This is a genomic window from Micromonospora sp. NPDC049107 (assembly GCF_040648595.1).
In the GTDB taxonomy this organism is placed as follows: domain Bacteria; phylum Actinomycetota; class Actinomycetes; order Mycobacteriales; family Micromonosporaceae; genus Micromonospora.
In genome coordinates, this window is record NZ_JBEZEC010000008.1 from 225844 (window position 1) to 282287 (window position 56444).

Genomic DNA, 56444 nt, shown 5'->3' on the forward strand with positions numbered 1-56444 from the left:
GGCTCGACGACGCCCGGTTGACGTTCGAGAAGATGCTGACCTACAGCACGCCGTTGGGGCTCTACTCGGAGGAGATCGCCCCCACCGGCGAGCAGATCGGCAACTTCCCGCAGGCGTTCAGTCACCTCTCGCTGATCAGCACCGCCCATCACCTCGACGCGCTGCTCGACCGACAGCCGTGACGTGGGTGCTCAGAAGAGGGTCAGCGGCTCGACGGAGATCGGGTCGGGCAGCGGGTCGAGACCCGGCACGTGGGCGCGTACCTCGTCGTGGAACCGCCGGGCGAGCCGCGGCGCGTCGGCGTTGTCCGGCGTGTGGACGAACATGGTGGGGGAGCGCCCCTCGCGCAGCCAGCCGGCGGTGACCTCGACCCAACGCCGCCACCCCTGCACGGTCCGGGTGTCGTCGTCGCGGCCCAGGTAGCGCACGATCGGGCGGTCGGTCAGCGCGACGGACCGCAGCGGCACCCGGGGTTTCTTCATCCAGGCGTCGCGTTCGGCGTCACTCGTCGGCGGGCGGCTGAAGAACGCGGTGGTGTCGAAGGGGATCCATTCGGCCGACGCCCCGGTCAGGGTCTCCTCGAGCAGCCGGGTCGCGCCGGGCTCGGTGAAGAACGCGGGATGGCGGACCTCCACGGCGTAGCGGTGGGAAGCCGGGAGCTGCGCGAGGAACCGGCCGAGCGTGGGTACGTCGGCCGGCGCGAACGACCCCGGTAGTTGAATCCAGAGGGCGTGGACGCGTGGGCCGAGGGGCTCGATCGCGTCCAGGAAGGCGTGCAGCGGTTCGTCGGCGTTGGTGAGCCGACGTTCGTGCGTGACGACCTTGGGCAGCTTGAGGACGAATCGGAAGCCGGCGTCGGTCTGCGCCGCCCAGGATGCCACGGTGTCCTGGGTCGGGGTCGCGTAGAAGGTGGTGTTGCCCTCCACGGCGTCGCACCAACTGGCGTAGTGCCGGAGGCGTTCTCCGGACGGCAGCGAGTGCCCCGGCCACGACCGGTGACTCCACATGGCGCACCCCACGTGCAGACGCATGCCGGCCCCTCCTCCGCTGTGCGGCCGCGCCCACCCTAGCGGGCGTCTCGCGACTGATGTCGTCAACCAGTGGTTGACGGAATGCGGGCGTCAACCTATGGTTGACGCATGACCGAACCTTTCCAGATGAGCAACCCCGTCAAGCTCGACGACCTCATCCAGGCGATCAAGAAGGCGCACACCGACGCGCTCGACCAGCTCACCGACGCGGTGATCGCCGCCGACCATCTCGGTGAGGTCGCCGACCACCTGATCGGGCACTTCGTCGACCAGGCCCGGCGCTCGGGAGCGTCGTGGACCGACATCGGCCGCAGCATGGGGGTCAGCAAGCAGGCCGCCCAGAAGCGCTTCGTGGCCAAGGGCTCCACCGAGGCCGCGGCGCTCGATCCGAACGCCGGCTTCGGCCGGTTCACCCCGCGAGCCCGCAACGTGGTGATGGCCTCGCAGGAAGAGGCCCGCGCCGCCGGGAACCCCGAGATCGGCCCCGCGCACCTGGTGCTCGGGCTGCTGGCCGAGCCGGAGGGGTTGGCCGCCCGGGTGCTGGTCGGTCGGGGTGCCACCCCCGAGGCAGTGCGGGAGGCCGTCGGCGCCGTCCTACCGCCGTCGGTCGACCAGGTTCCGGACCTCATCCCGTACGACGCGCGCGGCAAGAAGGCGTTGGAGCTGACCTTCCGGGAGGCGCTGCGCCTCGGGCACAACTACATCGGCACCGAGCACATCCTGCTCGCCCTGCTGGAGCAGGAGGACGGTGCCGGCGTGCTCACCGACCTAGGCCTCGACAAGGCGGCGGTCGAAGCCGACCTGTCCGCCGCCCTCGCCGCCGCCGTCGCGCAACAGTAGGAACCGGGGTCAGGACGCCTCGGGGAAGCCGTAGCGCAGGGCGTGCTCCGGATCGGCCGGGTCGATCTGGCGTACGCCCGCGTCCGCGAGCCGCTTGTTGACCTCGTCGAGCTGCTCGCGGACCAGCCGGGCCTCCTCCTCGGTGACGCGGCCCCGGTGCGGCTTGCCGGCGTGCTCCAACGTGCCGTAGTCGATCTTTTCGGCGCTCTTGCGGGCCTTGGGCGGGCGGACCCGTTCGGCCGTCTTCAACAACTGCGCCATCGGGACGTCGGTGGCCATCGCGTCGAACTCGCTCGCGGTGAGGACGACCCGTCGGGGCTCGCCCCCGCCGTGCCGGTCGTGGATCTCGACCACCGCCACGTCCAGCGCGGCGTCGTCGATGTTCTCCACCTCGCCCGGGGTGGCGTCGAGCTGCACGGGCCCGGCGACCAGGTCCGGGTGCTCCAGGACGACGACACGAACCACCTCGTCGTCCTGCTGCAGAACGGTTCCGGTGAAGTCGGAGACGTGGATCGTCTTCTTGCCCATGCGCGGAGCTTCTCCTGTCGTAGGCCGGGTGCCGGACCTGGAAGAAATTACCCGACAGGTGTGCGAATGCCGTCGCTGGTCCTCCTGCGGTGTGTCGTCCCCGACGCTGTCCGTCGTAGCTGACGCGTCGGTGTGTTCAGCGCCGGTTGAGGCCGTGCCGGCTGGAGCTGGCCGGCAGCTCGTTCAGCGCCGCCCAGGGCAGCCCGCCCGTCGCACGGACCACCCGGTACCCCGCCTGGGTGGGGGTGCCCTCGGCGGTGCCCGCCGCTCGCCAGAGTCGCGCGGGGTGCTGGTGGAAACGGTCGTTCGGCTGAATCGGCATGCCCATACCGTGGCAGAGAAAGGTGTCCAGATAGGGAAATGCCTATGACGGTCGATGTCGCGAGCTGATTCCCGGATCTCGGGCAGCGTCCCACCCTGGCGCGATGGTCCGCCCGGTCGAGCCGCCCGGGCGTACGGTGATCACGACGTGTGGGGCGACGGGAGGTACGCATGCTGGACCGGCGGTTGCAGCTGCACCTCGCCTCCTGGCTCGGCCAGTGGCCGGCCGGACCCGGGCTGCACGTGGTCGCCTCGCGCCGGCGGGCACTGCCGGCCTGGGACGGCCGGCTGCGTCCGGCCCTCGCCGTGGACACCGGTCGGAGCGCGGTGCTCTCCGTCGCGCCGGACCGGGCCGCCGCTATCCGGGCGTTGGTCGAGCGCACGCCGGAACGGCTGCTCGCCGCGCTGCCGGAGGCTGTCGGGCACCCCGCCTTCTGCGTGCACGACGGCCCCTTCCGCTGGACTCTCTCGCCCGCGCCCCTGCCCGACGCGGGCGAGTGGGTCGCCTCGACGACCCCTGGGCTGCCGCCCTGGCTGCGGCTGTTCGACCGGCCGGTGCTCGTGGTGCGCGATGCCGACGGCGGCTACCTGGCGGGCGCCGCCATCAAGCGCCACGACGCGTACGGGCACGAGCTTGCCGTCGGCACCGCGCCGGCGGCCCGCGGCCGTGGCCTCGCACGTCGGCTGGTGGCGCAGGCGGCGCGGCGGGTCCTGGACGAGGGCGCGGTGCCGACCTACCTGCACGAGCGGGACAACCAGGCCTCGGCCCGGGTCGCGGAGGCGGCGGGTTTCCCGGACCGGGGTTGGCGGGCGTACGGGGTGTATCCGCGCTGAGGTGGGCTCAGTGCGCGGACCGTGGATCCCGGGCCGGATCCACGGTCCGCAACCTGCCCCCAGGCCCCGGTTCGCTCCGATCGGCCGTGCCACTGACACGCCGATCCGATATCGATCACGCTACGTATCGAAACTGCAAGCTGCAAGATGCGAGCAGTCGGGTCGGAGTGTCGAATTGTGGACTTGACCTGCGACGAAGCGCGGTGACGTTGGCGAGCCGATCAGTAACGCAGGGTCAACCCGCGAGGCCGAGCGCCTCCGCCGCCGCCCGTCCGTTGGCGTGGCTCGCGCCGTACGTGGTGACGAACGCCCGTGCGCCGGACGGTCGCCACGCCCCCGGCCAGCCCATCTCCACGACGGTCACCGGATGCGCGGCGGCCAGCGCGTCGACCAGTTCCGGGCCGCCGGGCAGCCGATGCAGGTGCCGCCCGACCAGCACGATCGGCCGGTCCCCGGCCAGCTCGCGGACGGCCGCCTGATCGGTCTCGCTGGCCACGACGCGGATCTCGCGTCCACCGTCGAGGTGTGGGCCGAGGCCCCACGGCACCCGGCCCTCGGCCATCGTGGACTCGGTGTGCAACTGGACCACCAGCGGCTGGTCCAGGTCGGTGAGCAGTCCCTCCACCCGCACCGCCCGGCGTGCCACCGCGTACCCCAGGTCGGGGTCGGGGGTGGCCGACGACCGGCCGGCGGCCCGGGTCCAGGCGGCGAGCGCGGCGGCGCGGCCGGCCGCCTCCTCGACCCGGGCGACCGGCAGCCGGCCGTCGGTGGTCGCCGCGGCGATCTCGGCGGCCACGCGCTCGACCAGCGCGGCGTCGACCTGCGCGCCGATGCAGAGCAGGTCGGCGCCGGCCGACAGCGCCCGTACGGCGGCCGGCCCGACGCCCCCGGCGGCCACCGCCGCGCCCTTCATCTCCAGGGCGTCGGTGATCACCGTGCCGGTGAAGCCGTACTCGGCGCGCAGCAGGTCGACCAGGACGGCCCGGCTGAAGGTCGCCGGACCGTCGCCGGTCAGCGCCGGCACCCGGATGTGCGCGGTCATCACGGCCTGCGTGCCGGCCGCGACGACCGCGGCGAACGGCGGCAGGTCGCGCTGGCGGAGCAGTTCCAGCGGTACGTCCACCGTGGGCAGCTCGTGGTGGGAGTCGGTGACCGTCGCGCCGTGGCCGGGGAAGTGCTTGGCGCAGGCGGCCACACCGGCGGCCTGGAGGCCACTGACGGCCGCGGCCGAGTGTGCGGCCACCCGCAGCGGGTCGGCGCCGAACGAGCGGGTGCCGATCACCGGGTTGTCGTCGGCGGTGTTCACGTCGACGGTGGGGGCCAGGTTGACGGTGACGCCCAGCGCGGCCAGCTCTGCGCCGATCGACTGGTAGACCCGGCGGGTGAGCGCCACGTCGCCGACCGCGCCGAGGGCGGCGTTACCGGGGTACGGGCTGCCGGTGGCGTGGGCCAGCCGGGTCACGTCGCCACCTTCCTCGTCGATGGCGATCAGCACGTCCGGCCGGCCGGCGCGCAGCGCCGCCGTGCTCGCCGCCACCTGCGCTGGGTCGTGCACGTTCGTGCCGAACAGGGTGTGCCCGGCCAGGCCGTCGGCCACCAGGTCGACCGCCCAGCGCGGCGGGACCGCTCCCGGGTACGCGGCGAGCAACGTGCCCAGCGCGAGCCGGCGCAGTCCTGGATCGAGCCCCACGAGATTTCCCCCTTCGCTTCCCGTGGATACGAACGTGTACCCGCGGTGGTCGTCGCCCTGCCGGGTTGGCCGAGCACTCTGCCTCGGGGTGACCGTTACGCTACGGCTACCCGTTCGCAGGTCGGTTTACAGTTAGCAAAGTTTACTAAAACTAGAGGACGTGGCATGAGTGCGACCCGGCTGCCCGGCACCCCCCGCCTGTTGCGGGCGCTCAACGACCGTGCGGCGCTGGAACTGCTCCTCGAGCGGGGACCGCTCACCCGGGCCCGGCTCGGCGAGCTGACCGGCCTGTCCAAGGTCACCGCCTCGCAGCTCGTCGAGCGCCTGGAGGAGCGTGGCCTGGTCAGCCGGGTCGGCGAGCAGGCCGGCGGGCGGGGGCCGAACGCCCAGCTCTACGCCGTACGCGCGAGCAGCGCGCACGTCGTCGGGGTGGACGTCGGGCCGGACCGGGTGGTGGCCGCCTGCGCCGACATCACCGGCGCCGTCATCGGCCGGGTGGAGCAGTCGACGCGGGACACCGACGATCCGGTGGGCGTGGTGCACAACGCCGTGGTGCAGGCCGCCAGCAGCGCCCAGGCGCAGCTCAGCAGCGTCCGACGGATCGTGCTCGGCACGCCGGGCCTGGTCGATCCGCAGACCGGCGACATCACCTTCGCCTTCAACCTGCCGCGCTGGCACAGCGGTCTGCTGGCCGCGCTGCGGGACGACCTGCACACCCCGGTGGTCTTCGAGAACGACGTCAACCTGGCCGCGGTGGCCGAGGCGCAGTCCGGCGCCGCGCAGGGCGTGGCGGACTTCGTCCTGGTCTGGGTGGGTGCCGGTGTCGGCCTGGCGATCATGTTGGGTGGGCGGCTGCACCACGGCAGCAGCGGAGCGGCGGGCGAGATCGGCTACCTGCCGGTGCCCGGCGCGCCCATCCCACGCGATGTCTCGCGGCGCGCGAAGCCCGCCTTCCAGCAGGTGATCGGCGGTGACTCGGTGCGCTCGGTGGCCCGTGAGCACGGCTTCTCCGCGTCGGACGCCGCCGGCGCGGTGCGTGCGGCGGTCGAGGCCGGCGCCGCCGGTGGCCCGATGCTCGACGAGTTGGCCCGCCGGCTCGCGCTCGGCGTGGCCAGCACCTGCGTGGTGCTCGACCCACCGTTGGTCGTGCTGGCCGGCGAGGTCGGCCAGGCCGGCGGCACGGCGCTCGCCGACCGGGTGCAGCGGGAGGTCGCCGCGATCACCCTGGTCCGGCCGCGGGTGGTGCCCACCGGCCTCACCGAGGAGCCGATCCTGCGGGGTGCCCTGCGTACCGCGTTGAACGCCGTCCGTGACGAGGTGTTCGGCTCCACCGTCGGCTGAGCCCGCTGCGGCGGTCATGTGAAGGAATATTTCACCGCTGGCCGCCCGGCTGCAAGCTCTTGCCACCGGGCGGCCATTGCCACCTCAGTTCAGATCACGGCGGCGGAAGGCGGCGAAGGCCAACACGGTCAACCCGCCGGCGACCGCGAGCAGCACCGCCAGCGACGGTCTCCAGGTGAGGGTGTAGAAGCCCTCGCAGGACGTGCCGCTGAAGTTTCGCCGACAGAGCTGGGAATCCCAGATCCGTACCTCACCGCTGAGCCACGCCCCGACGTACGTGGAGAGCATCATCTGTTCCGGCCGCCGGGCGTCGACGATCGCCAGCACCAGCCGGGCGCCCAGCTCCCACACCACCGCGTACGCGGCGACCACTCCGAGCGCCGCCGACGTGTGCCGACCCAGCGTCGCGATGGCGAAACCCGACGCGGTGGCCAGCAGCACCAGCACCAGGCCACGGCCGTGGATGGCGCCCAGCGAGCTCCAGAAGTCACCGTCGAGCCGACCGGCAAGCCCGGCGGTCTGCCCGATCACCCAGAAGGTGGCCAGGTAGGCCACCGAGGCCACCACCGCCAGCGCCAACATGGCAGCCAGCAGGGTGCCCAGCTTCGTGCCCAGCACCGTCAGCCGGCGTGGCCGCCACAGCAGCAGGTTCACCACCCCACCGGAGTTCAGGTCCGCCCCGATGTACGAGGCGCCGACCAGGAAACCGAACAGCACCAGGAACGCGATGAGGAAGAACAGCAGCGGTTTGGCCTGCTCGGCGAAGTTGAACACCCCCGACAGGTAGTCGGACGCGATCGGCAACCGGTCCTGCTGGGCCGGGTCCATGTCGGAACAGTCGGCGGGCAGGTAGTCCTGGGTGTCGGGGGTCGAGATCCCGTCCCGCCGGGCCAGGCACTGCTGGTAGCTGACCTCCATGCTCCGCCGCGCCTCGATGGCCTGCTGCCGCGCCGAGGAGAGTTCCTGGGCGCTCGGCTGATGCGACCCGGCCAGCGTGGTCGCGGCCGTGATGCCGAACGCCAGCACCAGCAGGACGATCATGAGCTGCACGAAGCGGCGTGCGGAGAGGCGCTCCAACTCGGCCCGGACCAGGTTCACGCGTCCACTCCCCGTACGTCGAGATCGATCACCGGCGCGCCGTCGGCGTCGATTGGTCGTGCCGCCTCGTCGACCTGGCGGGGCACCGAGGGGTGCTTCCCGGCCCCGGTCAGCTCCAGGAAGACGCTCTCCAGGTCGGGTCGCAGCGGCGTCAGCTCGGCGACCCACAGATCCTGTTCACCGAGGACGCGGCTGATGATCGTCGGGTCGGTCGCTCCGCTCACCACCAGCGTCTCGCCCTCGACGGCAGCCGTCAGCTCCGCCGCACGCAGCACGTCGGCGGCGCGCTCGGGCTCGGCCACCCGGACCAGGAACTCGTGCCGGTCGTGACCCGCCAGCACCTCGTCCACCCGGCCGGCCGCCACCCGCCGCCCCTGCGAGATGATCGTGACGTGGTCGCAGATCAGTTGGATCTCGCCCAGGATGTGGCTCGACACCAGCACGGTCACCCCCGCCGCGGCGAGTGACCGCATCAGGTCGCGCATCTCGCGGATGCCCGCCGGATCGAGGCCGTTCGCCGGCTCGTCGAGGATGAGCAGACGCGGATCCTTCAGCAGCGCGGACGCCACCGCGAGCCGCTGCTTCATGCCCAGCGAGTAGCCCTTTACCCGCTCGTCGCCCCGGTCGCGCAGGCCCACCAGCTCCAGCGTCTCGTCCACCCGCGAGATCGGCACCCCGCCGGCGCGGGCCAGCAGCCGCAGCGTACGACGACCCGTGAAGTTGCCGAAGAACTGCGGACTCTCCACGATGGCGCCGACCTGCCCCGCCACCCGGGGCAGCAGCTCCGGCGACGGCTGGCCGAACACCGTCATCCGGCCGCTGTCGGCGCGGACCAGCCCGAGCAGGGCGCGCAACGTGGTGGTCTTACCCGAGCCGTTGGGCCCCAGGAAACCGTGGATCTGGCCGGCCTCGACCAGCAGGTCGAACCCGTCGACCGCCACCCTCCTGCCGTTGCGCAGACTGCGGAAGGTCTTGCGCAGACCCTCGATCTCGATGACCGCGCTCATCCGCGCGGCGCCAAACCTCGACCGGGCATGGGCCGTCCCTGGGGTGTGGTGATCAACGACACGGTGCCTCACCCTATGGCCAGAGCGCCGCCCGTGGGGGGCACGCCACTCCTGCGTGGTTGGATGGTCGGGTGACTGGTGACCTGATCCCCGGCGCTGCCGGCGCCGCGCCTGCCGCCGCACCCGTGGACCCGGATCTGGTGGTCAGCCTCGACAGCGTGGGCGTACGCCGCTCCGACAACGCCCTGTTGCAGGACCTGACCTGGCGCGTCGAGCTGGACGAGCGCTGGGTGGTGCTCGGCCCCAACGGCGCGGGCAAGACCACCCTGCTCAACCTGGCCGCCGGCCGGCTGCACCCCACCACCGGCGTCGCGTACGTCCTCGGTGAGCGGATCGGCCGCACCGACATCAACGAGCTGCAGACCCGCATCGGGCTCACCACGGCCGCGCTCGCCGCGCGGGTGCCCGCCGACGAGCAGGTCAGCGACGTGGTGGTCACCGCAGCCTGGTCGGTGGTCGGACGCTGGCGGGAGAGCTACGAGCACGGCGATGTGGCGCGGGCCAGGGCGCTGCTCAGCCAGCTCGGCGTCGGCAACCTCGCCGAGCGCCGCTACGGCACCCTCTCCGACGGCGAACGCAAGCGCGTCCAGATCGCCCGGGCGCTGATGACCGACCCGGAGCTGCTGCTGCTCGACGAGCCCACCGCCGGGCTCGACCTCGGTGGCCGCGAGGACCTGGTCGGCCGGCTGGCCGAGCTGGCGTACGACCCGGACGCCCCCGCCATGGTGCTCGTCACCCACCACGTGGAGGAGATCCCGCCCGGGTTCACCCACGCGCTGCTGCTGCGCGAGGGCGCGGTCGTCGCCCAGGGCCTCCTGGCCGAGACGTTGACCGGCGACAACCTCTCCAAGACCTTCGGTCTGCCGTTGGTGGTCGAGCGCTCCGGCGACCGCTACACCGCGCGCGCCGCCTGAGCGGGTGACCATGTCGCCGACGCGGGTGGTGGTGGTGGGCAGCGCCAACATGGACCTGGTCGCGATGGCCCCCGCGCTGCCCCGGCCGGGCCAGACCATGCTCGGCACCGACTTCGTGATGGTGCCCGGCGGCAAGGGCGCCAACCAGGCCATCGCCGCCGTCCGGGCCGGCGCCTCCTGCACCTTCCTGGGCGCGATCGGCTCCGACGCGTTCGGCGTGACGCTCCGCGCCCGCATCACGGCGGCCGGCGTGGACACCGGTCACCTGCGGGTGGCGTACGGCACGTCCGGCGTGGCGCTCGTGATGGTGAACGGCCAGGGGGAGAACGCCATCGTCGTCACCCCCGGCGCGAACGACGCGCTGGTCGGCCTCACCGAGGAGGAGTTGGTCGCGGTACGCGAGGCGGACGTCCTGGTCGCCCAGTTGGAGATCCCGGTGCGCACGGTGACCGCCGCGGCGCTGGCCGCCCGCGCCGCCGGCACCCGGGTCGTCCTCAACGCCGCACCGGCCCGGGACCTTCCTCCGGAACTGTTCGAAGCCGTGGATTTGCTCGTCGTCAACGAGGGTGAGGCGCAGGCGTTCACCGGCCGGGGCCGGGACTACCCGAGGGCGCTGCTCGACCTGGTGCCCCGCGCGGTACTCACCCTCGGTGACGCGGGGGCCTGGTACGTCGACCGGGAGGGCGTCGAGGTGCACGTGCCCGCCGTCAGAGTTGACGTGGTCGACTCCACGGCGGCCGGCGACGCGTTCACCGCCGCGCTGGCGGTCGGCTGGGGCGAGGGACGGGACGTCGTCGACGCCGTACGCTGGGCGGCGGCGGCCGGCGCGGCCTGCGTACGCAAGCTCGGCGCCTCGGTGGCACTGCCGCAGCGGGCCGAGATCGACGCGCTGTACGAGCCGGGCTGACCGCCCGTCCCGCGCGGTCAGTCGACCGGTTCGTCGCTCAGTTTCTCGCCCCGTCGGCGCAGCATGCCGAGGCCGGGGATGCCGGCCACGGCGAGCTTGAGGTCACGGGTGACATCGAGCAGGTCGTGCAGGTCGGGCCCGACCCGGTCCAGGGTCGCGAGGATCGGCAGGATGTCGGCGGTCAGGTGCTCCTTGAGCTTGGGCAACTCGTCGATCAGGTGGATCGCCGCCGTGATCTCCTCGTGGCTCAACTCCGCCACGAACCTGTCGGCCATCGGCGCGGCCCGGCGCAGCGCCGGCTCGTACGCCGCCAGCAGTTCGGCCGCCGTGGCCGCGGCCCGCGCGGCCGTGTCCACGGTGACCGCGGCGTTGCCGGCCACCGCGTCGGCCCCGGTGACCACCGTGCCCGCGAGGCGTGCGACCTTGTCGGCCTCGTTCACCACCACGGCGGCTGCGGCGGCCACCTCGGTGGCCGTGTCGACGGCGGTGGTCGCGGCGGCGCTGATCACCGCCACCTCACGGACCGCCGTCTCGGCGTCGGTGAGCACCCCATCGGTCCGGTCCAGGGTCGTCTCGATCCGATCGACCACGCCGTTGATCCTGGCCAGCAGCGCTTCCACCCCGTCCAGCACCGCGAACGCGCGGGCGGGCACGGCGGCGAACGAGGCAGCCGAGCCGAGCGCCTGGTCGAGGGCGGAGCGGGTCAGGCCGACCACCGCGGTTGGTGTGGGGAGGGGGAGCGCCATGGGGTCAAGTGTGCGTCGGTCCTGCCACAACCGCTCGTTCGCGGCTGTCGGCCCGGTCCGGGACGGGGTGCTCGGCGGTAGGGTGCCGGCATGTCGGCCGTACCGCCGCGCCACCCACCGAGCACCCGGACCGCCGTCCTGCTCGCCGTCCTCGCGGCGGTCACCGCCGCGCTCGGCACGGCGGTGCTGGTACGCGCCGACGCCGGCCTCACCGTGCGGCAGATCACCGTCGACGGGGTGCCGATGACCGAGGTACGCGCCGGCCCGCCGAACCCGGACGTCCGGCGACCCGGCGTGGTGATCGCACACGGCTTCGCCGGCTCGGCACGGCTGATGCGTCCGATCGCCGACACCGTCGCCCGTCGCGGAGCGGTCGCGCTGGTGTTCGACTTCGCCGGGCACGGTGCCAACCCGGCCCGACTCGGCACCGGCATGTCGCCCCCGACGCTCGCCGCCGACCTGGACATCGCCGTCGGACACCTGCGTTCCCAACCGGACGTGGACCCGACCCAGATCATGCTGGTCGGCCACTCGATGGGCGCCGGCGCGGTGACCCGCTACGCGGCCGGGCATCCCGAGATCGCCCGGACCGTGGCGATATCGCTGCCCGAGGCCGGCGAGCTGCCCCCCGGTCGGCCGACCGACCTGCTGCTGATCGTGGGCGGCGCGGAGTTCCCGGGGTTCCGCCGAGCAGCCGACGACGCCGCACGGCGGGGCGCGACGGTGGGTCGCCGACCCGCCGTCGTGGTGCCGGGGGTGGAGCACATCTCGGTGCTCTTCGCCCCGCGTACCCACGAGGAGATCGCCCGCTGGCTGCCCAGTGTGGACGGGGACGCCCCACCCCGTCCGTTCGCCCGTCTCATCGGCGCGGCGCTGCTCGTGGTCGCGTTCGCCGTCGGACTGGTCCCGCTGGCCGCGCTGCTCCTGGGCCGGCGGGCCGCCGTGACGCTCGCACCGGCACGGCCGCCTGCCGTGACGCTCTCGCCGGCGCACTCCGCCGGGCGGCGGACGGCGGGGGGATCGGCGTCGGCGCTGCGGGTTCCCGTCCTGTTCGGGCTGGCCGTCCTCGCCAGCGGGCTCGCTGCGGCCGTCGCGGCGATCCTGCCGACCAACCGCCTGCCGCTCGCGGTCGGCGGTTACGTCAGCGGATTCCTACTGGTCACCGGCATCCTGACGGTCGGCGGTCAACGCTGGCTACCCGCCGCGACACGCGTGCCGGAGATCGCCGACGAGCCGGTCGGCAGCCGGACACCGATACGGATCACCGGCGCGGTGCTGGCGCTGACGGCGTACGCGATTCTCGCCGTGGCGCTGCCGATCCACCTCGGGCTGACCTCGGCGCTGCCGGTCGGCGCCCGCTGGTGGCTCCTTCCGCTGGTCATGGGCGCGTGCCTGCTGTTCCTGCTCGGCGTCGAGCTGGTGGCGGTCGGCCGGACGTGGCGGCGTCTGCTCGTCGTCGCGGTCACCGTGGTGGTGCTGAGCACGTCGGCGGTGGTCGGCCTGGCGCCCGGGTTCGTGCTACTGGTGGTAACGCTGTTCGCCGTGCTGCTCGGCTGGCACGTGCTGTGGGCCGCCGTCCTGCGTCGCTACGCGTCACCGCGTTGGCTGCCGGCCGTCGTGGGCGCGGCCCTGCTGGGCTGGCCGATCGCCACCACCCTGCCGCTGACGTGACCGGCGGCTGGGCTCTATCGAGTGGCGCGTGCGACGCGCAGCGCCCACCAGATCAGTGGTACCTGTAGAGGCACCCGACCGTAGGCGATCGCCCGTCTCGTCGGCCGGCGGTGTCGCCAGTCCACGGCCATCTTCACGTTGGCCGGCAGGACGGCGACGAACAGCGCGGCGGCGGCTCGACCGCCGGCCCGTCGGCTGGCCGGGTGCGCGACCGCTGCCGCCACCGTCAGTTCCGCGACGCCGCTGGCGTACGTCCAGAGGCGGGCGGGACCGGGCAGCGTACGAGGCACGATCGGGTCGTAGTAGCCGGGGCGCAGCAGGTGGGTGACGCCCGCCGCGGCGAGCAGCCCGGCCAGGGCGACGGCCTCGCCGTGTCGGCTGGTCATCGATGGTCCCCCTGCTGTTCGACGGCGCGCTGCACCGCCCGGTAGATCTGCCCGAACCGTAGCGCGTCCGGCGTACGCAGGAGCAGGTGTTCCTGACCGTGGTGCTGGACCCACAGTTCGTGCACGTGGCTGCCGCGCTCGTAGGAGCGGTCCAGCCAGCCGAGGGGGATCTCCAGGAAGGGCGCCAACGCCAGCGCCCCCACCGCGCAGGCGGCGAGGATGATCAGCGCCAACTGCCAGTTGCCCCGGTCCTGGGCCGACCACGCCAGCGACACCACGCAGACCAGCGCGACGAGGGGCGGCAGCGACAGCAGCAGGACCAGCACACCGCGACCCAGCACCCGGCCGCGTACGGCGAGCGTCTTCGGCCCCCGTTGGTGCCAGACGAACGTCACGTCGGGCAGGGCGATCACCTGACCGCCCGCCCGGATCGACTCGGATGTCACCTGCACCGCGTCGTCCCGGTAATAGAGGGTCATCACTAAGCCTAACCACCCGCAGGCAAACCCGCGCCTCCTGCGCCCGTCCCGCCTCGCGCTGCCCTCCGCCCGTCCCGCCTCGTCGATCTTGCACTTTCTGTTGTGACATAAAGGGCATGAACGCCCATATTGACAACAGGAAGTGCAAGATCGGCGGGAGAGCGGCGGAGGGCGCCCGCGCGGGGTGGGCTAGCGGCGGGCGGCGGGGCGGGCGGGCTGGCTGGCCTCCATGGCGCGCTGGACCGCCCGGTAGATCTGGCCGAAGCGCAGCGCGTCGCGGGTGTGCAGCAAACGCACCGGCTGGCCCCGCCAGCGGGCCCAGATCTCCAGTTGGCGGCTGCCCCTGGCGTACGAACGGTCCAGGTGCTCGAAGAGGAAGTCGGCGACCGGACCGACGGCCAGCCCGACCAGCACCGAGGCGCCCACGATCGCGATCGTGACGGTGGGTGAGCGGTGCAGCCAGACGGCCACGCCGATGCCGATCACCGCAGCGACCAGCGGGCCGGCCAGGGCGGCGCCGATCGCGCCTCGCCCGGCGAGCACCCGCCAGGAGCGGCTGCCACGGCGGTGCCAGACCATGGTGATCTCGGCCAGGGGGTAGCTGCGCCCGTCGACCTGGACGGCGTTGGAGGTGACCCGTACCGACCTGTCGTCGTAGAAAGTGATCATGGCTGGACTCCCGCCCGCGGGGCTGACACCACACTACTTACCCCAACGACCCGGGTCGTAAGGTTGGCACGCGACTTCGACGAGGAAGTGAGGGCAGCGTGGGCGAGTTCGTTCGGCTGGAGACCACTGACGGCATCGGCACCATCCGGCTGGAGCGGCCGCCGATGAACGCGCTCAACACGCAGGTGCAGGAGGAGTTGCGCGCCGCCGCCACGGCGGCCACCGCCGATCCCGAGGTCCGCGCCGTCATCGTGTACGGCGGGGAGAAGGTCTTCGCCGCCGGGGCGGACATCAAGCAGATGGCCGACATGTCCTACGTGGACATGGCCGACCGGGCCGCGGCCCTGTCCAGCGCGCTCGGCGCGATCGCCCGCATCCCGAAGCCGGTGGTGGCCGCGATCACCGGGTACGCCCTCGGCGGCGGCTGCGAGCTGGCGTTGGCCTGTGACTGGCGGGTGGTCGCCGAGGACGCCAAGCTCGGCCAGCCGGAGATCAAGCTGGGCGTCATTCCCGGTGCGGGCGGCACGCAGCGGCTGGCGCGTCTCGTGGGTCCGGCGCGGGCGAAGGATCTGATCATGTCCGGGCGGATGGTCGACGCCCAGGAGGCGCTGCGAATCGGTCTCGCCGACCGGGTCGTACCGGCCGCCGAGGTGTACGACGCGGCCGTCGCGCTCGTCACGCCGTACCTCAAGGGCCCTGTGCAGGCCCTGCGCGCCGCGAAGCTGGCGGTCGACGGCGGCCTGGACATGGACCTCAACTCGGGCCTGGCCTGGGAGAGTCAGCTCTTCGCGGCGCTGTTCGCGACCGACGACCGGCGCGAGGGGATGGCCGCGTTCGTCGAGAAGCGCAAGCCGGACTTCACCGGCCGCTGACCGGCCGGGCCGACGGCGAACCGAGAACGGTTCACATTCTGCCTACCGGCCAGTAACGTGTGACGTCGGCCATCTGCGACCAAAGGAGCGGCGATGACGGAGCGGATCGAGGGTCACGGCGGCGAGTTGGCGCTCGCGGCACTGCGCGCGCACGGCGTACGGGAGATGTTCACCCTCTCCGGCGGCCACGTCTTCCCGCTCTACGACGCAGCGCACAAGACCGACTTCCCGATCTACGACGTCCGGCACGAGCAGTCGGCGGTCTTCGCGGCCGAGGCGGTGGCCAAGCTCCAGCGCCGTCCCGGCCTCGCGGTGCTCACCGCCGGCCCCGGTGTCACCAACGGCATCTCCGGCCTGACCAGCGCGTTCTTCAACGCCTCCCCGGTGCTGGTGCTCGGTGGTCGCGCGCCCGCCTTCCGGTGGGGCTCGGGCAGCCTCCAGGAGATGGACCACCTGCCGCTGGTCGCCCCGGTCACCAAGCACGCCGAGACGGTGTTCAGCACCGACGACATCCCGCGCGCGGTCGGGGCCGCCCTCACCGCCGCGCTCACCCCGCACCGCGGCCCGGTCTTTCTCGACTTCCCGCTGGAGACGGTCTTCTCGGTCGCCGACGCGGACCTGCCCACGCCGGCCGGCGTCGACGCGGTCGAGCCGGACCCGGACGAGGTGAGCCGGGCCGCCACCCTGATCGCCGGCGCGCAGCGCCCGGTCATCATCGCCGGCTCGGACGTGTACGCCGGTAACGCCGTGGCCGCGCTGCGCGAGGCTGCCGAGGCGTTGCAGGTGCCGGTGTTCACCAACGGCATGGGCCGTGGCTCGCTGCCGCCGGAGCACCCGCTCGCCTTCGCCAAGGCCCGCCGCGCCGCGCTCTCCGGCGCCGACGTCGTCGTGGTGGTCGGCACGCCGCTGGACTTCCGGCTCAGCTTCGGCGACTTCGGTGACGCCAAGGTCGTGCACATCGTCGATGCTCCCAGCCAGCGCGCCACGCACGTGCAGCCGGCCGTCGCCCCGGCCGGCGACCTGCGCCTGATCCTCTCGGCGCTGGCCGACCACGCCGGCGACCGGGCCGACCATGCCGACTGGATCGCCGACCTGCGGGTCGCCGAGGACGCGGCGAAGGCCCGGGACGCCGCCGAGATGGCCGCCGAGACCGACCCGATCCGGCCGGCCCGGATCTACGGCGAGCTGCGCCGGGCGCTCGCCCCGGACGCCATCACCATCGGTGACGGCGGTGACTTCGTCTCGTACGCCGGGCGCTACCTGGAGCCGTCGCAGCCCGGCACCTGGTTGGACCCGGGCCCGTACGGCTGCCTGGGCACCGGCATGGGTTACGCGATGGGGGCCCGGGTCAGCCACCCGGACCGGCAGATCTGCGTGCTGATGGGCGACGGCGCGGCCGGCTTCTCGCTGATGGACGTCGAGTCGCTGGTCCGCCAGAAGCTGCCGGTGGTGATCGTCGTCGGCAACAACGGCATCTGGGGGTTGGAGAAGCACCCGATGCGGGCCATGTACGGCTACGACGTGGCCGCCGACCTCCAGCCGGAGCTGCGCTACGACACGGTGGTCAGCGCGCTCGGTGGTGCGGGGGAGACGGTCGCGAAGGCGGCCGACCTTCAGCCGGCACTCCAGCGGGCCTTCGACTCCGGCGTGCCGTACCTGGTCAACGTGCTCACCGACCCGACCGACGCGTACCCCCGCTCGTCGAACCTGGCCTGAGTCGAGCCGGCAGCCGCCGTCGTCCCGCGCGGGGCGACGGCGGCGCTGTCACACCTCCGGCCGGTCGCCCTCGCGGGGCGGCTCACCGTCGCGCCGGCGCAGGTCGTCCTCACGCCGCCGCAGGTCCTCCTCCCAGCGGCGGAAGAGTTCCTGGTCCTGCTGCTTGGCGCGGTCCTGCACCGAGCGGAGGAACTCCGGGTCGTCGTCGGGAGCGAGTGGACGGCGCGGCTTCCGCTCGGCGGCGCTCGTGCCACCCGGCCACACCGTGCGGCTCGCGGCGCCGGGCTCGCGCCCGGCGACGAACCAGGCGATCGACCCGACGAGGGGGAAGAACAGGATGATCAGCACCCAGGCGATCCGGGGCAGGGCACGGATCTGACCCTCCTCGGCGGACAGGCAACTGATCAGCGCGCAGACGGCGAGGACGATCTGCGCCAGGAAGAGGAGAACGTACAGCCGGGCCATGCACCCATCATGGCGTACGGCGTCGCGTCAGCGTAGTCCGCGAACCGTCAGCAGCACGCCGAGCAGCGCGAGCCCGACCGTGCCCAGGGCGACCAGCGGCAGTGTCCGGCCGCCGGTACGGGCCGCGCCGACGCCGGTGGCGCGCGGCCAGCAGAGCACGAGCAGGCCGCCCCAGACGAGCACGGACGCGCCGACGACGAGCGCGCCGAACAGGCCGCCGTTCGACGCCAGCCGGACCGCCAGCGCGGTCACCACGGTCAGCGTCAGCAGGGTGCGCCGCCAGGCCAGCCGGGTCCGCTCCGGTTGCAACCCCGGGTCGCGTACGGCGCTCACCCTTCCCCGATCGCCCGGGCCAGGACCGCGAGCACCAGCAGGATCGCCCCCGCGCCCACGGCGAGGGCGAGGATGGCGGGGAAGCGGGAGGCGGGCAGCTCCTGACCGAGCCGGATGGCCCGTTCGGTACGCGCCCAGTGGTCCACGGCGCGGATGGCGACGGCGCCGCCGAGCAGCAGCAGCGCGACCGCGATGACCTCCCGCAGGTGGCTCATCGGCAGCGGCGGCAGGAACTGCGCGGCGGCCAGCCCGCCGCCGACCAGCGCGAGACCGGTGCGCAGCCAGGCGAGGAAGGTCCGCTCGTTGGCGAGGGAGAACCGGTAGTCCGGTCTCTCACCGACGGTGCGCGCCTCCGCCGGGTCGAACCATCGCCTGATCGCTTCCCACACGCTGGGAGATTATCCGCTTCCCTCGCCGCTTAGCCTGGTCAGGTGACCGATCTTGATGTGAACACGCTGCGCGCCGCCTACGACAACCAGATCCGCCCGGAGATCCCCGACCCGGTTCCGGCCGGCGTGACCGTCGAGCGGGATGGTCCGCTCGTGCGGATCATCGGGCTCGACGCCGGCGGCTTCCTCACGTACCGCGACCTGGGCGGGCTGACCGGCGACGCGTTGGACGAGCTGATCGCCCGGCAGGTGCGGTTCTTCCGCGAGCGCGGCATGTCGGTCGAGTGGAAGCTCAACGAGCACGACGAGCCCGCCGACCTGGCGGACCGCCTCCGCGCCGCCGGGTTCGTGCCGGAAGACCGGGAGACCGTCGTGGTCGGGCCGGTCGCGCCGCTCGCCGCCGCGCTGCCGGTGGTTCCCGAGGGGGTACGCCTGCGTGAGGTGACCGCCCGGGAGGACCTGGAGCGGATCGCCGCCATGGAGGAGGAGGTCTGGCAGGCGGACCGTTCGCACCTGGTGACGGGTCTGGCCAAGGAGATCGACGCCGACCCGAACTCGATCACCGTGGTGGTGGCCGAGGCGGACGGGGTGGTGGTGAGCGCCGGCTGGGTGCGGTACCTGGCGAACACCGGCTTCGCCACCCTCTGGGGCGGCTCGACCCTGCCGCAGTGGCGGCGCAGGGGCATCTACCGGGCGTTGGTCAACTACCGGGCGCGGCTGGCCGAGCAGCGGGGTCGGACGCTCATCCAGGTCGACTGTTCCGAGGACAGCCGGCCGATCCTCCAGCGACTCGGCCTCGTCGCGGTCACCACGACCACGCCGTACGTCTACACTCCGTGATCATGGAGCAGCGGTTGACGGACGAGGAGCGCCTGACCCTCAAGACGGGCGCGTTCGGCGCGGTCTTCCTGGTCTCGAACGCCGACCCGGGGATGCTGGGCGTGATCCGCGAGAGCGTGGCCGCCTCGGGCGCGCTGGCCGACGCGAGTGGCGTGGTCAAGGAGGCGCTCACCACCGGACCGCTGCCCCGCCTGCCCCGGGACTCCCAGTTGGAGATCGAGTCGGTGGTGCTGCCGGCGCTCGGTCGGGCGGTACGGATCCTGCGGGAGAAGTCTCCGGACGACGTCGAGGCGTACCGGTCGGTGGTGTTGAACGCCGCGGACCGGGTGGCCCACGCGCATGACGGGGTGGCCCCGGCCGAGGCCGCGGTCATCGACCGGATCCGGGGCGCGCTGGCCGAGTCCGTCTGACCTGCGCCACGCCGGTGACCTGTGTCACTCTGTGTGCCCGGCAGCGGTAACCTACTGGCAGGTAACATTGCCGCGTGGGCAACTGCACAGCAGCCCGCGGTTGACCGGGCGTCGACCGACACGCGAGGCTGCGGCCCAGACCGGGCGAGCCAATCGCAACACCACACAGGAGGGTCGTCGAAGCGCGATGAATATCGTCGTACTCGTCAAGCAGGTGCCTGATTCGGGCGCGGACCGCAACCTGCGCAGTGACGACAACACCGTCGACCGCGGTTCGGCGAACAACGTGATCAACGAGATGGACGAGTACGCCATCGAGGAGGCGCTGAAGATCAAGGAGGCGCACGGCGGCGAGGTCACCATCCTGACCATGGGTCCGGACCGGGCGACCGAGTCGATCCGCAAGGCGCTCTCCATGGGTCCCGACAAGGCCGTGCACGTGGTGGACGACGCCCTGCACGGTTCCTGCGCGGTGGCGACGTCCAAGGTGCTCGCCGCCGCCCTCGGGCAGCTCAACGCCGACCTGGTGATCTGCGGCGCGGAGTCCACCGACGGCCGGGTGCAGGTCATGCCGCACATGATCGCCGAGCGGCTCGGCGTCGCGGCGCTCACCGGCGCGCGCAAGCTCACCGTCGACGGCGCGACGCTGACCGTCGAGCGGCAGACCGAGGAGGGGTACGAGGTCGTCACGGCCGCCACCCCGGCCGTGGTCTCCGTCTGGGACACCATCAACGAGCCGCGCTACCCCTCCTTCAAGGGCATCATGGCCGCGAAGAAGAAGCCGGTGCAGACGTACTCCCTGGCCGACCTGGGCGTCGCGCCGACCGAGGTGGGCTTCGACGGCGCGACCAGCGCCGTCGTCGAGCACACCAAGCGCCCGGCGCGTTCCGGCGGCGCCAAGATCACCGACGAGGGCGAGGGCGGCGTCAAGCTGGTCGAGTTCCTCGCCACCGAGAAGTTCGTGTGAGAGGGGCTTTGAGACATGTCTGAGGTTCTCGTCGTCGTCGAAGCCACCAAGGAATTCGGCGTCAAGAAGGTCACCCTCGAGATGCTCACCCTCGCCCGTGAGCTGGGCACCCCGAGCGCGGTGGTGCTCGGTGGACCCGGGGCCGCCGAGGCGCTGAGCGCCAAGCTGGGCGAGTACGGCGCCCAGAAGATCTACGCCGCCGAGGGTGACGACATCGACGGCTACCTGGTCGCCCCCAAGGCGAGCGTGCTGGCCGAGCTGGTCCAGCGGGTGCAGCCGGCCGCCGTGCTGCTGGCGTCGGCGCAGGAGGGCAAGGAGATCGCCGCCCGGCTCGCCGTCAAGCTCGACAACGGCATCCTGACCGACGTGGTCGGCCTGGACGCCGACGGCACCGCCACCCAGGTCGCCTTCGCCGGCTCCACCATCGTCAAGTCCAAGGTCACCAAGGGCCTGCCGCTGGTCACCGTGCGGCCGAACTCGGTCACTCCCGCCCCGGCGGCGGCCACCCCGACGATCGAGCAGCTCGCCGTGTCGGTCACCGACACCGACAAGCTGGCCCGGGTCGTCGAGCGGGTCGCCGAGCAGAAGGGCTCCCGGCCCGAGCTGACCGAGGCCGGGATTGTCGTCTCCGGCGGTCGTGGCGTCGGCAACGCCGACAACTTCAAGCTGGTCGAGGAGCTGGCCGACCTGCTCGGTGGCGCCGTCGGCGCGTCCCGCGCGGCCGTCGACTCCGGCTTCTACCCGCACCAGTTCCAGGTGGGCCAGACCGGCAAGACCGTCTCCCCGCAGCTCTACGTGGCGCTGGGCATCTCCGGCGCCATCCAGCACCGGGCCGGCATGCAGACCTCGAAGACGATCGTCGCCGTCAACAAGGACGGTGAGGCGCCGATCTTCGAGCTGGCCGACTTCGGCGTGGTGGGCGACCTGTTCAAGATCGTCCCGCAGGCCGCCGAGGAGATCCGCAAGCGCAAGTGAGCGTGTGGCGCAGAAAGTGGCCGCCCGTCGTGACGGGCGGCCACTTTCTTCTGCGGGGAGCTGATCGGCGGGCCGGGGAGCTGAGCCGGCCCGCCGATCAGCCCGTCAGGGTGCCCCTCAACAGGCTGTCGCCGGAGTGGCGGGTGTTGTTGTCGTACTGCTCGGCGGACACGTCGACCACCGAATAGCTCTTGAGATCGACGTTCGGGGGCAGGGGCAGTAGAGCGTCCGCGTCGCCACCGAGGGTGCCGATCGAGAACATCTCCATGGTCGTCGGGTTGATGAGCCAGACCTCGTAGTACCCCGGCACGCGCGGGAGATTCGCCACATGCAGATGTAGTTGACCGCCCTGCAGGACGCGCGCGTCGCCCTGGGCCGACTTCGGCGTCGAGCCGAAGGCCGCCAGTGGCGCGCTGGCCAGCACCGTCGGCGTCTTCGCAGGCGTCGGCTCGGTCGGCTCGAGCACCGACACCGTGCCCACGACCCCGATCGCCGCCGCCGCGACGGCGGTCACCGCCGTGGCCGCCCACCGGGACCAGCCGCGAGATCGGCGGGGCTGGCGCGTCGCGTCCAGCCGGGTGACCGTCGAGGAGGCGGCGCTGTCGTCGGCGTCCTCGGCCGTCGTCCCGTGGGCCTGCGCGGGCACCTGCGGCCGATCGACGCCGGTCAGCACCGCCACGGGTGCGTGGACCTCGGTGCCCTCGGCCGCTCGGATCTGGGCGTCGATGCCCTGCCAGATGTGCTCCGGCGGGTCGGGCAGGTCGCCGAGGCCCTGCGTCTCGGCGCCGAGCCCGGCCACCTGCCGCAGGGTCGTCAGCTCCGTGCGGCAGTGCGCGCAGGTGTCGAGGTGGGTGTGCTCCCCGTCGTCCGCCTCGCTCTCACCGAGCGCCAGAAAGACCAGCCGCTCGTGCTCCAGGTGCTGCACCATCCACCTCCCATCTGCGTTTCAAGCTCGCCATGCCGCGCCGGATGTGACTCTTCACGGTGCCCAGCGGCACCCCGGTCACCGCGGCGATCTGCTGGTGTGTCAGGTCGTCGTAGAAGGCCAACTCCAGCATGCGTCGCTGGTCGTCCGGGAGGCGTGCCAGCTCGTCGGCGATCACCAGCCGATCCACCACCCGGTCCGGGTCCGGCCCGGTCTGCGCGGGCTCGGGCAGTTGCCGGACCGTCTCCACCACCCGGGTTTCCCGCGCCGAGGCGCGCAGGCGGTCGATCACCTTGCGTCGGCCGATGCCGAGCAGCCAGCCGACCAGCGAGCCCTTGGCCGGGTCGAAGGTCTCCCGGCCCAGCCACGCGCCCACGAACGTCGCCTGGGTCACGTCCTCGGCGTCGGCCCGGTTGGCCAGCATGGTGGTCGCCAGGTGCAGGACGGCGCGGCCGTAGCGCTCGTACGCCGCACGCAGCGCCGCCTCGTCGCCGGCCCGGAACCGGGCCGCGAGGTCGTCCGCCGGTGGGTCCGGTTGCGGTGGCAGCGCCGTCACGGGGTGGCCCGCCTTCGATGGGGCATGCCCGACTGTAGCTGCCACAGCCCTCGCCCCACTCTCCCGGTCACAGTCATCTCACCAGCTCTTCGGCCGCCGACGGTGATCTGGATGCGGTCGGAACCGAGAAAAAGAAACGCGTCGAGAGCGCATCCGCCCGTCGCGAAGCCGGCGTAACCCGTTCTGCAAGCCAGGCCTGACGAATCAGCACCAACCACCAGGAGGCAGACATGCAGCTCTCGTACTTCCGTCGGGTCGCCGCGGGCGGCGCGGTCGCCGCGCTCGCCTTCGCCGGTGTCGGCGCGTTCACCGCCACTCCCGCGTACGCCGCCACGTCGAAGGTCTCCGTCGTCCACGGCATCCCGGACACCCCGGTCGACGTCTACGTCAACGGCAAGAAGACGCTTGACAACTTCAAGCCCGGCGACGTCGCCGGTCCGTTGAACCTGGCCGAGGGGGAGTACGACATCGCCCTCACCAAGCCCGGCGAGCCGGTCGGCAGCGCGATCCTCAAGGCCGACGACGCCAAGGTGCCGGGCGGGGCGAACATCAGTATCGCCGCACACCTCGACGCGGCCGGCAAGCCGACGATCACGCCGTTCGTGAACGACGTCTCCAAGGTCGACGCCGGCAAGGCCCGCCTGATCGTCCGGCACACGGCGGCCGCCCCGGCGGTCGACGTACGGGCCGGCGGCACCCCGGTCTTCAAGGGCCTGACCAACCCGAACGAGGCCAAGGGCGACGTCGACGCCGGCGCGGTGAAGGCGGACGTGGTGCTGGCGGGCACCGACACCGTGGCCATCGGCCCGGCGGACCTGAACCTCAAGGAGGGCACCGCGACGATCGTCTACGCCATCGGCTCCGCCGAGGGCAAGACTCTCGACGTGGTGGCCCAGACGATCACCGGCCTGCACTCCGCACCGGGCGGCGTGCCGAGCGGTGACGGTGGTCAGGCGGGTACCGGCGTGGGCGCCTGGTGGTACGCGCTCGCCGGCGCCGGCGTACTCCTGCTGGTCGGTGGTGGGGCGCGGATGGCGACCGCGCGGACCGGCCGCAAGTGACGGTGCGCAACCGCGGCGCGCTGGCGGCCCTGGCCGCCGGCGCTGCCGCGCTCACCGTCGCCACCCTGGTGGCGTGCAACTCACAGCCGGCCGGAAACGTCGGTACCGAAGAGGCGACCGCGCTGGCCAGCCCCACCCCGACCGTGGCCCTCCCGTCGGTGCCGGTGACCGTCGGCGACCTGCCCGCCGGCGCCGAGGCCGTCCCGCCGGTCCGGCTGGTCATCCCGGAGATCGGCGTCACCGCCACGGTCAACGCGGTCGGCATCAACGAGCGCACCAACGAGTTCGAGGTGCCGCCGAGCGTCGACGAGATCGGCTGGTACCGCTACGGCCCCGGCCTGGAGGCCGACGCGGGATCGGTGGTCATCGCCGGGCACGTGGACAGCGCCAGACAGGGCAAGGGCGCGTTCTACCGGCTGCGCGAGCTGGACCAGGGCGACACCCTGACCGCGACCGGCAGTGACGGCAAGCCGCGGCGGTACCGGGTCGTCGCCCGGGAGGAGTACGCCAAGACCAAGATCCCGTTGGACCGCTACTTCGCCCGGGACGGCAGGCCGCGACTGACCCTGATCACCTGCGGTGGGCCGTTCGACGCCAAGGCCCGCAGGTACCGCGACAACATCGTCGTCACGGCGGTGCCCGCCTGAGCGGGCCGCGTCCGCTTCGTGCCGGGGTGGCCGTCCCACCCCGGCGCGTCGCGCGCAGGCCACTCCGCCCTCAGGTCACTGGCCGGTCGGCCGTACGCTGAAGGGTGATGGCTTACCTGGATCACGCGGCTACCACCCCCATGCTCGACGAGGCACTGGAGGCGTACGTCGCCACCGCCCGCGAGGTCGGCAACGCGTCCTCCCTGCACGCGGCGGGTCGTCGTGCCCGTCGCCGGGTCGAGGAGTCGCGCGAACGGGTGGCCGCTGTGCTGGGCGCCCGACCGTCCGAAGTGATCTTCACGGGCGGTGGCACGGAGAGCGACAACCTGGCGGTCAAGGGCCTCTTCTGGGCCCGCCGGGACGCCGTCGCCGACCGTCGGCGGGTGGTCTCCAGCGCCGTCGAACACCATGCCGTGCTCGACTCGGTCGACTGGCTGGCCGAGCATGAGAACGCCGAGGTCGGCTCGCTGCCGGTGGACCCCACCGGCCGGCTCGACCCGGAGAACCTGCGCGCCGAGCTCAGCGCGCACGCCGACCGGGTGGCCCTGGTCACCGCGATGTGGGCCAACAACGAGGTCGGTACCGTGCAGCCGGTGGCCGAGCTGGCCGCCGTCGCCGCCGAGTACGGTGTGCCGTTCCACACCGACGCCATCCAGGCCGTCGGCCAGGTGCCGGTCGACTTCGCCGCCAGCGGGGCCGCCGCGCTGACCGTCACCGGTCACAAGCTGGGCGGCCCGATCGGGGTGGGCGCCCTGCTGCTCGGCCGGGACGTGGCCGCCGTACCGCTGCTGCACGGCGGCGGTCAGGAGCGCGACGTCCGTTCCGGCACGCTGGACACCGCCGGCATCGTCGCCTTCGCGGTCGCCGTCGAGACGGCGGTCAAGGGCCAGCAGGAGTACGCGGCCCGGGTGGCCGCCCTGCGCGACGACCTGATCGAGCGGGTCCGCCGGGCGGTGCCCGAGGTGATCTACAACGGCGACCCGACCGACCGGCTCCCCGGCAACGCGCACTTCTCCTTCCCGGGTTGCGAGGGCGACGCCCTGCTGCTCCTGCTCGACGCCCAGGGCATCGCCTGCTCGACGGGCTCGGCCTGCTCGGCCGGGGTCGCCCAGCCGTCGCACGTGCTGCTGGCGATGGGCGCCGACGACGACCGCGCCCGATCGTCGCTGCGCTTCACCCTCGGCCACACCAGCACCCAGGCCGAGATCGACGCCCTGGTGTCGGCCCTCCCCGCAGCCGTGGAGCGAGCCCGGAGAGCCGCCGCCCCCCGAACCCCCCGCTAACCCCCCCGCCCCGAAACGCCCTCGCCCGCGCCTCCGGTGCGGTCGATCATGAAGTTGTGGTGCCCGGAGTGTGGGGTTCAGAGGCCTTTGTCAACCACCACAACTCCATGATCGACCCGGTAAGGCGGGGTGGGGGTTTGGCGGGGTGGTGGTTAGGGTTGGTGGGGAAGGGGGTTCGCTGGTGAGAGTTCTGGCGGCGATGTCGGGCGGGGTTGACTCGGCCGTGGCGGCGGCGCGGGCGGTGGCGGCCGGGCACGACGTGACCGGCGTGCACCTGGCGTTGGCCCGTAACCCGCAGACGTACCGGACCGGGGCGCGCGGCTGCTGCACGCTGGAGGACTCCCGGGACGCCCGCCGGGCTGCCGACGTCATCGGCATTCCGTTCTACGTGTGGGACATGGCGGACCGGTTCCACGAGGACGTGGTGGACGACTTCGTCGCCGAGTACGCCGCAGGTCGTACGCCCAATCCGTGTCTGCGGTGCAATGAGAAGATCAAGTTCGCGGCGGTGCTGGACCGGGCGATCGCGCTGGGCTTCGACGCGGTGGTCACCGGTCACCACGCCCGGCTCGGCCCGGACGGGCTGTTGCGCCGCAGCGTCGACATCGCCAAGGACCAGTCGTACGTGCTGGCGGTCCTCACCCGCGAGCAGCTGGACCGCTCGATGTTCCCGCTCGGCGACTCGACCAAGGCGCAGGTCCGCGCGGAGGCCGCCGAGCGCGGCCTGGCGGTGGCCGACAAGCCGGACTCCCACGACATCTGCTTCATCGCCGACGGTGACACCCGTGGCTTCCTCGCCGGCCGGCTCGGCGAGACGCCCGGCGACGTCGTCGACGCGAGCACCGGCGCGGTCGTCGGCAGCCACACCGGGGCGTACGCGTACACGGTGGGCCAGCGTCGCGGCCTGCACCTGGACCGGCCCGCCCCCGACGGTCGCCCGCGTTACGTGCTCTCCATCACGCCCAAGACCAACACCGTGACGGTCGGTCCGGCCGAGGCGCTGGAGGTGTCCGAGGTCCGGGCCGTCCGCCCGGTCTGGACCGGCGGTCCGCGCCCGGACGCGCCGGTCGAGTGCGAGGTGCAGCTCCGCGCGCACGGGGACGTGGTGCCGGCGACCGTCGACCTCGACGGCGACGCGCTGCACGCCGAGCTGCGCCGACCGGTCCGCGGCGTCGCCGCCGGCCAGGCCCTGGTGGCCTACCGACCGGACCCGGCCGGCGACATCGTCCTCGGCTCGGCCACGATCTCCGGCTGAGCGGGCGGCTGCTGGCCGGGGCGCACACCAGGTGCTCGTCCGCGCGGCCAGGACGTCGGCTGGTCGCCGCATCGTCGCCGCGCCCACCGGGATAGCCTTCGGCCGTGACAGATCAGGCGTGGCCCTGGCCGGCGGGCGCGGCGACCGGCATCGGTTCGCTGCCCGGCACCGACATCGCCGAGGCCCAGCGGGTGGTTCTCGGCGAGCTTCCCGACCTGCCGCACCTGCCCGAGCTGCCGGCCCGAGGCCCCGGAGCCGACCTCATCGGGCGCAGCGCCGGGCTGCTGGTCGAGCTGCCCGTCGAGCTGTACACCGGGCGTTGGCGGGTCGCCCCCCGCGCCGGCCGTGACCTGCGCCGGGCCCGGGACCTGATGGAGCGTGACCTGGACCAGCTCGCCGAGCAGGCCGAGGGGTACGCCGGCCCGATCAAGGTGCAGGCCGGCGGCCCGTTCACCCTGGCCGCCGCGCTGGAGCTGCCGATCGGTGGCCGGCTGCTGCGCGACCCCGGTGCCGTGCGCGACCTCACCGGCTCGCTCGCCGAAGGGCTGCGCGAGCACGTGGCGGCGGTCGCGCGACGGCTGCCCCAGGCGTCGGTGCTGCTGCAACTGGACGAGCCGTCGCTGCCGACCGTGCTGGCCGGACGGGTGCCGACCGAGAGCGGGCTCGGCGCGTACCGGGCGGTGGAGTCGGCCGACGCGGCTGCTCTGCTGCGCACGGTCGTCGACGCCGTGGGCGTACCCACGGTGGTGCATTGCTGCGCCCCGGACGTGCCGTTGGAGCTGATCCGCTCCACCGGGGCCGTCGCGGTCGCCCTCGACCTCGGTCTCGTCACCGACCTGGATCCGCTGGGCGAGGCGATCGACGCCGGCCTCGGGCTGTTGGCCGGCGCCGCGCCGACCCGGCCGCCGTCGGCCGGTGGCGCGCCGACCTCCGGGCAGATCGCCGACCGGGTACGCCACATCTGGGACCGCCTCGGCTTTCCCCGCCGGCAGCTCGCCCAGCAGGTGGTCGTCACCCCGGCGTGTGGCCTGGCCGGCGCCACCCCGCAGTACGCCCGGGAGCTACTCGCGGCCTGCCGGGACGCCGGCCGCCGGTTCACTGAGGAGTGAGGTTTTTCTGTCGTACCCGCTGGGCAGGATGACCGCCATGATTGGACAGCTACGTTCAGTGGTGATCGACTGCCCCGATCCGCAGGCGCTGGCCGCGTTCTACTCCGAGCTGCTCGGCATCCCCTTCGCCGAGGGCGCCTCCGAGGACGACGAATGGGTGGTGCTCGGTGGCCCGCCCGGTCACCAGCCGCGACTGGCCTTCCAGCGGGCGCTCAACCTGCGTACGCCGTCCTGGCCGGACCCGGAGCGCCCGCAGCAGTTCCACCTGGACGTGACCGTGGACGACATCGAGAGCGCGGAGAAGGCGGCGCTCGCGCTCGGTGCGCGGCGGCTGCCCGGCGACGGCGAGGGTTTCCGGGTCTACGCGGATCCGGTCGGCCATCCGTTCTGCCTCTGCTGGGACTGACCGCGCCCGACGGCGGTCGCGGCGGCCGGGCATGATGGCCGCCGTGACCTCCACCGCCGTGCTGCGCGCCTCCGGTTCGCTCTTCGGTCTCGCCTACGGCGACGCGCTGGGCAAACCCACCGAGTTCCTGACCGTCGCCGACATCCAACGCCGCTACGGTCCGACCGGCCCACGTGAGCTGACCGGCGACCCGGCGCTGGTCACGGACGACACGCAGATGGCGCTGGCGGTTGGCTGGGCGCTGCACGAGGCCCCGACGTTCACCCCGGACGCGGTGGAGCCGTTGCTGCGACGCCGCTTCGTGGCCTGGTCGGTCAGCCCGGACAATGACCGCGCCCCCGGGATGACCTGCCTACGGGCCTGCGCCGACCTGGATCGGGGGCTGCGCTGGCAGCAGGCGACGGTCGCCGGTTCGAAGGGCTGCGGCGCGAACATGCGCGTCACGCCCGTGGGGCTGTTGGACGTCGACCTCGACACGATGGCCGGTCTGGCCCAGTTGCAGGCCGGGCTGACCCACGGCCACGCGACCGGTCTGGCCGCCAGCGAACTCACCGCGTACGCGGTCGTCGCCCTGCGCGGTGGCGTCACGCTGCCCGAGCTGCCCGCGATCCTCACCGAGCGGGCGCGATCCCAACGCCAGGTCTACCGGCAGGACTGGCTGGGTGACCTCTGGCGACACCCGGGGGTCGACACGCCGGAGAGGTTCATCTCCCACGGTTGGGACGAGTGCCTGACGGCGCTGCGCCGGCTGACGACCGCCCTGGATGCGCCGGACGACGGCGGCGACCCGTGCCGGGCCACCGGGCAGGGTTGGGTGGCCGAGGAGGCGCTGGCCACCGCGCTGTTCTGCGCCGTACGCCATGCCGACGATCCGGTCGCGGCGCTGGCCCGGGGCGCGACCACCGCCGGCGACTCCGACTCGATCGCCGCCCTGGCCGGTGCCTTCGTGGGCGCGGCCAGCGGCATGGCCGCCTGGCCGTCCGAATGGGCCGAGCGCATCGAGTACGCCGATCAGCTCGCCGCCCTCGGCGAGAGCTGGGACTGACCGCGCGGCCCGGCCCGGCCCGGCCCGGCTGCCCATGATCGACTCGATTTCCTGGAAGTCGGGGTGCTACCGACAGGTAGACGGGACGCTTTCCTGAAAGTCGAGTGGATCATGGCCTGCGGTCGGGGTGCCTTCGGCTCGGCCGGCCTCAGCCGGTGGGCAGGTGGCGCAGGCCGCGGACCTTGCGCCACAGGTCGGCGTCGCAGCGGCCGGCGCGGTCGGCGAAGTCGGCCGAGCTGATCCGGACCGGCTCGGTCAGGCTGAGGTAGCTGTCGTGCTCGGCGCCGGGATCCCAGTCCCGGGTGGGAATCCGGACGTGGTCGTCGCGGTCGCTCTTGTCCTGACTGGTGATCTTCAGGACGTCGGCGCCCCGCGAGTCGGCGCGTAGCACCAGGCAGGGGCGAATCTTCGAGCCGCTGCCGTCGGCGTACGGGACGTCGGCCCACCAGATCTCGCCCGCCGCCGGAGCATCGGTAGCCCGATCGGTGTCACGGGAACGGGGCGTCCCGCCCGGCCGATCGGTGCCGCGTGGCCTCGGGGGCGCGGGACGACGCCCACCCGCGCGGGTCGTGGCACCCGGACCGGTTCGGTTGGTCGGTCGGCGCGTGGCCGCCCGGTGCCGCCAACTGTTCCACGCCCAACCGGCGGTCACCGCGAGCAGGATCGCCACCGCCCAGAGCAGCGTCTCGTTCATCGCCACCTCCGTGTCAGGCGGCACGCCGGCCGCATCGTCCGGCGATCCTCGCACGTCACCGCCCCCGCCGCCCGTCGACGACACCGCCGCTCGTGCCGCCAGCCAGCGTCCCCACCCGCCGGGGCGGTCGATCCCGCGCCCGTGCCGGCCCAGCCGCGTGCCGGCCGATCCCGCGCCCGTGCCGGCCCAGCCGCACCCGTGCCGGCCGATCCCGCGCCCGTGCCGGCCGATCCCGCGCCCGTGCCGGCCGATCCCGCGCCCGGCCGACCCCGCGCCCGTGCCGGCCCAGCCGCGTGCCGGCCGATCCCGCGCCCGCGCCCGGCCGATCCCGCGCCCGCGCCCGCGTCGATCTTGCACTTTCTGCTGCGACATCCGGGGCATCCCACCCCTATCGACGACCGAAACTGCAAGATCGCCGGGAGGTTGGCAGCGGGCCCGCCTCTGCCTTTCGGGGGCACCGCGCCGGAGTGGCCGGTGTCGCCGCGAGGCCGGCGTTTATCCCCGCTGGCGGCACCTCCGCCTGGGTCGCGTGGACGGTCCCGCTGGGTCCGCGCAGTTGCGGGGCCTTGATCCACTCCAGATCGCCGATGTGGGGGCATCCGGGGCATCGGGACACCCCGGCATCGGCGATCTGGAGTGGATCAAGACTGCGGGTTCGGTGGCGACGTGCGGCGGGGCCTGGGGCCGGGCGCGCGGGGTGTCACCGTCGGCGCGGGTGGGCGGCGGATTGTCAGCCCGGACCGATACCGTGCCTTAGTAGCGTGATCAGGGAGGTCGCAGGCGTGTCCGAAGGTGGTGGGGTGTCCGAGGAGCAGATCGGTCAGCGGGTCAGCCCGGCTCAGGAGGCGGCGGCCGGCGCGGAGCCGACGCCGCAGGCGCGGGAGCGGCACGCCACGCTGAGTGGCGAGCTGACCGAGCATCAGTACCGCTACTACGTGCTGGATTCGCCGATCATCACCGACGCCGAGTTCGACAAGCAGCTGCGCGAGCTGGAGGCGTTGGAGCAGGAGTTTCCCGCGCTGCGCACGCCGGATTCGCCGACCCAACGCGTGGGTGGCACCTTCTCCACCGACTTCACCCCGGTCACGCACGCCGAGCGGATGCTCTCGCTCGACAACGCCTTCGCCGACGAGGAGCTGGCGGCCTGGGCCGAGCGGGTCGAACGGGACGCCGGCGGGCCGGTGCCCTACCTCTGCGAGTTGAAGGTCGACGGTCTGGCGATCAACCTGACCTACGAGGCCGGTCGGCTGGTCCGGGCCGCCACCCGGGGCGACGGCCGTACCGGCGAGGACGTCACCGCCAACGTGCGCAGCATCCGGGACGTGCCCGTCCAGCTCACGCCGTCCGCCGAGTTCCCGACGATCCCCGAGCTGCTGGAGGTCCGGGGCGAGATCTACTTCCCGGTCGCCGCGTTCGCCGACCTCAACGCGGGCCTGGTCGAGCAGGGGCGCGCGCCGTTCGCCAACCCGCGCAACGCCGCTGCCGGCAGCCTGCGGCAGAAGGATCCGAGGGTCACCGCCTCCCGGCCGCTGCGTCTCGTGGTGCACGGCATCGGCGCGCGTCGGGGGTTCCAGCCCGCCGCGCAGTCCGAGTCGTACGCGGCGCTGAAGGCGTGGGGGCTGCCGACCAGTGACCGGTGGCGGGTCGTACCGGACCTGTCCGGCGTCGCGGAATATATCGCCTACTACGCCGAGCACCGGCACGACGTCGAGCATGAGATCGACGGTGTGGTGGTCAAGGTCGACCCGGTCTCCATCCAGGGCCGTCTGGGCTCGACCAGTCGAGCCCCACGCTGGGCGATCGCCTTCAAGTATCCGCCGGAGGAGGTCACCACCAAGCTCCTCGACATCGACGTCAACGTGGGGCGTACCGGTCGGGTCACCCCGTTCGCCGTGCTCGAGCCGGTGCGGGTGGCCGGTTCCACGGTCGCGCTCGCCACCCTGCACAACGCCCGCGAGGTCGAGCGCAAGGGCGTGCTGATCGGCGACACGGTGGTGCTGCGCAAGGCCGGCGACGTGATCCCCGAGGTGCTCGGTCCGGTGGTCGACCTGCGGCCCGCCGACGCCCGCCCGTTCGTCATGCCGACCACCTGTCCGTCCTGCGGCACCCCGCTCGCGCCCTCCAAGGAGGGCGACGTCGACATCCGCTGCCCCAACACCCGCAGTTGTCCGGCCCAACTCCGCGAGCGGGTGTTCCACCTCGCCGGCCGTGGCGCGTTCGACATTGAGGTACTCGGCTACAAGGGTGCGGCAGCGCTGCTCGACGCGGAGATCATCGCCGACGAGGGTGACCTCTTCCAGCTCGACGCCGACCAACTGTCCCGGTCGCCGTTCTTCGTCAACAAGGACGGCAGCCTCGGCAGCAACGCCGTCAAGCTGCTCGACAACCTGGCCGTCGCCCGGGAACGTGACCTGTGGCGGGTGCTGGTGGCGCTCTCCATCCGGCACGTCGGCCCCACCGCCGCCCAGGCGCTGGCCCGGCACTTCCGATCCATGGAGGCCATCGACGCGGCCAGCGAGGAGGAGCTGTCCTCGGTCGACGGCGTCGGGCCGACCATCGCGGCCAGCATCCGGGAGTGGTTCGCCGTGGACTGGCACCGCGAGGTGGTCCGCAAGTGGGCCGACGCGGGCGTACGGATGGCCGAGGAGGCGGTCGACGAGGGCCCGCGTCCGCTGGAGGGGTTGACCGTCGTGGTGACCGGCACCCTCGCCGGCTTCTCCCGGGACCAGGCCGCCGAGGCCGTGCAGACCCGGGGCGGCAAGGTCAGCGGGTCGGTCTCCAAGAAGACGAGCTTCGTCGTCGTGGGGGACAACCCGGGTTCCAAGGCCGACAAGGCCGCCAGCCTCAAGGTGCCGGTGCTGGACGAGGACGGGTTCCGGCTGCTGCTGGACGCGGGTCCGGACGCCGCGCGGGAGGTCGCCCGCGTCGAGGGCTGACGCCGCCACGTTCCCGAGGTGGCCGCCGCGTATACCAACTTAATTACGACTACTACCGATTCGTGACTGTCATACCGGGAAACTCGGGGCTGAGGGCGTTTCATTGGGTGACGACGTTCTCACCGACACGTCGACAGTTCCTCGGGAGGTGTGATGGAGGTCGCCGACCCGCGCAACTCCCTCCCACCTGGGCGGGTGGCGCCGTTCGCCACCTTCGTCGTCGGCATCCTGGTGGTGGCGGCGCTGACCATCGCTGGTCCACTCACGACGCTTCCCGGGGAGCTGTCCCGGCTGCCGGTGGCGTTCTGGACGATGGCCGCGCTCGCGGTGATCTGCGACGCGCGTCCGTTCGTCCCGCCCGGGCGACGGCAGACCTCGGCGGTCTTCCCGTCCACCTGTTTCACCTTCGCGATCCTGCTCGGTTGGGGGCCAGGCCCGGCGGTGGCGGTGCAGGCCCTCGGGGTGATCGTCTCCGGCTGGCGGATGGGCAACGCCGCCTGGCGGACGGCGTTCAACGTCGGCCAGTACGCCTGCGCGCTCGCCGCCGCGTACGGGGTCGTCCAGCTCGGACCGGGCACCATCTTCTCCGGGGGACGCCTGCACTGGACCGACGTGGTCGCCGTCGGCGGCGCGACGCTCGCCTGGTTCTCGGTGAACTACGCGCTGGTGAGCTGGGCCGTACGACTGCGCTTCGGCGGCCGCTGGTGGCCCACCGTCCGCCAGGGCGTCGGTTTCGAACTGCTCTCCACCGGCTCGCTGCTGCTGCTCGCGCCGGTCCTCGTCGCCGCCGCCCGGCTCAGTGCGGCGCTGATCCCGCTGGTGCTGGTGCCGCTGTTCGCCGTGTACCGGATGGCCCGGTTGACCGTCGAACAGCAGCACCTCGCCGCCGCCGACCCGCTGACCGGTCTGCCGAACCGAAAGGCGCTGCTGGCCGAGGTGGCGGAGCAGGTCCACCTGCACGCCGAGCGGACCGCCCGGGGCGAGCCCGGCGGACATCTGGCGCTGCTGCTCATCGACCTGGACCGCTTCAAGAACGTCAACGACGCGCTCGGGCACGCGGTGGGGGACCGGCTGCTGGTCGAGGTCAGTGCCCGACTCGCGGACGTGGAGCCCCGACCGCAGATGATCGCCCGGCTGGGTGGGGACGAGTTCGCCATCGTGATGACCGGGCTGTCCGACGTCGGTCAGGCGCGTGAGCTGGCCGACCGGGTGGTCGGGGCGTTGGCCGAGCCGGTCCCGTTGGACGGGTTGCCGCTGGACGTCGGCGGCTCCATCGGGATCGCCCTCTTCCCCGAGCACGGTGAGGACTTCGCCACCCTGATGCGCCACGCCGACGTGGCGATGTACGACGCCAAACACCGCAACGACACGGTCGCCGTGTACGCCCCGGAGTCCGACCACAACTCGGCCGAGCGTCTCGGGCTCCTCGCCGACCTCCGACGGGTGCTCGAATCCGGCTCACCCGCCGTCGAGGCAGATCCCACGGCCGAGGCGGGCCACGCGGTCGAGGCGGGCCACGCGGTCGAGGCGGGCCACGCCGTCGAGGTAGATCACGCGGTCGAGGCGGGCCACGCGGCCGAGGTAGATCACGCGGTCGAGGCGGGCCACGCGGTCGAGGCAGGTCACGCCGTCGAGGTAGATCACGCGGCCGAGGCGAGCCACGCGGTCGAGGCAGGTCACGCCGACAGGGCGGATCGCGCGGCCGAGGCAGATCACGCCGACAGGGCAGATCACGCCGACGAGGCGGGGCATGCCGTGGACGCCGCGCGGGCCGTATCAGCGGGCGAGGCCGCGCCTGCCCGGCACGCCGAGCGGGGTGGGTCGGAGCGGACGGCAGACGTACCCCTCGCGGTGGAGGCCGAGGTGCGCGGCGGTGACGGCGCCGCGCTGCCGGCCGGGACCGCGCCGGTGATCGCCGCGCCGTCGGTGACCGGCGGGCGGTGGTGGGGTCGCCGTCGGCGTGCCGGCGACGAGGTGGCGCACGCCGATGAGTTGATCAATCGGATCGCCACCGGGGCCGATCCGATCCGGGGCCGCAACAGTCGCGCGACGATTCCCGGTACCCGGCCCGGTCCGAGCCGGGACCGGCGTTCCGGCGGTCACGGGCGGCGCTCGCCGAACGGTGGCGCGCTGTCCGCGGTGGGCGACCGCCGTCCGGGGCGCGACGGCGGGTCCGCCACGGGCGGGCGGACGATCGGGCCGACCGGGTGGGCGCGCGACGGTGGGCCGGTCGACGACGCCGGTGAGATCACCATGTACTACCAGCCGCAGATCGCCATCGCGACGGGCGAGGTGGTCGGCGTCGAGGCCCTGCTGCGCTGGCGGCATCCCCGCCGGGGCATGGTCGACCCGGAGGAGCTGATCCGGGTCGCCGAGCAGAGCGCGGTGATGCGGCTGCTCACCCGGCGGGTCGTTGACGACGTGGTGGAGCAGCTCGCCAAGTGGTCGGCGGCCGGGATCGGGCTGCGCGCCGCGCTCAACGTCAGCGTGCGGGACCTGCACACCGGCGAGATCGCCGACCAGATCGCCGACCGGCTGGCCCGCTACGGGGTGCCGGCCGAGCGGCTGCAACTGGAGATCACCGAGGGCGCCCTGATGGCCGATCCGCGTCGGGTGCTGGCGACGATCACCCGGTTGCACCAGATCGGGGTGGCCATCGCGCTCGACGACTTCGGCACCGGCTACTCGTCCCTGCAGCACCTGCGCCGGCTGCCGCTGTCCGAGGTGAAGGTGGATCGCTCGTTCGTGCTGGGCATGGCCGAGGACGCCGACGACGCGGCGATCGTCCGCTCGACGATCGAGCTGGCGGGGGCGTTGGGCCTGCGGGTGGTCGCGGAGGGCGTGGAGGACGAGCGGACCTGGCGGATGCTGTACGCGGCCGGCTGCGACGCGGCCCAGGGGTGGTTCTACGCCCGTCCGATGCCCGCCGAGGAGCTGGTCACCTGGCTGGCCCGCTACCGGCCGGTGCGCCCCAGCGGCGGCCCGGAGACGGACGCCGGCCGCCGGCTGACGCGCTGACCCACCCGAGCAGTCGGCGCGGGGCGCGGAACAATAGACTCGCTCCGGTCACCGCGCGTCACGCTGCACCCGTCGCGCGGCCGGCACACCGCCCGACCAGCAGGACATCAGAAGGGGGCACGGATGGCCGCCATCTCCCGCGAGGAGGTCGCGCACCTGGCGCGCCTGTCGCGGCTCGCCGTCACCGAGGAGGAGTTGGACACGTTCGCCGGCCAGCTCGACGTGATCCTCCAGGCGGTCGCCCAGGTCGGCGAGGTCGCCGCCGCGGACATCCCGCCGACCTCACACTCGGTGCCGCTGACCAACGTCTTCCGCGAGGACGTCGTCACGCCGTGCCTGACCCCCGAGGAGGTGCTGTCCGGTGCGCCCGACGCCGAGGAGCAGCGGTTCCGCGTACCCCGGATTCTGAGCGAGGACGTGGCGTCATGAACGAGCGTCAGCGAGCGAATCATCGGTGCAGTGCCGTGGTGTCTCGTGACGTCACGGAGCGAAGCGGAGTGACGGCATGAGCGATTTGACCAGAATGACCGCGACGGAGATCGCCGCCCTGGTTGCCGGCGGGGAGACCTCCGCCGTCGAGGTGACCCAGGCGCACCTGGACCGGATCGCCGCGGTCGACGACCGGGTGCACGCGTTCCTGCACGTGGACAGCGAGGGCGCGCTCGCCGCCGCCCGTGCCGTGGACGTGCGCCGGGCCGCCGGTGAGGAGTTGGGCCCGCTCGCGGGCGTGCCGGTCGCGGTGAAGGACGTGCTCGCCACCCGTGGCGTGCCGACCACCGTCGGCTCGAAGATCCTCGAAGGCTGGCGCCCGCCGTACGACGCGACGATCGTGCAGCGACTGCGCGACGCCGGCACGGTGATGCTGGGCAAGACGAACATGGACGAGTTCGCGATGGGCTCCTCCACCGAGTACTCGGCGTACGGCCCGACGCACAACCCGTGGGACCTGAGCCGCATCCCGGGTGGTTCGGGTGGTGGCAGCGCCGCCGCGCTGGCCGCGTACGAGGCGCCGCTGGCGATCGGCTCGGACACCGGTGGCTCGATCCGCCAGCCCGGCGCGGTTACCGGCACCGTCGGGGCGAAGCCCACCTACGGCGGGACCTCCCGGTACGGCCTGGTGGCGTTCTCCTCATCGCTGGACACCCCCGGCCCGTGCGCCCGTAACGTGCTCGACGCCGCCCTGCTGCACCAGGTGATCGGCGGGCATGACCCGCGCGACTCGACGTCGATCCCGCAGCCCGTACCGGACGTGGTGGCGGCGGCGAAGCTCGGCGCGACCGGCGACCTGACCGGCGTACGACTCGGCATCGTCAGCGAGTTCGTCGGCGAAGGCACCGAGCCGGGCGTGATGACGGCGTTCCGCGAGTCGGTGGACGCGCTGACCAAGATGGGCGCCGAGGTCGTCGAGGTCTCCTGCCCGACGTTCGCGTACGCGCTGCCGGCGTACTACCTGATCGCCCCGAGCGAGTGCTCCTCCAACCTGGCCCGGTTCGACGGCGTCCGGTTCGGCCTGCGGGTCGGCGACGACGGCAACCGGTCGCTGGAGGAGGTCATGTCGCTGACCCGCGAGGCCGGCTTCGGCCCCGAGGTCAAGCGCCGGATCATGATCGGCACGTACGCGCTGTCGTCGGGCTACTACGATGCGTACTACGGGCAGGCGCAGAAGGTCCGTACGCTGATCACGCGGGACTTCACCGCCGCGTTCGAGCGGGTCGACGCGCTGATCTCGCCGACCACCCCGTTCACGGCCTTCCCGATCGGCGCGCGCACCGCCGACCCGTACCAGATGTACCTGGCCGACCTGTTCACCATCCCGACCAACCTGTACGGCGGGCCGGGCATCTCGGTGCCCTGCGGCCTCTCCGAGGGGCTGCCCGTGGGCCTGCAGGTGATGGCCCCGACGATGGCCGACGACCGGATGTACCGGGTCGCGGCCGCGCTGGAGTCCGCGGTCGGCACGTTCACCCCACCGGCACTGTGAGGCAGGAGCCCAGATGACGACGACGCTGCCCGCGTACGACGAGGTCGTCGCGCGCTACGAACCGGTGATCGGCCTGGAGACCCACGTCGAGTTGGGCACGAACACCAAGATGTGGTGCGGCTGCCCGACCGACTTCGGCGGCGAGCCGAACACCCGGGTCTGCCCGGTGTGCCTGGGCCTGCCCGGGTCGCTGCCGGTGGCCAACAAGGCCGCCATCGAGGCGATCATCCGGATCGGTCTGGCGTTGAACTGCTCGATCGCCGAGTGGTGCCGGTTCGCCCGGAAGAACTACTTCTACCCGGACATGCCGAAGAACTTCCAGATCAGCCAGTACGACGAGCCGATCTGCGTCGACGGTTACCTGGACGTCGAGGTGAACGGCGAGACGGTGCGGATCGAGATCGAGCGGGTGCACCTGGAGGAGGACACCGGCAAGACGCTGCACGTCGGCGGTGCCACCGGGCGGATCCACGGCGCGACGGAGTCGCTCGTCGACTACAACCGGGCCGGCATCCCGCTGGTCGAGATCGTCACCAAGCCGATCACGGGCACCGCTGCGCTCGCCCCCGACGTGGCCCGAGCGTACGTCGCCGAGCTGCGCGACGTGATCCGTACGCTCGGTGTCTCGGACGTGCGGATGGAGGAGGGTTCGCTGCGCTGCGACGTGAACACCTCGCTCAACCTGCCGGGGCAGGAGTGGGGCACGCGCACCGAGACCAAGAACGTCAACTCGCTGCGGTCGGTGGAGCGGGCGGTCCGCTCGGAGATGCTGCGGCAGGCGTCGGTGCTGGACGCGGGCGGCCGGATCACCCAGGAGACCCGGCACTTCCACGAGGACACCGGCGACACCACGCCGGGGCGCTCGAAGGAGACGGCGACCGACTACCGCTACTTCCCCGAGCCGGACCTGGTGCCGGTCGCCCCGGATCCGGCCTGGGTGGCTGAGCTGAAGGCCGCCCTGCCGGAGCTGCCCCGGGTGCACCGGCGTCGGCTCCAGGAGCAGTGGGGCCTGTCCGACCTGGACATGCAGTCGGTGCTCAACGCGGGCGCGGTCGAGCTGATCGAGGCCACCGTGGCCGCCGGCACCACCCCGGCGGCAGCCCGCAAGTGGTGGTTGGGCGAGTTGTCCCGCCGCGCCAACGAGAGCGGTGTGGAGCTGGCCGATATCGGTGCCACCCCGGCCCAGGTCGCCGAGCTGCAGGGCCTGGTCGACGCCGGCAAGCTCAACGACAAGATGGCCCGCACGGTGCTGGAGGGCGTGGTCGACGGTGAGGGCTCGCCCACCGAGATCATGTCCAGCCGGGGCCTGGAGGTCGTCTCGGACACCGGCGCGCTCACCGCCGCCGTGGACGAGGCCATCGCCGCCAACCCGGGCATCGCCGACAAGATCCGCAGCGGCAAGGTCGCGGCGGCCGGCGCGCTCGTCGGCGCGGTGATGAAGTCGACCCGTGGTCAGGCCGACGCCGCCGCCGTCCGCACGCTGATCCTGGAGCGCCTGGGCGTCCAAAGCTGATACCCGTTGTTAGGAAGGGCCCCCTCCTATGCACCAGGCGTTAGGAAGGGGCCCTTCCTTGCACCCCTCTGCACCTTCTGCTGCGGCGTCAACGGCGACGCCCGAATGGAGCACCGTGAACGAGCACGACCTCGATGTCCTCGACGAGATCCAGCGGCGGGTGCTCTGGCTCGCCACCCGGATCGTGGATGCCGCCAACCACGACCGGGCCACCGGCGACGGCGTGAAGGTCGGCGGCCACCAGGCGTCCAGCGCCTCGCTCGTCACGGCGATGACCGCGCTCTGGTTCGCCCACCTGGACGCCGAGGACCGGGTGGCCGTCAAGCCGCACGCCTCCCCGGTGTTCCACGCCATCCAGTACCTGCTGGGCAACCTGGACCGGTCCTACCTGCCCCGGCTGCGGGCCCGTGGCGGCCTCCAGTCGTACCCGTCGCGCACCAAGGACCCGGACGAGGTGGACTTCTCCACCGGGTCGGTCGGTCTGGGCGCGGCGGCGCCGCTCTTCGCCGCCGCCACCCGCCGGTACGTCGACGCGCACTTCGGCGCCCGGCCGCACTCCCGGTTCGTGGCGTTGATCGGCGACGCCGAGTTGGACGAGGGCAACATCTGGGAGGCGGTCGCCGACCCGGCCACCACCGGCCTGGGCAACGTCATGTGGCTCGTCGACTTCAACCGGCAGTCGCTGGACCGGGTGGTGCCCGGCATCCGGATCAACCAGTGGCGGGGGCAGTTCGAGGCCGCCGGCTGGCACGTCGTGGAGGTCAAGTACGGCCGTCGGCTCGCCGAGGCGTACGCCCGGCCCGGCGGCGGGGCGCTGCGCGACTGGATCGACGCGATGCCCAACGAGCAGTACCAGTCGCTGTTCGGACTGGCCGGCGACACGTTGCGCAAGCAGTTCCTGGACGGCGCGCCGGCCGGCATCGCCGAGCTGATCGAGGGCGTCACCGACGAGGACCTCGGCCCGCTCGTCACCGACCTGGGCGGGCACGACCTTCAGGCGATGCTCGACGCCTATGCCCAGTGCGACGCGGTGACCGACCGGCCCAGCGTCGTCTTCGCGTACACCGTCAAGGGTTGGGGGTTGCCCATCGCCGGCAATCCGCGTAACCATTCCGCGCTGCTCAGCACCGAGCAGGTCGACACGCTGCGCGCCGCGCACGGGTTGACCGCCGAGACCGAGTGGGACCGCCTCGACCCGTCGTCGCCGGCCGGCGTCCGGGCCGGCGCCCGCCGGGAGGCGCTGTCCCGCGCGCCGCGCGAGCGCGCGCTGGGGGTCACCGTTCCGCAGAGCACGGGAGTACGCGCCAACAAGCCGATCTCCACCCAGGAGGTGTTCGGTCGGGTGCTGGTGGACCTGGCGCGGGACCGGGAGGTCGGCCGTTACCTGGTCACCACCGCCCCGGACGTGGCCACCTCCACCAACCTCGCCGGGTTCATCAACAAGACCGGCGTGTTCGCCCCCACCGAGCAGCGTTCCTGGACCGAGGACCGGATGCTGCGCTGGACCGAGAGCCCCACCGGGCAGCACATCGAGCTGGGCATCTCGGAGATGAACCTGTTCCTGCTGCTCGGTCAGCTCGGCCTCTCCTGGGACCTGTCCGGTCAGCCGCTGCTGCCGGTGGGCACGGTCTACGACCCGTTCGTGCTGCGGGGCCTCGACGCGTTCCTCTACGGCACGTACTCCGGTTCGCGATTCGTGGTGGCCGGCACGCCGTCGGGTATCACCCTGGCCCCCGAGGGCGGCGCCCACCAGTCCACGATCACCGCGTCGGTCGGCTTGGAGCTGCCCGGGGTGACGTTCGTCGAGCCGGCGTACGCGGGCAGCCTGGACTGGCTGCTCTGCGACGCGCTCGGGCAGATCGCCGGCGGGGCGACCCCGGCCGCGACCGCCGCCCCGGCCGAGGACGGCGCGTACTACTTCCGCCTCAGCACCCGTCCGCTGGACCAGACGCCGTTCGAGGCGGCCCGGGCCCGGCTCGGTGACGCGGTGCTGCGCCGGCAGGTGGTCGCCGGGGCGTACCGGCTCGTCGACGCGCACCAGGCGTACCCGCACCTGGCCGACGCGCCGGTGGTGCAGCTCGCCGGCTCCGGCGCGGTGCTGCCCGAGGTGTTGGCCGCCGCCGCCGAACTGGCCGAGGAGGGCATCGCCGCGCACGTGGTGGACGTGACCAGCCTCGACCGGCTCTACCGGGCCTGGCAGCGCACCCTGCGGCAGGGCGTGCGCACCGCCACCGTGCCGAGCGTGCCCGGCGCGCTGCGGTCCGCGTTCGCCGACCGGGTGCCGGTGGTGACCGTGCACGACGCGGCCTCGCACGCCATGGCCTGGCTCGGGTCGGCGCTCGGCGCGCCGGCGGTGCCGCTCGGGGTGGACGAGTTCGGCCAGTCCGGCAGTGTGGCCGACCTGTACGAGCTGCACGACCTGCTGCCCGGCAGCATCGTCAACGCCGCCCTGGCCGCCCTCGCCCTGCGCTGACCGGTCTCAGCGGGTCGGCGTCGGGGTGACCGAGGCGGGCGCGCCGGCGCTCGGGTCCTGCACGATGTGGCGTTCCAGGTTGACCTGGGCCTGACCGGTGCCGCCGACGGTGATGTCGTCGTACGCCTGGAGCATCTTCTGCTGGTCGAAGTAGAGCACCGTCATCGACAGCGGGGTGGGCTTCTCGCCCTCCAGACCGCGCAGCCCGGCCCCGCCCGTGGAGCCCTCCACGAACAGGGCGGTCGGCTGCTGGCCGGGGGCCTGCGGCAACTTGGAGACCTGCCGGGCGTGCGTGTGCCCGGCCAGCACCAGTGGGCAGGTGCCGGCGAGCGGCCCGGCCGACGCCGGGTCGTGCACGAGGGCGATGTTGACCGGCCGCGGCGAGTTGCGGATCGTCGCGGCGAGCTGCTCACCCGCGCCGATCACCTGGTCGGCCACCTCCTGGGTGAGCCCGCTGCCGGCCGGTGAGGTGTTCTTGTCCGGGGTGAAGCGCGGGTCGCCGATGCCGGCGATGGTCAGGCCCGCGACCGTGGTCGTCGAGTTGTTCAGCACGATCGCGTTCGGCTGGCGGGCCACGGCGGCGCCGGTCTTGCCCGAGTCGTGGTTACCCCGGATGAACACGTACGGCTTCTTGAGCAGGCTGATCGAGCCGACGAACGACGCCTCCGGCTCGCTGCCCCAGTCGGTGATGTCGCCGGTGTCGATGACCACGTCGATGCCGAACTGCTCCACCACCGTGCGGATGAGCTGCCAGCCCGTCGGGTTGAGGTGCATGTCGGAGACGTGCAGGACCCGGGTGGTGCCCGGCGCGGGATCCAGCACCGGCAACGCGGACACCGTCGTGTAGAGCTGACTGACGTTGCCGACGATGCGTTGCAACTGCTCGGCGTACTTGGTGTAGTCGTTGGCGATGCGGCGGGCGTCGCCGACGATCGCCGGCGCGTTGACCAGCAGGCCCTCGTAGCGTGGCTCCTCGATCGCCTGCGGGCGCAGCGTCGCGGCGGCCGTGCCGAGGCTGCCGGCGGTGACCAGCAGCGCCAAACCGCCGGCCCAGGCCGTACGGCGCACGTCCCGGAAGACCAACGCGGCCAGGATGAGGGTGACCAGCACCGCCGAGGCGAGGGTACGCAGACCGAGCCGCATCACCCCGGAGCGCACATCCTCCACGGCGCTCTGGCTGGCCCGACTGATGCTCGCCGGGTCGTCCAGCAGCGCCTCGGTGCGCCCTTGGTCGAGCGCGCCGAGTCGCACGGTGAGGTGCGTCGGCCCGCTGTGGCTGTCGAGCAGCAGCGCGCCCAGCGGCGGCACGTCGATCGTCGTCCCGCCGTCGGTGGCCGGCGAGAGGGTGAGGTTGGCCCGGAACGGCCCGATGTCGGTGTTCACCCGACCGCCGGCCAGCACGCCGAGCGCCGCCCCGGCCAGGGCCACCACCAGCACGGCGAGGATCATGCCCGTGCGCCGCACCGGACCGCCGGGGCGGCCGATCCGTCGGCGGGCCGGGCGCGACGGCTCGCCGCCGGTCACCGGGTCGTCCCGGCCCTCGGCGTCGCCGTGCTGCTCGTCGCGTTGCCCGTCCATGCTCAGATTCTGACCTGCCCGTCGAAGGATCTTGGCAAACCTGGGCGGAAGGTGACGCAGGTCAGCTGCGGCCGCCGTCGCCGCCGGCGAAGACCACCCGCAGGAGGCGGTCGTCGTCGGCCGCCGGGTCACCCCGCCCGTCGTGGTTGGAGGTGCTCACCCAGAGCGAGCCGTCGGGCGCGGCGGCCACGGCGCGTAGCCGCCCGTACCGGTTGGTCAGCAGCTCGCTCGGCTGCCCGAGCAGGGTGCCGGTGTCGGTCAGCTCCATCACCCACAGTCGCTTTCCGCGCAGGCAGCCGGTGACGAGCAGCCGGTCCGTCGCGGCCAGCCCGGAGCAGGACGCGTCGGACGTCGCCCACTGCGTGATCGGGTCGGTGTAGCGCCTGTCGCCGGCCCGCCCCTCGACCTCCGGCCAGCCGTAGTTGCCGCCCTTGGTGATCTGGTTGATCTCGTCCCAGGTGTTCTGGCCGAACTCGACGGCGTACATGCGCTTGGCCGCGTCCCAGGCGAAACCCTGCACGTTGCGGTGGCCGAAGGACCACACCGGCGAGCCGGGGAACGGGTTGCCCGGCGCGGGCTTGCCGTCGGCGGTGATCCGCAGGATCTTGCCGCCGAGGCTCTTGGTGTCCTGCGCGTTGGGCCGCTCTCCCGCGTCACCGGTGCTGACGTAGAGCTGCCCGTCCGGCCCGAACCCCAGCCCGCCGCCGTTGTGCACGTTCGCCTTCGGGATACCGGTGAGGATCGGGGTGGGCTGCCCGCCGATCTGCAGGCGGGCGACCCGATTGTCCTGCTCGGCGGTGTAGTAGACGAAGACCGTCCGGTCCTTGGCGTAGCCGGGGGACACGGCGATGCCGAGCAGGCCGCCCTCACCCGCCGCCGCCACGTCGTTGATCGTCTGCACGACCCGGACCCGCAGCCCGTCCGGACCGGACTCCGGGCCCACCTGGAGAATCCGGCCGGTGTCCCGCTCGGTGACCAGCGCGCCGCCGTCCGGCAGGAACGCGATGGCCCACGGCACCCGCAGTCCCTTGGCCAGCACGGTGGTCACCGCCTGCTGGCCCGCGCCGCCGGCGTTCGGCGACGCCGACGGGGTCGGCAGGTTGGGTGGCTCGCCCGCCGGATCGGGGTCCGGCTCGCCGAAGCTGCAACCCGAGGCGAACAGCAGCGCCGCGCAGGACGCCGCGAGGACCGCCCGGAGGCGGCGGACGCGAGGGTACGGGGGACGGGCTCTCACCCGGCCCAGGGTAGCCCGCCGGACGGTCCGGCCGAGGTCCACCGCTCTCAGCGGGCTCGGACCGCCAGCAGCGCCGTATCGTCCTCGCGGTGGTGGATCGACGCGAGCAGCAGGTCGCACAGATCGTCCAGGGGCATCGTGTCGGTGCCGGTCAGCCGGCCCACCAGCTCGGCGAGCCCGTCGTCGATGGACCGGTCCCGACGCTCGATCAGCCCGTCGGTGTAGAGCAGCAGCGTGTCTCCGGTGGCCAGGCCGGTCGAGTGGCTGGTACGCGGCGTGGGCCGGGCCAGGCCGAGCAGCGGCTCGGGCGTCGCGTCGAGGACTTCCACCGCACCGCCGGCGCGGACCATCAGGGCCGGTGGGTGCCCGGCGTTGGACCACGTCAGCTCACGGACACCGGAGCGTTCGGGGCCGATCCGCACCAGCGTGGCGGTGGCCGCGATGGGCAGCCGCAGACCGCGGATCGCGTCGTCCAGGTGGCGCACCAGCGCCCCGACCTCGTCGTGCCGGCCGAACGCGTTGCCGCGTACCAGGTTGCGGAGCTGACCCATGGTCGCGGCGGCCTCGATGTCGTGCCCGGCCACGTCCCCGATCGCCGCGATCAGGTCGCCGTCGGGCTGCACGAAGGCGTCGTACCAGTCGCCGCCGACCTCCACCCGCTCGGCGGCCGGCTGGTAGCGGGCCGCCAGCTCCAGCTCCGGCACGAGCGGCAACCGCGGCAGCATGCTGTGTTGCAGGACCTCCGCGACGTGCCGCTGTTCCCCGTACATCGAGCTGTTTCCGATGGCCTGCCCCGCGCGGCGGCCGATGTCCACGGCGGTGAGCAGGTCGCGGTCGTCGAACTGTTGGCGGCCCGGACTGTTGACCAGGGTGATGGCGCCCAGCACGGTGCCCCCGGCGGCCCGCACCGGCACGCTGAGGTACGAGGCGATGCCCAGCCGCTCGGCGATCACCGGCAGCTCCGGGTCCGTGGTGCCCCGGGCCACGTCGGCCGGCGACGCCACCCCGCCGAGCCGGGGCTGGCCGGTCCGCAGCACCGCGCGGATCGCCGACTCCTGGTTCAGGCCGGTCCGCAGCAGCGCGGCGAAGCGGTCGACGTCCGGCGTCCGGGCCTGGTCCTGGTGCGCCGCGACGACCTCCCGGGGCTGTCCCGTGGGCCCGGCGAGGATGAGCAGGCACCAGTCGGCGAGCACCGGCACCATGGCGTCGGCGAGCCGGCGCAGCGACGTGCCCACGTCCAACGTGCCGGCCAGGGTCTCGCTCACTCCGGCCAGCAGTTCCAGGCGCTCGTGCGCCTGCACCACCCGACGACTTGCCTCCTGGGCCCCGTCCAGCGCGATCCGCAGGCGCAACTCCGACGAGCAGGCCGCCGCCAGGTCGGACAGCGTCCGCAGTTGTCGGGCGGTCCACGCCCGGGGCTTGTTGTCGATGGCGCAGAGCGAACCGAGCACCCGGCCGGAGAGGTCGGTCAACGGCATCCCGGCGTACGCGACGACGCCGAGGTCGTCGATGGCGAGGTTGTCGCGTACCCGGGGGTAGAGCCGGGCGTCCGGCAGCACCATGGGCACCTCGATGTCCACCACGTGCTGGCAGAACGAGTGGCTCAACGGGGTCTGCCGCCGCTGCGACCACGGCTCCGGCAGACCGACCGCGCCCGGGAAGAACTGCCGGTCGGCGGAGACCAGGGAGACCAGCGCGACCGGCACCTCCAGCAGATCGCTGACCAGCCGGGCGAACCGGTCGAACGCCTCGTCCGGGGCGGCGTCCAGCCCCGTGTCGGCGAGCGCGCGCAGCCGCGCCGCGTCGCCGAGCGCTCCGGGTGGAGCGGTCGATCGCCGCGCGCTGGCGGGGGAGCCGTCGGTCATCGAGCACCTGTCTGCCTAGGCGGAGGCCGACCTGCCCTCCGATCCGTGGTTTATACCTCGTCGCTGCCGGCCGAAAACCGGTGTGTTGCGTCTCGCCCGGGGCGCGGTTCCGGCGTGCCCGCGCCGGCCGCCGTGGCGACGGCTATCGTCGGCGGACGTGAAGGTATGGATTCCGCACCACGCTGGCCTGGACCTCGTTGGCGAGCTGCCGCCGGGCGTGACGGTGGAGGTCGCCGAACGCGCCGACCGCCTGCCGTCCGCCGTGGCCGACGTCCGTTTCTGGGTGCCGCCGTTCCTGAGCGGTTCGGATGCCACCGCTCTGCTGGGTGAGCTGCCCGACCTGGCGGTGGTGCAACTGCTCTCCGCCGGGGCCGACGCCTGGGTGGGTCGGGTGCCCGACGGGGTCACGCTCTGCGACGCCCGGGGGGTGCACGATCCCTCCACCGCCGAGTGGGTGGTCACCGCGATCCTGGCACAGCTCCGGGCGTTTCCCGCCTTCGCCCGCGCCCAGGGACAGCGGCGGTGGGCGTACGACGGCAACGCGCCGACCGACGAGCTGACCGGCAAGCGGGTGCTGATCGTCGGGGCCGGCTCGATCGGCACGGCGGTGCGCGACCGGCTCGCGCCGTTCGGGGTGAGCTTCACCCTGGTCGCCCGCAGCGCCCGGCCGGAGCAGTCGGTGCACGCCGTCGCGGAGCTGCCGAGACTGCTGCCCGACGCCGACGTGGTGGTGGTGCTGGTGCCGCTCACCGACCAGACCCGTGGTCTGATCGACAAGGATTTCCTGGCCGCGATGCCCGACGGGGCGCTGCTGGTCAACGCGGCCCGAGGTCCGGTGGCCCGTACCGACGCGCTGGTCGCCGAGCTGGCCACGGGCCGGATCTCGGCCGCGCTGGACGTCACCGACCCGGAGCCGCTGCCCGCCGAATCTCCGCTGTGGACGATGCCGAACGTGCTGCTCACACCGCACGTGGCAGGGTCGGTGCGGGGGCTGCTGCCGCGTGCGTACCGGCTGGTCGGCGAGCAGGTACGGCGGTTCGCCGCCGGTGAACCGCTCGTCAACACGGTGGTCGACGGCTACTGAGAGCTGGCGGGCGGGAGCGGCCGCCTACGCGCCGGGCGTCTCGGCGGCCTCGTCCGGCATCCTCTGGCCGGTGGCGGAGACCAGGCGGGGCAGGTCGGTGCCGCGTACCGCCGGCAGGACGACCTGCTGGCCGTCGTCGAGCCGGGCGACGGCCCGTCCGCGTGCGTCGGTGGCGAACTCGACGACGTGGTCCCAGCCGATCCGGCGTTGCCCGAACAGCGCCCGCAGGCGCAGCTCCCGGGGGTCGGCGTCGGTGCCGGCCCGCCAGGCCCACACCCCGACGCCCAGCGGGACGAGCAGCACCGGCAGCAGGTACGCCCGGGCGTTCGCCAGCGGCAGGGCGCCGATGAAGGCGATGACCGAGGCGACCAGGATGGCTTGGTTGAAACGGAAGCGGACCGTGTCGGGCGTACTCACCCCGCGATGATCCCACCCCTGGTCGGGCGGGGTCGCGGCGGGCGGTGTCACGGGTGTCCGCACGCGTACAGTGACACGGGTCACTGCTTCGTGCCGATGGCCGATGCGTAACCAATCCGGTCGCCGGTCGTTTCCCAGTGTTGGGCAGCGGACTCGCAACATCCGCCGCCCGTGCCACCGCAGCACCACCCGCACCATCCGCACCATCCGCACCGCCGCACCGCCCCGTGCCCCCTCACGAAGGCGACCGCCGTGCTCTTCGCGTACCCGTTCCGTTTCCTCGTCCCCCGCCGGGCGGCCCCGGAGGCCGCCGTGTCCACGGCCGTGGCGCTGCTCGTCCTCGCCGGTGTGGCGGGGATGGTCCCGACCCCGGTGGTGATCGCGTTGGCCGGTGGCGCGGGCGCCACCCTGGCCGGCGTACGACTCTCCCGGCTGGCCGCCGGTCGGCCCGCACCGCCGTCGGGCGGTTACCCGGGCCGGGCGGGGCTGGTCCTGCTCGACGCGGCGGTGGTGGCGGCCGGCTGGTTCGCGGCCGCCCTGCCGCTGGTCGACACCCGGCAGCGCGCGGTCGCACTGCTCGGGTGGCTCACCGTCGCGGTCCTGTCCGTGGCCGGGCTGCGCGGGCTCCCGGCACGGACGCCCTCGCCGACCCGATTGCGGGAGTTGGTCGAGGCGACCGGACCGACGATCGGTCTGACCCTTGCCGGGTGGTTGCTCCTGCCCGTGGACACTCTCCCCGCCCCGGCCCGGCTGCTCGCGGCGCTGGTGTTGGCCGGGTTGGGCATCGCCGCGCTCAGCGCGTTCACCGGCGCCGGGCGGCGCTCGGGCCACGCGATCTGCCGGGGCGGCCTCCTGCTCACCCTGGTCGGTCTGGCGCTGTTGACGATCCTGCCGCCCGCCTCGTCGGGGCGCGCGCCACTCCTGGCGGTGCCACCGCTGGTGCTCGGCATGCTGCTGACGGCCCTGGGCGCGACATCGGCGGTACCGTCGGCCAGCTCGACGCCGCCGTCCGGTTCACCGGCCACGACCTGGCCACGGGCGGTTCTCCCGGCCTCGGTGCTGCTGCTCGCGGCGGGCCTGCACCTCGGCTCCGGTCGCACTCCGGACCGGACGAGTCTGTTGCTCGCCCTGGCGGCGGTGCCACCTCTGGTCCTGCGGGAGCTGCTGCGCGGCGCTGACGGTGGCGTCCCCGAGCGGCCCGCCGCGCACCGCCGGGCGGCCGACCACACGGTCCGCCGCCGGGAGTCGCAACCGCCGTGGCAGGCCCCGACGACCGATTCGTGGACTCCTGCGGCCGACGTCGACGCGACCTGGCCCGAAACGGGTGTCTCCTGGTCGCGCCATGGTTTCGGCCCGGCCGGCGAGGGGCCGGGGGACCGGGCGGCCCTGCTCGCCGCCCTCGCCGCGATCGGCGACGTGCCCGCCCCGGCCGGTGCGCTGCTGCTGGTGGAGCTGCACGGCATCGAAGGGCTCGGCCCGGTGGCCCGCGAGGACGCGCTTGCCGAGGCCGCCCTGCGGGCACGGGCGGTGGTCGCGTCCGGCGATCTGGTGACCGCCTGCGCCGGCCACGGTTTCGCGGTGGTCACCGGCGCGGGGCCCGTGCTGGCGTACGCGCTGGGCACCCGGCTGCTGAGCACGCTCACCTCGCCCTACCGGTTGGCCGGGTCGGTGCTGCGCGTGCAGGCGAGCATCGGGCTGGCCGAGGTCAGTGGCGCGGGGCCGGCCGACGTGCTTCGTCAGGCCGAGCTGGCACGGCGGCGGGCGGTGCAGCTGGGCCGGGACCGGGTCGAGTGGTACGACGCCTTCCTGGAGGAGCAGCTGGTCCGTCGGCTCGACCTGGAACGCGAGTTGCCGGGCGCGGTCGCCCGGGGCGAACTGGACCTGGTCTACCAGCCGGTGCTCGACCTGACCGACCGTCAGCCGGTGGGCGCCGAGGCGCTGCTGCGGTGGCGTAGCCCGGTGCTCGGCACGGTGCTCCCGGGCGAGCTGCTGCCGGTCGCCGAGGACCTGGATCTGGTCGGCGAACTGGAGTGGTGGGTGCTGGACCGGGCCTGCCGGCAGTTGGCGGCCTGGTCGGCGGGCCCCCGGGAGCTGTGGATGGCCGTCAACGTGACCACCCGCGAGCTGACCACGCCCGACTTCGTGCAGCGCGCCGCGGCGGTCCTGGCCGCGTACGGGGTGCCACCCGAGCGTCTGGTGGTGGAGGTGGCCGAGCCGAGGGTCGCCGCCGACCTGTCGACGGTGGTGGCCCGGCTGGCGGGCCTGCGGTCGTTGGGCGTACGCACCGCGCTCGACGACTTCCGGCCCGAACACGCCTCGCTGGCCCACCTGCGCCGGCTGCCGATCGACCTGCTGAAGGTGGGGCCCGATCTGGTCGGGGCCGAGCCCACGGGGCAGCCGCCGCTGATCGACGTGGTGGTCAACGTCGGTGAGCGGTTGGGTGTGGAGATCGTGGCGGAGGGGTTGGAGTCGCCCACCCAGGTCGAGGGTGCCCATCGGGCCGGCTGCCGTTACGGGCAGGGTTTCGCGCTGTCCCGTCCGGCGACCGCCGAGCGCGTCGAGGCGTACTTCGAGGAGTTTCCCTCGGCGTACCGGTGATGAACCGGTTCACCTGTCCCGGGGTGGTGCCGTGCTGCCGCGCGGGGTCAACTGCGGTGTCTCGTCCCGCAACCGGGTCGCCGGCTCGCCCGCGATGACGCCGAGCAGGTGGCGGGCCGCGTGCGCCCCGTACGCGGAGATGTCGCGGCCCAGGGCCGTCAACGGCGGGTGCACCAGCCGGCACAGCGGCGAGTCGTCCCAGGCCACGATGGACAGGTCGGCCGGCACGGTCAGGCCCATCTCCTGGGCCACCGAGAGTCCCGCGATGGCCATCACGTCGTTGTCGTAGATGACCGCGGTGGGCCGGGAGGTGGCGCTGAGCAGTCGTCGGGTGGCCCGCCCGCCCTCCTCGCCGGTGTAGTCGGAGAAGACGGTGACCGTGTCGGAGAGGCCGAGACGCCGGCACACCGCCGCGAAGGCGTCGGTACGGATCTGGGTGTGCCGCAGGTCGGGCAGGCCGGCGACCCGGGCGATCCGGCGGTGCCCGAGCGCGACCAGGTACTCCACGGCCTCGGTCAGCGCCGCCGCGTCGTCCGAGAAGAGGCTGGCCAACTCCCCGGTGCCGCCCGGCCCGCCGATGACCACGGCCGGCAGGCGCAGTTGTTCCAGGGCGGGGATGCGCTCGTCGTCGGTGCGCAGGTCGCAGACGAGGACCCCGTCCACCCGGCGCTCGCCCCACCACCGCCGGTAGACGGCGATCTCGGCGTCGTGATCGGCCACCACCTGCAACGTCAGCGCGTACGAGCGGGCCGACAGTTCGGCCTCCACACCGCTGATCAGCGCCATGAAGAACGGTTCCACGCCCAGCGTCCGCGCGGGGCGACACAGGGCCAGGCCGACGGCCCGGGCGGTGGCGGCGGAGAGTGCCCGCGCGGCGCTGCTCGGACTGAACCCGATCTCGGTGGCGATGGCGAGGATGCGCTGCCGGGTGGCCTCGGAGACGCCGGGCTGCCCGTTCAACGCGTACGACACGGCGCCCTTGGACACCCCCGCCCGTCGGGCGACGTCCGCGATTGTCGGCCGCTTCACCGCGTGCTCCTTAGCGGTTCAGGGGCTTTGACACCCCGGAGGTCGGATCGTACGGTGGCTGAGCTTATCCGGTTCAGCTAACGTCTCGATCACGAAGGTGCGGTGAATCGTGAGCCGACAGGCCCTGCACGACGGCTGGACGCTGCGGGCGATGTCCGACGTGGACGTGCCCGCGGAGGTCGCCGACCGGACCGTACCGGCGACCGTGCCCGGGTGTGTCCACACCGACCTGCTCGATGCCGGGCTGATCCCCGACCCGTACCTCGACGACAACGAGTCGTCGCTGGCCTGGATCGGCCGCGCCGACTGGCGTTACCGGACGACCTTCCGTCCGCCGGCCGGCGACCACGACCGGATCGACCTGGTCTGCGGCGGCCTGGACACCGTCGCCACCGTCAGCGTCAACGGCGTTGAGGTCGGCCGCACCGAGAACATGCACCGCGGCTACCGGTTCGACGTCCGCGCGCTGCTGCGCGCCGGCGACAACGAGCTGACCGTCGCGTTCGACTCCGTGTACCGCTACGCCGAGGCGCAGCGCGACCGACTCGGCGACCGACCCAACGCGTACCCGGAGCCCTTCCAGTTCGTCCGCAAGATGGCCTGCAACTTCGGCTGGGACTGGGGGCCGACACTGGTCACCGCCGGAATCTGGCAGGACATCGGCCTGCACGCCTGGTCCACCGCCCGGCTGGCCAGCGTCCGTCCGCTGGTCACCCTCGACGGCCGCGACGGCCGGGTCGAGGTGCACGTCGAGGTCGAGCGGGTCGCCGACGTCCCGCTGACCGTCCGGGTCGCCGTCGGCGGCGTCCGCGCCGAGGCCGTCGTCGAGGCCGGCCAGCGCACGGCCGTGCTGACCCTCGCCGTCCGCGAGCCCACGCTCTGGTGGCCCCGGGGGTACGGCGAACAGGCCCGCCACCTGCTGGACGTCACCCTGCACGCGCCGGACGGCGACACCCTGGACACCTGGTCCCGGCGGATCGGCTTCCGCTCCGTCCGACTGGACACCACGCCCGACGAGCACGGCACCCCGTTCGCGCTCTCGGTCAACGACGTGCCGGTCTTCGTCCGGGGCGTCAACTGGATCCCCGACGACGCGTTCCCCACCCGGATCACGCGCGACCGGCTCGCCGACCGGTTCGACCAGGCCGCCGCCGCCAACGTCAACCTGCTGCGCGTCTGGGGTGGCGGCCGGTACGAGTCGGAGGCCTTCTACGACCTGGCCGACGAACGCGGCCTGCTCGTCCAACAGGACTTCCTCTTCGCCTGCGCCGCGTACCCCGAGGAGGAGCCGTTCGCCACCGAGGTGGCCGCCGAGGCCGCCGAGCAGGTGACCCGCCTGACGCCGCACCCGTCGCTGGTGCTCTGGACCGGCAACAACGAGAACATCTGGGGCTGGCACGACTGGGGCTGGCAGGAAGCCCTGGCCGGGCGCACCTGGGGACGCGGCTACTACCTCGACGTACTGCCCCGCACCGTCGGCGAGCTGGACCCGACCCGCCCGTACTGGCCGGGCAGCCCCTGGTCGGGAAGCGAGACCATCCACCCGAACGACCCGGCGCACGGCACCACCCACATCTGGGACGTGTGGAACACCGACGACTACCCGAAGTACCGCGAGTACGTGCCGCGCTTCGTGGCCGAGTTCGGCTACCAGGCGCCGCCCACGTACGCCACGCTGCGACGCGCGCTCAGTGACGAACCGCTCGCACCCAACTCGCCGGGCATGGCCCACCACCAGAAGGCGGCTGGCGGTGACGCCAAGCTCCAGCGGGGCCTCGACGCCCACCTGCCCGTACCGGCCGACTTCGACGACTGGCACTACCTCACGCAGCTCAACCAGGCGCGGGCCATCCAGCTCGGGGTGGAGCACTTCCGCTCCCACCGCGACGTCTGCGCCGGCACGATCGTCTGGCAGCTCAACGACTGCTGGCCGGTGACCTCCTGGTCGGCCGTCGACGGCGACGGCCGCCGTAAACCCCTGTGGTACGCGCTGCGCCACGCGTACGCCGACCGCCTGCTCACCGTGCAACCCCGCGACGGCGGGCCGGCTGGTGGCGGTGTGCTGGCTGGTGGCGGTGGGTTGGCGCTGGTCGCGGTGAACGAGACCGGCGAGGCGTGGACCGTGCCGGCCACGGTCACCCGCGTCACCCTCACCGGGGAGCCGAGGGCGAAGACCTCGGTCCACCTCGACGTCCCGGCGTACTCCTCGGTCGTGCTGGCGCTGCCGGCGGACCTGGCGCGGCCGGACGAGAGCCGCCGTGAGCTGCTGGTCGCGGAGGCCGGCGGCACGGCGGAGCGTGCGCTGTGGTTCTTCGCCGAGGACCGGGACGTGCCGTGGCCGACGGCGGCCTGGGACGCGACGGTCGAGCCGGTCGACGGCGGCCAGCGGGTCGGGGTGACCGCGCGCACGGTGCTGCGCGACCTGACCCTCTTTCCGGACCGGTTGGACCCGGCGGCCACTGTGGACGAGGCCCTGGTCACTCTGCTGCCGGGTGAGTCGACCACGTTCACCGTCCGGTCCGAGGCGCCCCTGGACCCGGCGTCCCTGACCACCCGCCCCGTGCTCCGCGCGGTCAACGACCTGACCTGACCTGACCTGACCCCGGTCCCACCCCACCCTCCCGCCGATCTTGCGGTTTCTGTTGTCGACATGGGGTGAGATACCCCTTGTGTCGGCACCGAAAGTGCAAGATCGCGGGGAGTGACGGTCCCGGTGGCCGCGGTGGCGGGCACTGGTGTCGGATCCTGGACTGTCCTGGCGGCAGCGGGGGTGGCGTTCAGCGCCAAGAATGGTGACCATCCATCGGCGGACGGGCCCGGGAGGTGCTGGGTTGACGGACGGACCACACCCGGCGGCCGACGCCCGGCCGGCCGGGCAACCGGGGTCGCCGACGCAGGCGGTCGCCCGGTGGGCGGAGGTGCACCGCCTGGCAGTGGCGGGCCGGGAGCCGGAGATCGCCCGGGACGTCGGTGACCTGGTGTCGAGGGCGTGGGTGCGCCGGTCGCGGTTCGCCGACGTGGCGGCGCTGGCGACGGCGACCCTGACTCTCGGCCCGGACGCCGACGCCTACTACCACCTGGGGCACGCGCAGTACGTGACGGGACAGCCCTGGAAGGCCCTGGCCAGTCAGGAGCAGGCCCTGCACCTGTACCGCGAGGCCGGCGACCGGAACGACGGGGCGGGCACCCTCAACAACATCGGCGCCACGTACGACCGGCTCGGGGACGGGGAGCGGGCGCTGGCCCACTACGAGGAGGCGCTGGCGATCGCCCGCGAGGTTGGCGACCGGGACGGCGAGGCGGGCACCCTCAACAACATCGGCCATCTGCACGACCGGCTCGGGGAGTGGGACGACGCGCTGTCCTACTTCGGGCAATCCCTACCCATTCAACGCGAGGTCGGCAACCGAGAGGGCGAGGCGGCCACCCTCAGCAACATCGGCTTCGTGTACGACAACCAGGGCGATCGGGAGCGGGCGCTGGCCCACTACACGCGTGCCCTGCCCATCCAACGCGAGGTTGGCGACCGGGTCGGCGAGGCGGTCACCCTCAACAACATCGGCTACGTGTACGCCCGGCGCGGGGACGGGGAGCAGGCTCTGATCCACTACGCGCAGGCCCTCCCCATTCGGCGGGAGGTCGGCGACCGCAACGGCGAGGCGGCCACCCTCAACAACATCGGTCTCGTGCTCTCCGATCGGGGGGATGGGGACGGGGCGCTGTCCTACTACACGCAGGCGCTGCCCATCGCCCGTGAAGTCGGTGACCGGTTCGGCGAAGCGAACACCCTCAGCAACATCGGCCTCGTGTACGCCCGGCGCGGAGACGCGGAGCGGGCGCTGTCCTACTACGGGCAGGCGCTGTCCATCGCCCGTGCGATCGGTGACCGGCTGGGCGAGGCGAACACCCTCAACAACATGGCGTCGATTCGACTCCAACAGGGCGATCTCGTTGGCACGAAGGACATGTTCACCGAGGTTCTCGAGACCCTCCGCATCGTCGGCGACCGTAGGTCCGAGGCGACGGTCAGCGCGAACATGGCCCTCCTGCTGCTGAAGATGGCGCACGTGGACCAGGCCACCGGGTACCTGCGTCGCGCGGTCGTTCTGGCCGAGCAGACGAATCATCCAGAGCTGGACCGGTTCCGAATGATCCTCGCTCAGATAGCGCAGACCGGAGCACGGTGAGCGATGGGGACTGCGGCTGGGAAGGAGACCACTGTGGCGGGTGACCTGAACACCCATGAGC

The 56444-nt window shown here is 72.9% G+C and carries 52 protein-coding genes (2 of these 52 only partly in view); 31 read left to right on the top strand and 21 right to left on the bottom strand.

Annotated features, from left to right (window positions below):
• On the top strand, positions 1 to 182 hold the 3' portion of the coding sequence (locus tag AB0B55_RS21065) for a glycoside hydrolase family 15 protein (RefSeq protein ID WP_357127508.1). 1651 nt of this gene lie to the left of the window's left edge; only the last 182 of its 1833 coding nucleotides appear in the window; its start codon lies off the left edge, out of view; it ends in the stop codon at positions 180 to 182.
• Positions 183 to 191: 9 nt separating this feature from the next.
• Here the strand turns inward: AB0B55_RS21065 and AB0B55_RS21070 are convergent, their stop codons facing one another.
• On the bottom strand, positions 192 to 1007 hold the full coding sequence (locus AB0B55_RS21070; protein WP_357173326.1) for a DUF72 domain-containing protein: 816 nt from the start codon (positions 1005 to 1007) through the stop codon (positions 192 to 194).
• A 132-nt stretch (positions 1008 to 1139) separates the two neighbouring features.
• On the opposite strand from AB0B55_RS21070, the gene AB0B55_RS21075 reads away from it, so the two are divergent.
• The gene (locus tag AB0B55_RS21075; protein WP_357127506.1) at positions 1140 to 1871 is read left to right on the top strand and encodes a Clp protease N-terminal domain-containing protein; all 732 of its coding nucleotides are present in this window, start codon (positions 1140 to 1142) and stop codon (positions 1869 to 1871) included.
• A gap of 9 nt (positions 1872 to 1880) precedes the next feature.
• On the opposite strand, the gene AB0B55_RS21080 is transcribed toward AB0B55_RS21075, so the two are convergent.
• Together AB0B55_RS21080 and AB0B55_RS21085 are read right to left on the bottom strand one after the other, a co-directional pair.
• On the bottom strand, positions 1881 to 2399 hold the full coding sequence (locus tag AB0B55_RS21080) for a hypothetical protein (RefSeq protein ID WP_124771885.1): 519 nt from the start codon (positions 2397 to 2399) through the stop codon (positions 1881 to 1883).
• A gap of 136 nt (positions 2400 to 2535) precedes the next feature.
• Positions 2536 to 2721 (bottom strand): DNA repair protein, encoded by a 186-nt coding sequence (locus tag AB0B55_RS21085; protein ID WP_357127501.1) that lies wholly within the window; start codon positions 2719 to 2721, stop codon positions 2536 to 2538.
• Positions 2722 to 2891: 170 nt separating this feature from the next.
• On the opposite strand from AB0B55_RS21085, the gene AB0B55_RS21090 reads away from it, so the two are divergent.
• Positions 2892 to 3554: a GNAT family N-acetyltransferase gene (locus tag AB0B55_RS21090; protein ID WP_357127498.1), complete on the top strand. Its 663-nt coding sequence runs from the start codon at positions 2892 to 2894 to the stop codon at positions 3552 to 3554.
• Positions 3555 to 3789: 235 nt separating this feature from the next.
• Here AB0B55_RS21090 and AB0B55_RS21095 read toward each other — a convergent pair whose 3' ends face one another.
• Positions 3790 to 5244, bottom strand: a complete 1455-nt coding sequence (locus tag AB0B55_RS21095; RefSeq protein ID WP_357127495.1) for a glycoside hydrolase family 3 N-terminal domain-containing protein — start codon at positions 5242 to 5244, stop codon at positions 3790 to 3792.
• A gap of 165 nt (positions 5245 to 5409) precedes the next feature.
• Between AB0B55_RS21095 and AB0B55_RS21100 the strand changes: the two genes are divergently transcribed.
• Positions 5410 to 6585 (top strand): ROK family transcriptional regulator, encoded by a 1176-nt coding sequence (locus tag AB0B55_RS21100; protein ID WP_357173132.1) that lies wholly within the window; start codon positions 5410 to 5412, stop codon positions 6583 to 6585.
• 84 nt (positions 6586 to 6669) lie between these two features.
• On the opposite strand, the gene AB0B55_RS21105 is transcribed toward AB0B55_RS21100, so the two are convergent.
• Together AB0B55_RS21105 and AB0B55_RS21110 are read right to left on the bottom strand one after the other, a co-directional pair.
• Positions 6670 to 7683, bottom strand: coding sequence for an ABC transporter permease subunit (locus AB0B55_RS21105; RefSeq protein WP_357127490.1), 1014 nt, complete (start codon positions 7681 to 7683; stop codon positions 6670 to 6672).
• Positions 7680 to 8690, bottom strand: a complete 1011-nt coding sequence (locus AB0B55_RS21110; RefSeq protein WP_357127487.1) for an ATP-binding cassette domain-containing protein — start codon at positions 8688 to 8690, stop codon at positions 7680 to 7682. The genes AB0B55_RS21105 and AB0B55_RS21110 overlap by 4 nt, the downstream gene beginning before the upstream one ends.
• 131 nt (positions 8691 to 8821) lie before the next feature.
• On the opposite strand from AB0B55_RS21110, the gene AB0B55_RS21115 reads away from it, so the two are divergent.
• Positions 8822 to 9664 (top strand): ABC transporter ATP-binding protein, encoded by an 843-nt coding sequence (locus AB0B55_RS21115; RefSeq protein ID WP_355052121.1) that lies wholly within the window; start codon positions 8822 to 8824, stop codon positions 9662 to 9664.
• Positions 9665 to 9674: 10 nt separating this feature from the next.
• A complete protein-coding gene (locus AB0B55_RS21120; RefSeq protein ID WP_357128020.1) occupies positions 9675 to 10571 on the top strand; it encodes a ribokinase in 897 nt (298 codons plus the stop codon).
• Between the two features lie 17 nt (positions 10572 to 10588).
• Here AB0B55_RS21120 and AB0B55_RS21125 read toward each other — a convergent pair whose 3' ends face one another.
• Positions 10589 to 11317, bottom strand: coding sequence for a hypothetical protein (locus AB0B55_RS21125; protein WP_357127484.1), 729 nt, complete (start codon positions 11315 to 11317; stop codon positions 10589 to 10591).
• Between the two features lie 90 nt (positions 11318 to 11407).
• On the opposite strand from AB0B55_RS21125, the gene AB0B55_RS21130 reads away from it, so the two are divergent.
• Positions 11408 to 12988, top strand: a complete 1581-nt coding sequence (locus AB0B55_RS21130; RefSeq protein WP_357127481.1) for an alpha/beta hydrolase — start codon at positions 11408 to 11410, stop codon at positions 12986 to 12988.
• 14 nt (positions 12989 to 13002) lie between these two features.
• On the opposite strand, the gene AB0B55_RS21135 is transcribed toward AB0B55_RS21130, so the two are convergent.
• The 3 genes from AB0B55_RS21135 to AB0B55_RS21145 all read right to left on the bottom strand — a co-directional run bounded on the left by AB0B55_RS21135 (position 13003) and on the right by AB0B55_RS21145 (position 14522).
• A complete protein-coding gene (locus AB0B55_RS21135; protein WP_357127477.1) occupies positions 13003 to 13374 on the bottom strand; it encodes a hypothetical protein in 372 nt (123 codons plus the stop codon).
• Positions 13371 to 13853, bottom strand: coding sequence for a DUF6232 family protein (locus AB0B55_RS21140; RefSeq protein ID WP_357127474.1), 483 nt, complete (start codon positions 13851 to 13853; stop codon positions 13371 to 13373). The genes AB0B55_RS21135 and AB0B55_RS21140 overlap by 4 nt, the downstream gene beginning before the upstream one ends.
• Before the next feature lie 189 nt (positions 13854 to 14042).
• Entirely contained in the window at positions 14043 to 14522 is a 480-nt protein-coding gene (locus tag AB0B55_RS21145) for a DUF6232 family protein (RefSeq protein WP_357173136.1), read from the bottom strand.
• Positions 14523 to 14620: 98 nt separating this feature from the next.
• Between AB0B55_RS21145 and AB0B55_RS21150 the strand changes: the two genes are divergently transcribed.
• Both AB0B55_RS21150 and AB0B55_RS21155 read left to right on the top strand, forming a co-directional pair.
• Positions 14621 to 15394: an enoyl-CoA hydratase-related protein gene (locus AB0B55_RS21150; RefSeq protein WP_357173139.1), complete on the top strand. Its 774-nt coding sequence runs from the start codon at positions 14621 to 14623 to the stop codon at positions 15392 to 15394.
• A gap of 93 nt (positions 15395 to 15487) precedes the next feature.
• On the top strand, positions 15488 to 17110 hold the full coding sequence (locus AB0B55_RS21155) for an acetolactate synthase (RefSeq protein ID WP_357173142.1): 1623 nt from the start codon (positions 15488 to 15490) through the stop codon (positions 17108 to 17110).
• 48 nt (positions 17111 to 17158) lie between these two features.
• On the opposite strand, the gene AB0B55_RS21160 is transcribed toward AB0B55_RS21155, so the two are convergent.
• From AB0B55_RS21160 to AB0B55_RS21170, 3 genes are read right to left on the bottom strand one after another with little or no spacing between them, the layout of a single operon-like run.
• On the bottom strand, positions 17159 to 17575 hold the full coding sequence (locus AB0B55_RS21160) for a PLD nuclease N-terminal domain-containing protein (protein WP_357173145.1): 417 nt from the start codon (positions 17573 to 17575) through the stop codon (positions 17159 to 17161).
• 27 nt (positions 17576 to 17602) lie between these two features.
• Complete coding sequence (locus tag AB0B55_RS21165) at positions 17603 to 17908, bottom strand: DUF202 domain-containing protein (protein ID WP_357173148.1); 306 nt, start codon at positions 17906 to 17908, stop codon at positions 17603 to 17605.
• Entirely contained in the window at positions 17905 to 18297 is a 393-nt protein-coding gene (locus AB0B55_RS21170) for a DUF202 domain-containing protein (RefSeq protein ID WP_357173151.1), read from the bottom strand. Before AB0B55_RS21170 ends, AB0B55_RS21165 begins: the two co-directional genes overlap by 4 nt.
• Positions 18298 to 18339: 42 nt before the next feature.
• Here AB0B55_RS21170 and AB0B55_RS21175 point away from each other — a divergent pair, with 42 nt between their 5' ends.
• From AB0B55_RS21175 to AB0B55_RS21190, 4 genes are all read left to right on the top strand, one after another.
• Complete coding sequence (locus AB0B55_RS21175; protein ID WP_357173154.1) at positions 18340 to 19137, top strand: GNAT family N-acetyltransferase; 798 nt, start codon at positions 18340 to 18342, stop codon at positions 19135 to 19137.
• 2 nt (positions 19138 to 19139) lie between these two features.
• Positions 19140 to 19547: a hypothetical protein gene (locus tag AB0B55_RS21180; RefSeq protein WP_357173157.1), complete on the top strand. Its 408-nt coding sequence runs from the start codon at positions 19140 to 19142 to the stop codon at positions 19545 to 19547.
• Positions 19548 to 19734: 187 nt separating this feature from the next.
• A complete protein-coding gene (locus tag AB0B55_RS21185) occupies positions 19735 to 20514 on the top strand; it encodes an electron transfer flavoprotein subunit beta/FixA family protein (protein ID WP_355052134.1) in 780 nt (259 codons plus the stop codon).
• Positions 20515 to 20529: 15 nt separating this feature from the next.
• Entirely contained in the window at positions 20530 to 21489 is a 960-nt protein-coding gene (locus AB0B55_RS21190; RefSeq protein ID WP_357173161.1) for an electron transfer flavoprotein subunit alpha/FixB family protein, read from the top strand.
• A gap of 97 nt (positions 21490 to 21586) precedes the next feature.
• Here AB0B55_RS21190 and AB0B55_RS21195 read toward each other — a convergent pair whose 3' ends face one another.
• Both AB0B55_RS21195 and AB0B55_RS21200 read right to left on the bottom strand, forming a co-directional pair.
• The gene (locus tag AB0B55_RS21195) at positions 21587 to 22414 is read right to left on the bottom strand and encodes an anti-sigma factor (protein WP_357173329.1); all 828 of its coding nucleotides are present in this window, start codon (positions 22412 to 22414) and stop codon (positions 21587 to 21589) included.
• Positions 22368 to 22970, bottom strand: a complete 603-nt coding sequence (locus AB0B55_RS21200) for a sigma-70 family RNA polymerase sigma factor (RefSeq protein WP_357173164.1) — start codon at positions 22968 to 22970, stop codon at positions 22368 to 22370. Before AB0B55_RS21200 ends, AB0B55_RS21195 begins: the two co-directional genes overlap by 47 nt.
• Before the next feature lie 230 nt (positions 22971 to 23200).
• Between AB0B55_RS21200 and AB0B55_RS21205 the strand changes: the two genes are divergently transcribed.
• The 7 genes from AB0B55_RS21205 (at position 23201) to AB0B55_RS21235 (ending at position 29776) form a co-directional block, all read left to right on the top strand.
• A complete protein-coding gene (locus AB0B55_RS21205; RefSeq protein WP_357173166.1) occupies positions 23201 to 24031 on the top strand; it encodes a DUF4397 domain-containing protein in 831 nt (276 codons plus the stop codon).
• Positions 24028 to 24678, top strand: a complete 651-nt coding sequence (locus AB0B55_RS21210; protein ID WP_357173169.1) for a class F sortase — start codon at positions 24028 to 24030, stop codon at positions 24676 to 24678. Before AB0B55_RS21205 ends, AB0B55_RS21210 begins: the two co-directional genes overlap by 4 nt.
• A 107-nt stretch (positions 24679 to 24785) precedes the next feature.
• Entirely contained in the window at positions 24786 to 25961 is a 1176-nt protein-coding gene (locus AB0B55_RS21215) for a cysteine desulfurase family protein (RefSeq protein WP_357173172.1), read from the top strand.
• A 181-nt stretch (positions 25962 to 26142) separates the two neighbouring features.
• A complete protein-coding gene (mnmA, locus tag AB0B55_RS21220) occupies positions 26143 to 27216 on the top strand; it encodes a tRNA 2-thiouridine(34) synthase MnmA (RefSeq protein ID WP_357127430.1) in 1074 nt (357 codons plus the stop codon).
• Between the two features lie 104 nt (positions 27217 to 27320).
• Positions 27321 to 28325 (top strand): methionine synthase, encoded by a 1005-nt coding sequence (locus tag AB0B55_RS21225; protein ID WP_357173175.1) that lies wholly within the window; start codon positions 27321 to 27323, stop codon positions 28323 to 28325.
• A gap of 37 nt (positions 28326 to 28362) precedes the next feature.
• Positions 28363 to 28731, top strand: coding sequence for a VOC family protein (locus tag AB0B55_RS21230; RefSeq protein WP_357173178.1), 369 nt, complete (start codon positions 28363 to 28365; stop codon positions 28729 to 28731).
• Between the two features lie 31 nt (positions 28732 to 28762).
• Positions 28763 to 29776 carry an ADP-ribosylglycohydrolase family protein gene (locus AB0B55_RS21235; RefSeq protein WP_357173181.1) on the top strand — a complete coding sequence of 338 codons (1014 nt, stop codon included), beginning with the start codon at positions 28763 to 28765 and terminating at the stop codon, positions 29774 to 29776.
• Between the two features lie 148 nt (positions 29777 to 29924).
• Here the strand turns inward: AB0B55_RS21235 and AB0B55_RS21240 are convergent, their stop codons facing one another.
• A complete protein-coding gene (locus AB0B55_RS21240) occupies positions 29925 to 30470 on the bottom strand; it encodes a type II toxin-antitoxin system PemK/MazF family toxin (RefSeq protein ID WP_357173184.1) in 546 nt (181 codons plus the stop codon).
• 800 nt (positions 30471 to 31270) lie between these two features.
• Between AB0B55_RS21240 and ligA the strand changes: the two genes are divergently transcribed.
• The 6 genes from ligA (at position 31271) to AB0B55_RS21270 (ending at position 42391) form a co-directional block, all read left to right on the top strand.
• The gene (ligA, locus tag AB0B55_RS21245; RefSeq protein ID WP_357173187.1) at positions 31271 to 33406 is read left to right on the top strand and encodes an NAD-dependent DNA ligase LigA; all 2136 of its coding nucleotides are present in this window, start codon (positions 31271 to 31273) and stop codon (positions 33404 to 33406) included.
• Positions 33407 to 33559: 153 nt separating this feature from the next.
• Positions 33560 to 36424 carry an EAL domain-containing protein gene (locus tag AB0B55_RS21250; RefSeq protein WP_357173190.1) on the top strand — a complete coding sequence of 955 codons (2865 nt, stop codon included), beginning with the start codon at positions 33560 to 33562 and terminating at the stop codon, positions 36422 to 36424.
• 123 nt (positions 36425 to 36547) lie between these two features.
• Entirely contained in the window at positions 36548 to 36853 is a 306-nt protein-coding gene (gene gatC / locus AB0B55_RS21255) for an Asp-tRNA(Asn)/Glu-tRNA(Gln) amidotransferase subunit GatC (RefSeq protein ID WP_355052147.1), read from the top strand.
• A gap of 76 nt (positions 36854 to 36929) precedes the next feature.
• Positions 36930 to 38405 carry an Asp-tRNA(Asn)/Glu-tRNA(Gln) amidotransferase subunit GatA gene (gatA, locus tag AB0B55_RS21260; RefSeq protein ID WP_357127408.1) on the top strand — a complete coding sequence of 492 codons (1476 nt, stop codon included), beginning with the start codon at positions 36930 to 36932 and terminating at the stop codon, positions 38403 to 38405.
• A gap of 13 nt (positions 38406 to 38418) precedes the next feature.
• The gene (gene gatB, locus AB0B55_RS21265) at positions 38419 to 39918 is read left to right on the top strand and encodes an Asp-tRNA(Asn)/Glu-tRNA(Gln) amidotransferase subunit GatB (protein ID WP_357127405.1); all 1500 of its coding nucleotides are present in this window, start codon (positions 38419 to 38421) and stop codon (positions 39916 to 39918) included.
• Positions 39919 to 40033: 115 nt separating this feature from the next.
• Positions 40034 to 42391, top strand: coding sequence for a pyruvate dehydrogenase (locus AB0B55_RS21270; RefSeq protein ID WP_357127402.1), 2358 nt, complete (start codon positions 40034 to 40036; stop codon positions 42389 to 42391).
• A gap of 6 nt (positions 42392 to 42397) precedes the next feature.
• On the opposite strand, the gene AB0B55_RS21275 is transcribed toward AB0B55_RS21270, so the two are convergent.
• From AB0B55_RS21275 to AB0B55_RS21285, 3 genes are all read right to left on the bottom strand, one after another.
• Complete coding sequence (locus AB0B55_RS21275) at positions 42398 to 43969, bottom strand: metallophosphoesterase (protein ID WP_355052151.1); 1572 nt, start codon at positions 43967 to 43969, stop codon at positions 42398 to 42400.
• A 61-nt stretch (positions 43970 to 44030) separates the two neighbouring features.
• Positions 44031 to 45203 (bottom strand): PQQ-dependent sugar dehydrogenase, encoded by a 1173-nt coding sequence (locus AB0B55_RS21280; RefSeq protein WP_357127396.1) that lies wholly within the window; start codon positions 45201 to 45203, stop codon positions 44031 to 44033.
• 47 nt (positions 45204 to 45250) lie between these two features.
• On the bottom strand, positions 45251 to 47068 hold the full coding sequence (locus AB0B55_RS21285) for a SpoIIE family protein phosphatase (protein WP_357127393.1): 1818 nt from the start codon (positions 47066 to 47068) through the stop codon (positions 45251 to 45253).
• Between the two features lie 157 nt (positions 47069 to 47225).
• Here AB0B55_RS21285 and AB0B55_RS21290 point away from each other — a divergent pair, with 157 nt between their 5' ends.
• Positions 47226 to 48152 (top strand): 2-hydroxyacid dehydrogenase, encoded by a 927-nt coding sequence (locus tag AB0B55_RS21290; protein ID WP_357173195.1) that lies wholly within the window; start codon positions 47226 to 47228, stop codon positions 48150 to 48152.
• 24 nt (positions 48153 to 48176) lie between these two features.
• Here the strand turns inward: AB0B55_RS21290 and AB0B55_RS21295 are convergent, their stop codons facing one another.
• Positions 48177 to 48569, bottom strand: a complete 393-nt coding sequence (locus tag AB0B55_RS21295; RefSeq protein WP_357173198.1) for a PH domain-containing protein — start codon at positions 48567 to 48569, stop codon at positions 48177 to 48179.
• A 171-nt stretch (positions 48570 to 48740) separates the two neighbouring features.
• Here AB0B55_RS21295 and AB0B55_RS21300 point away from each other — a divergent pair, with 171 nt between their 5' ends.
• Positions 48741 to 51167 carry a GGDEF domain-containing phosphodiesterase gene (locus AB0B55_RS21300; RefSeq protein WP_357173201.1) on the top strand — a complete coding sequence of 809 codons (2427 nt, stop codon included), beginning with the start codon at positions 48741 to 48743 and terminating at the stop codon, positions 51165 to 51167.
• Between the two features lie 9 nt (positions 51168 to 51176).
• Here AB0B55_RS21300 and AB0B55_RS21305 read toward each other — a convergent pair whose 3' ends face one another.
• Positions 51177 to 52196 (bottom strand): LacI family DNA-binding transcriptional regulator, encoded by a 1020-nt coding sequence (locus tag AB0B55_RS21305; RefSeq protein WP_357173203.1) that lies wholly within the window; start codon positions 52194 to 52196, stop codon positions 51177 to 51179.
• Positions 52197 to 52347: 151 nt separating this feature from the next.
• Between AB0B55_RS21305 and AB0B55_RS21310 the strand changes: the two genes are divergently transcribed.
• From AB0B55_RS21310 to AB0B55_RS21320, 3 genes are all read left to right on the top strand, one after another.
• Complete coding sequence (locus AB0B55_RS21310) at positions 52348 to 54786, top strand: glycoside hydrolase family 2 protein (protein WP_357173332.1); 2439 nt, start codon at positions 52348 to 52350, stop codon at positions 54784 to 54786.
• A gap of 241 nt (positions 54787 to 55027) precedes the next feature.
• The gene (locus AB0B55_RS21315) at positions 55028 to 56383 is read left to right on the top strand and encodes a tetratricopeptide repeat protein (RefSeq protein WP_357173206.1); all 1356 of its coding nucleotides are present in this window, start codon (positions 55028 to 55030) and stop codon (positions 56381 to 56383) included.
• Positions 56384 to 56416: 33 nt separating this feature from the next.
• Positions 56417 to 56444, top strand: the beginning of a protein-coding gene (locus AB0B55_RS21320) for a CHAT domain-containing protein (RefSeq protein ID WP_357173208.1). It continues 2234 nt past the right edge of the window; 28 of the gene's 2262 nt are visible here — the first part of the coding sequence; the start codon lies at positions 56417 to 56419; its stop codon lies off the right edge, out of view.

Excerpts from the sequence above, each read along its gene's own strand:
- AB0B55_RS21145 (WP_357173136.1), bottom strand. The coding sequence starts at position 14,522 with ATGATCACTTTCTACGACGACAGGTCGGTACGGGTCACCTCCAACGCC.
- AB0B55_RS21140 (WP_357127474.1), bottom strand. The coding sequence starts at position 13,853 with ATGACCCTCTATTACCGGGACGACGCGGTGCAGGTGACATCCGAGTCG.
- AB0B55_RS21110 (WP_357127487.1), bottom strand. The coding sequence starts at position 8,690 with ATGAGCGCGGTCATCGAGATCGAGGGTCTGCGCAAGACCTTCCGCAGT.
- AB0B55_RS21185 (WP_355052134.1), top strand. The coding sequence starts at position 19,735 with ATGAATATCGTCGTACTCGTCAAGCAGGTGCCTGATTCGGGCGCGGAC.
- AB0B55_RS21135 (WP_357127477.1), bottom strand. The coding sequence starts at position 13,374 with ATGACCAGCCGACACGGCGAGGCCGTCGCCCTGGCCGGGCTGCTCGCC.
- AB0B55_RS21190 (WP_357173161.1), top strand. The coding sequence starts at position 20,530 with ATGTCTGAGGTTCTCGTCGTCGTCGAAGCCACCAAGGAATTCGGCGTC.
- AB0B55_RS21180 (WP_357173157.1), top strand. The coding sequence starts at position 19,140 with ATGGAGCAGCGGTTGACGGACGAGGAGCGCCTGACCCTCAAGACGGGC.
- gatA (WP_357127408.1), top strand. The coding sequence starts at position 36,930 with ATGAGCGATTTGACCAGAATGACCGCGACGGAGATCGCCGCCCTGGTT.
- AB0B55_RS21230 (WP_357173178.1), top strand. The coding sequence starts at position 28,363 with ATGATTGGACAGCTACGTTCAGTGGTGATCGACTGCCCCGATCCGCAG.
- AB0B55_RS21250 (WP_357173190.1), top strand. The coding sequence starts at position 33,560 with ATGGAGGTCGCCGACCCGCGCAACTCCCTCCCACCTGGGCGGGTGGCG.
- AB0B55_RS21275 (WP_355052151.1), bottom strand. The coding sequence starts at position 43,969 with ATGGACGGGCAACGCGACGAGCAGCACGGCGACGCCGAGGGCCGGGAC.
- AB0B55_RS21080 (WP_124771885.1), bottom strand. The coding sequence starts at position 2,399 with ATGGGCAAGAAGACGATCCACGTCTCCGACTTCACCGGAACCGTTCTG.
- AB0B55_RS21100 (WP_357173132.1), top strand. The coding sequence starts at position 5,410 with ATGAGTGCGACCCGGCTGCCCGGCACCCCCCGCCTGTTGCGGGCGCTC.
- AB0B55_RS21155 (WP_357173142.1), top strand. The coding sequence starts at position 15,488 with ATGACGGAGCGGATCGAGGGTCACGGCGGCGAGTTGGCGCTCGCGGCA.
- gatB (WP_357127405.1), top strand. The coding sequence starts at position 38,419 with ATGACGACGACGCTGCCCGCGTACGACGAGGTCGTCGCGCGCTACGAA.
- gatC (WP_355052147.1), top strand. The coding sequence starts at position 36,548 with ATGGCCGCCATCTCCCGCGAGGAGGTCGCGCACCTGGCGCGCCTGTCG.
- AB0B55_RS21085 (WP_357127501.1), bottom strand. The coding sequence starts at position 2,721 with ATGCCGATTCAGCCGAACGACCGTTTCCACCAGCACCCCGCGCGACTC.
- AB0B55_RS21205 (WP_357173166.1), top strand. The coding sequence starts at position 23,201 with ATGCAGCTCTCGTACTTCCGTCGGGTCGCCGCGGGCGGCGCGGTCGCC.
- AB0B55_RS21240 (WP_357173184.1), bottom strand. The coding sequence starts at position 30,470 with ATGAACGAGACGCTGCTCTGGGCGGTGGCGATCCTGCTCGCGGTGACC.
- AB0B55_RS21285 (WP_357127393.1), bottom strand. The coding sequence starts at position 47,068 with ATGACCGACGGCTCCCCCGCCAGCGCGCGGCGATCGACCGCTCCACCC.
- AB0B55_RS21235 (WP_357173181.1), top strand. The coding sequence starts at position 28,763 with ATGATGGCCGCCGTGACCTCCACCGCCGTGCTGCGCGCCTCCGGTTCG.
- AB0B55_RS21075 (WP_357127506.1), top strand. The coding sequence starts at position 1,140 with ATGACCGAACCTTTCCAGATGAGCAACCCCGTCAAGCTCGACGACCTC.
- AB0B55_RS21160 (WP_357173145.1), bottom strand. The coding sequence starts at position 17,575 with ATGGCCCGGCTGTACGTTCTCCTCTTCCTGGCGCAGATCGTCCTCGCC.
- AB0B55_RS21070 (WP_357173326.1), bottom strand. The coding sequence starts at position 1,007 with ATGTGGAGTCACCGGTCGTGGCCGGGGCACTCGCTGCCGTCCGGAGAA.
- AB0B55_RS21215 (WP_357173172.1), top strand. The coding sequence starts at position 24,786 with ATGGCTTACCTGGATCACGCGGCTACCACCCCCATGCTCGACGAGGCA.
- AB0B55_RS21090 (WP_357127498.1), top strand. The coding sequence starts at position 2,892 with ATGCTGGACCGGCGGTTGCAGCTGCACCTCGCCTCCTGGCTCGGCCAG.
- AB0B55_RS21125 (WP_357127484.1), bottom strand. The coding sequence starts at position 11,317 with ATGGCGCTCCCCCTCCCCACACCAACCGCGGTGGTCGGCCTGACCCGC.
- AB0B55_RS21130 (WP_357127481.1), top strand. The coding sequence starts at position 11,408 with ATGTCGGCCGTACCGCCGCGCCACCCACCGAGCACCCGGACCGCCGTC.
- AB0B55_RS21310 (WP_357173332.1), top strand. The coding sequence starts at position 52,348 with ATGTCCGACGTGGACGTGCCCGCGGAGGTCGCCGACCGGACCGTACCG.
- AB0B55_RS21120 (WP_357128020.1), top strand. The coding sequence starts at position 9,675 with ATGTCGCCGACGCGGGTGGTGGTGGTGGGCAGCGCCAACATGGACCTG.